47 protein-coding genes, 4 tRNA genes and 1 pseudogene (2 of these 52 cut by a window edge) are annotated in these 57,017 nt (G+C 70.8%); 32 read left to right on the top strand and 20 right to left on the bottom strand.

The window, feature by feature from the left end:
* On the bottom strand, positions 1–1,406 hold the 5' portion of the coding sequence (locus JIAGA_RS0112915; RefSeq protein ID WP_026875986.1) for an acyl-CoA dehydrogenase family protein. The gene continues 217 nt to the left of window position 1, outside the view; only the first 1,406 of its 1,623 coding nucleotides appear in the window; it begins with the start codon at positions 1,404–1,406; the stop codon falls past the left edge of the window.
* A 23-nt stretch (positions 1,407–1,429) separates the two neighbouring features.
* On the opposite strand from JIAGA_RS0112915, the gene JIAGA_RS0112920 reads away from it, so the two are divergent.
* The 3 genes from JIAGA_RS0112920 (at position 1,430) to JIAGA_RS33095 (ending at position 4,020) form a co-directional block, all read left to right on the top strand.
* Positions 1,430–2,353, top strand: coding sequence for a pseudouridine-5'-phosphate glycosidase (locus JIAGA_RS0112920; RefSeq protein WP_035812492.1), 924 nt, complete (start codon positions 1,430–1,432; stop codon positions 2,351–2,353).
* The gene (locus JIAGA_RS29495) at positions 2,350–3,282 is read left to right on the top strand and encodes a carbohydrate kinase family protein (protein ID WP_051426028.1); all 933 of its coding nucleotides are present in this window, start codon (positions 2,350–2,352) and stop codon (positions 3,280–3,282) included. Before JIAGA_RS0112920 ends, JIAGA_RS29495 begins: the two co-directional genes overlap by 4 nt.
* 141 nt (positions 3,283–3,423) lie before the next feature.
* Positions 3,424–4,020: a ribosome small subunit-dependent GTPase A gene (locus tag JIAGA_RS33095; RefSeq protein ID WP_051426029.1), complete on the top strand. Its 597-nt coding sequence runs from the start codon at positions 3,424–3,426 to the stop codon at positions 4,018–4,020.
* 570 nt (positions 4,021–4,590) lie between these two features.
* On the opposite strand, the gene JIAGA_RS0112945 is transcribed toward JIAGA_RS33095, so the two are convergent.
* From JIAGA_RS0112945 to JIAGA_RS0112955, 3 genes are all read right to left on the bottom strand, one after another.
* A tRNA-Val gene (locus JIAGA_RS0112945) sits at positions 4,591–4,662 on the bottom strand.
* Between the two features lie 14 nt (positions 4,663–4,676).
* Positions 4,677–4,747, bottom strand: a tRNA-Cys gene (locus JIAGA_RS0112950).
* A gap of 26 nt (positions 4,748–4,773) precedes the next feature.
* Positions 4,774–4,846 (bottom strand) — tRNA-Gly (locus JIAGA_RS0112955).
* 57 nt (positions 4,847–4,903) lie between these two features.
* On the opposite strand from JIAGA_RS0112955, the gene JIAGA_RS0112960 reads away from it, so the two are divergent.
* A complete protein-coding gene (locus tag JIAGA_RS0112960; RefSeq protein WP_051426030.1) occupies positions 4,904–5,944 on the top strand; it encodes a chorismate-binding protein in 1,041 nt (346 codons plus the stop codon).
* On the top strand, positions 5,938–6,768 hold the full coding sequence (locus JIAGA_RS0112965) for an aminotransferase class IV (protein WP_026875989.1): 831 nt from the start codon (positions 5,938–5,940) through the stop codon (positions 6,766–6,768). Before JIAGA_RS0112960 ends, JIAGA_RS0112965 begins: the two co-directional genes overlap by 7 nt.
* A gap of 4 nt (positions 6,769–6,772) precedes the next feature.
* Here JIAGA_RS0112965 and JIAGA_RS0112970 read toward each other — a convergent pair whose 3' ends face one another.
* Positions 6,773–7,330, bottom strand: coding sequence for a CGNR zinc finger domain-containing protein (locus JIAGA_RS0112970; RefSeq protein ID WP_026875990.1), 558 nt, complete (start codon positions 7,328–7,330; stop codon positions 6,773–6,775).
* A gap of 83 nt (positions 7,331–7,413) precedes the next feature.
* The gene (locus tag JIAGA_RS0112975; RefSeq protein WP_026875991.1) at positions 7,414–7,836 is read right to left on the bottom strand and encodes an SsgA family sporulation/cell division regulator; all 423 of its coding nucleotides are present in this window, start codon (positions 7,834–7,836) and stop codon (positions 7,414–7,416) included.
* Positions 7,837–7,935: 99 nt separating this feature from the next.
* Between JIAGA_RS0112975 and JIAGA_RS0112980 the strand changes: the two genes are divergently transcribed.
* A tRNA-Val gene (locus JIAGA_RS0112980) sits at positions 7,936–8,007 on the top strand.
* Between the two features lie 339 nt (positions 8,008–8,346).
* Positions 8,347–8,832, top strand: a pseudogene (locus JIAGA_RS29505) (SAM-dependent methyltransferase).
* A gap of 263 nt (positions 8,833–9,095) precedes the next feature.
* Here the strand turns inward: JIAGA_RS29505 and JIAGA_RS0112990 are convergent.
* Entirely contained in the window at positions 9,096–10,076 is a 981-nt protein-coding gene (locus tag JIAGA_RS0112990; protein WP_026875992.1) for an oxidoreductase, read from the bottom strand.
* 51 nt (positions 10,077–10,127) lie between these two features.
* Between JIAGA_RS0112990 and JIAGA_RS0112995 the strand changes: the two genes are divergently transcribed.
* Both JIAGA_RS0112995 and JIAGA_RS0113000 read left to right on the top strand, forming a co-directional pair.
* Complete coding sequence (locus JIAGA_RS0112995; RefSeq protein WP_026875993.1) at positions 10,128–10,544, top strand: MerR family transcriptional regulator; 417 nt, start codon at positions 10,128–10,130, stop codon at positions 10,542–10,544.
* Between the two features lie 145 nt (positions 10,545–10,689).
* Positions 10,690–11,436, top strand: a complete 747-nt coding sequence (locus JIAGA_RS0113000; RefSeq protein ID WP_026875994.1) for a phosphotransferase family protein — start codon at positions 10,690–10,692, stop codon at positions 11,434–11,436.
* Positions 11,437–11,726: 290 nt separating this feature from the next.
* On the opposite strand, the gene JIAGA_RS0113005 is transcribed toward JIAGA_RS0113000, so the two are convergent.
* The 6 genes from JIAGA_RS0113005 to JIAGA_RS0113030 form a co-directional block, all read right to left on the bottom strand.
* Complete coding sequence (locus JIAGA_RS0113005; protein ID WP_026875995.1) at positions 11,727–11,909, bottom strand: hypothetical protein; 183 nt, start codon at positions 11,907–11,909, stop codon at positions 11,727–11,729.
* A 142-nt stretch (positions 11,910–12,051) separates the two neighbouring features.
* Positions 12,052–13,719 (bottom strand): ABC transporter ATP-binding protein, encoded by a 1,668-nt coding sequence (locus tag JIAGA_RS29510; protein WP_051426031.1) that lies wholly within the window; start codon positions 13,717–13,719, stop codon positions 12,052–12,054.
* A complete protein-coding gene (locus JIAGA_RS0113015) occupies positions 13,716–15,422 on the bottom strand; it encodes an ABC transporter ATP-binding protein/permease (protein WP_026875996.1) in 1,707 nt (568 codons plus the stop codon). The genes JIAGA_RS29510 and JIAGA_RS0113015 overlap by 4 nt, the downstream gene beginning before the upstream one ends.
* A 2-nt stretch (positions 15,423–15,424) precedes the next feature.
* Complete coding sequence (locus JIAGA_RS0113020; RefSeq protein ID WP_026875997.1) at positions 15,425–16,444, bottom strand: ABC transporter substrate-binding protein; 1,020 nt, start codon at positions 16,442–16,444, stop codon at positions 15,425–15,427.
* Entirely contained in the window at positions 16,441–17,262 is an 822-nt protein-coding gene (locus JIAGA_RS0113025) for an ABC transporter ATP-binding protein (protein ID WP_026875998.1), read from the bottom strand. Before JIAGA_RS0113025 ends, JIAGA_RS0113020 begins: the two co-directional genes overlap by 4 nt.
* The gene (locus JIAGA_RS0113030) at positions 17,259–18,266 is read right to left on the bottom strand and encodes an iron chelate uptake ABC transporter family permease subunit (protein WP_035814135.1); all 1,008 of its coding nucleotides are present in this window, start codon (positions 18,264–18,266) and stop codon (positions 17,259–17,261) included. Before JIAGA_RS0113030 ends, JIAGA_RS0113025 begins: the two co-directional genes overlap by 4 nt.
* 346 nt (positions 18,267–18,612) lie before the next feature.
* On the opposite strand from JIAGA_RS0113030, the gene JIAGA_RS29515 reads away from it, so the two are divergent.
* The 17 genes from JIAGA_RS29515 to JIAGA_RS0113115 all read left to right on the top strand — a co-directional run bounded on the left by JIAGA_RS29515 (position 18,613) and on the right by JIAGA_RS0113115 (position 37,648).
* Positions 18,613–19,431 (top strand): RraA family protein, encoded by an 819-nt coding sequence (locus JIAGA_RS29515; RefSeq protein ID WP_035812498.1) that lies wholly within the window; start codon positions 18,613–18,615, stop codon positions 19,429–19,431.
* 252 nt (positions 19,432–19,683) lie between these two features.
* The gene (locus tag JIAGA_RS0113040; protein ID WP_169738862.1) at positions 19,684–20,922 is read left to right on the top strand and encodes an ABC transporter substrate-binding protein; all 1,239 of its coding nucleotides are present in this window, start codon (positions 19,684–19,686) and stop codon (positions 20,920–20,922) included.
* Between the two features lie 61 nt (positions 20,923–20,983).
* Positions 20,984–21,859 carry a carbohydrate ABC transporter permease gene (locus JIAGA_RS29520; RefSeq protein ID WP_051426032.1) on the top strand — a complete coding sequence of 292 codons (876 nt, stop codon included), beginning with the start codon at positions 20,984–20,986 and terminating at the stop codon, positions 21,857–21,859.
* Positions 21,856–22,743 carry a carbohydrate ABC transporter permease gene (locus tag JIAGA_RS0113050; RefSeq protein WP_084469654.1) on the top strand — a complete coding sequence of 296 codons (888 nt, stop codon included), beginning with the start codon at positions 21,856–21,858 and terminating at the stop codon, positions 22,741–22,743. Before JIAGA_RS29520 ends, JIAGA_RS0113050 begins: the two co-directional genes overlap by 4 nt.
* Positions 22,740–23,534 carry an SDR family NAD(P)-dependent oxidoreductase gene (locus JIAGA_RS29525; protein ID WP_084469655.1) on the top strand — a complete coding sequence of 265 codons (795 nt, stop codon included), beginning with the start codon at positions 22,740–22,742 and terminating at the stop codon, positions 23,532–23,534. The genes JIAGA_RS0113050 and JIAGA_RS29525 overlap by 4 nt, the downstream gene beginning before the upstream one ends.
* Positions 23,531–24,655: a mandelate racemase/muconate lactonizing enzyme family protein gene (locus JIAGA_RS0113060; RefSeq protein ID WP_051426034.1), complete on the top strand. Its 1,125-nt coding sequence runs from the start codon at positions 23,531–23,533 to the stop codon at positions 24,653–24,655. The genes JIAGA_RS29525 and JIAGA_RS0113060 overlap by 4 nt, the downstream gene beginning before the upstream one ends.
* Positions 24,652–25,809: an aminotransferase class V-fold PLP-dependent enzyme gene (locus JIAGA_RS29530; protein ID WP_245597264.1), complete on the top strand. Its 1,158-nt coding sequence runs from the start codon at positions 24,652–24,654 to the stop codon at positions 25,807–25,809. Before JIAGA_RS0113060 ends, JIAGA_RS29530 begins: the two co-directional genes overlap by 4 nt.
* Entirely contained in the window at positions 25,806–27,035 is a 1,230-nt protein-coding gene (locus JIAGA_RS29535; protein ID WP_157553118.1) for an amidohydrolase/deacetylase family metallohydrolase, read from the top strand. The genes JIAGA_RS29530 and JIAGA_RS29535 overlap by 4 nt, the downstream gene beginning before the upstream one ends.
* 29 nt (positions 27,036–27,064) lie before the next feature.
* Positions 27,065–27,526, top strand: coding sequence for a RidA family protein (locus tag JIAGA_RS0113075; protein WP_026876003.1), 462 nt, complete (start codon positions 27,065–27,067; stop codon positions 27,524–27,526).
* A 61-nt stretch (positions 27,527–27,587) separates the two neighbouring features.
* On the top strand, positions 27,588–28,841 hold the full coding sequence (locus JIAGA_RS0113080) for a 6-phospho-beta-glucosidase (RefSeq protein WP_026876004.1): 1,254 nt from the start codon (positions 27,588–27,590) through the stop codon (positions 28,839–28,841).
* Complete coding sequence (locus JIAGA_RS29540; protein ID WP_051426037.1) at positions 28,832–29,848, top strand: N-acetylglucosamine kinase; 1,017 nt, start codon at positions 28,832–28,834, stop codon at positions 29,846–29,848. The genes JIAGA_RS0113080 and JIAGA_RS29540 overlap by 10 nt, the downstream gene beginning before the upstream one ends.
* Complete coding sequence (locus tag JIAGA_RS0113090) at positions 29,848–30,909, top strand: N-acetylglucosamine kinase (protein ID WP_026876005.1); 1,062 nt, start codon at positions 29,848–29,850, stop codon at positions 30,907–30,909. The genes JIAGA_RS29540 and JIAGA_RS0113090 overlap by 1 nt, the downstream gene beginning before the upstream one ends.
* Positions 30,906–31,658, top strand: coding sequence for an IclR family transcriptional regulator (locus JIAGA_RS29545; RefSeq protein WP_051426038.1), 753 nt, complete (start codon positions 30,906–30,908; stop codon positions 31,656–31,658). The genes JIAGA_RS0113090 and JIAGA_RS29545 overlap by 4 nt, the downstream gene beginning before the upstream one ends.
* 1,032 nt (positions 31,659–32,690) lie before the next feature.
* Positions 32,691–34,139, top strand: a complete 1,449-nt coding sequence (locus JIAGA_RS0113100; protein ID WP_425402785.1) for a DEAD/DEAH box helicase — start codon at positions 32,691–32,693, stop codon at positions 34,137–34,139.
* 643 nt (positions 34,140–34,782) lie between these two features.
* On the top strand, positions 34,783–35,799 hold the full coding sequence (locus JIAGA_RS0113105) for an NAD-dependent epimerase/dehydratase family protein (protein WP_026876007.1): 1,017 nt from the start codon (positions 34,783–34,785) through the stop codon (positions 35,797–35,799).
* Positions 35,799–36,833, top strand: coding sequence for a dihydrodipicolinate synthase family protein (locus JIAGA_RS0113110; protein WP_026876008.1), 1,035 nt, complete (start codon positions 35,799–35,801; stop codon positions 36,831–36,833). Before JIAGA_RS0113105 ends, JIAGA_RS0113110 begins: the two co-directional genes overlap by 1 nt.
* 56 nt (positions 36,834–36,889) lie before the next feature.
* A complete protein-coding gene (locus JIAGA_RS0113115; RefSeq protein WP_035812500.1) occupies positions 36,890–37,648 on the top strand; it encodes a 6-phosphogluconolactonase in 759 nt (252 codons plus the stop codon).
* Positions 37,649–37,708: 60 nt separating this feature from the next.
* Here JIAGA_RS0113115 and JIAGA_RS0113120 read toward each other — a convergent pair whose 3' ends face one another.
* Together JIAGA_RS0113120 and JIAGA_RS29550 are read right to left on the bottom strand one after the other, a co-directional pair.
* Positions 37,709–38,707, bottom strand: coding sequence for a Gfo/Idh/MocA family protein (locus JIAGA_RS0113120; RefSeq protein ID WP_169738863.1), 999 nt, complete (start codon positions 38,705–38,707; stop codon positions 37,709–37,711).
* A gap of 11 nt (positions 38,708–38,718) precedes the next feature.
* Positions 38,719–39,576, bottom strand: a complete 858-nt coding sequence (locus JIAGA_RS29550) for a Gfo/Idh/MocA family protein (protein ID WP_035812501.1) — start codon at positions 39,574–39,576, stop codon at positions 38,719–38,721.
* A 149-nt stretch (positions 39,577–39,725) separates the two neighbouring features.
* Here JIAGA_RS29550 and JIAGA_RS0113130 point away from each other — a divergent pair, with 149 nt between their 5' ends.
* Both JIAGA_RS0113130 and JIAGA_RS0113135 read left to right on the top strand, forming a co-directional pair.
* A complete protein-coding gene (locus tag JIAGA_RS0113130; protein WP_211239641.1) occupies positions 39,726–40,751 on the top strand; it encodes a Gfo/Idh/MocA family protein in 1,026 nt (341 codons plus the stop codon).
* Positions 40,748–41,740: a Gfo/Idh/MocA family protein gene (locus JIAGA_RS0113135; RefSeq protein ID WP_026876012.1), complete on the top strand. Its 993-nt coding sequence runs from the start codon at positions 40,748–40,750 to the stop codon at positions 41,738–41,740. The genes JIAGA_RS0113130 and JIAGA_RS0113135 overlap by 4 nt, the downstream gene beginning before the upstream one ends.
* A gap of 67 nt (positions 41,741–41,807) precedes the next feature.
* On the opposite strand, the gene JIAGA_RS0113140 is transcribed toward JIAGA_RS0113135, so the two are convergent.
* The 4 genes from JIAGA_RS0113140 to JIAGA_RS0113155 form a co-directional block, all read right to left on the bottom strand.
* Entirely contained in the window at positions 41,808–44,225 is a 2,418-nt protein-coding gene (locus JIAGA_RS0113140; RefSeq protein ID WP_026876013.1) for a hypothetical protein, read from the bottom strand.
* Between the two features lie 11 nt (positions 44,226–44,236).
* The gene (locus tag JIAGA_RS0113145; protein WP_026876014.1) at positions 44,237–45,118 is read right to left on the bottom strand and encodes a carbohydrate ABC transporter permease; all 882 of its coding nucleotides are present in this window, start codon (positions 45,116–45,118) and stop codon (positions 44,237–44,239) included.
* Entirely contained in the window at positions 45,115–46,023 is a 909-nt protein-coding gene (locus tag JIAGA_RS29555; RefSeq protein WP_084469659.1) for a carbohydrate ABC transporter permease, read from the bottom strand. The genes JIAGA_RS0113145 and JIAGA_RS29555 overlap by 4 nt, the downstream gene beginning before the upstream one ends.
* 94 nt (positions 46,024–46,117) lie before the next feature.
* On the bottom strand, positions 46,118–47,377 hold the full coding sequence (locus JIAGA_RS0113155; protein ID WP_026876015.1) for an extracellular solute-binding protein: 1,260 nt from the start codon (positions 47,375–47,377) through the stop codon (positions 46,118–46,120).
* A gap of 217 nt (positions 47,378–47,594) precedes the next feature.
* Here JIAGA_RS0113155 and JIAGA_RS0113160 point away from each other — a divergent pair, with 217 nt between their 5' ends.
* From JIAGA_RS0113160 to JIAGA_RS0113175, 4 genes are read left to right on the top strand one after another with little or no spacing between them, the layout of a single operon-like run.
* Positions 47,595–50,108, top strand: coding sequence for a carbohydrate binding domain-containing protein (locus tag JIAGA_RS0113160; protein WP_026876016.1), 2,514 nt, complete (start codon positions 47,595–47,597; stop codon positions 50,106–50,108).
* 28 nt (positions 50,109–50,136) lie between these two features.
* Positions 50,137–52,569 carry a hypothetical protein gene (locus JIAGA_RS0113165; RefSeq protein WP_026876017.1) on the top strand — a complete coding sequence of 811 codons (2,433 nt, stop codon included), beginning with the start codon at positions 50,137–50,139 and terminating at the stop codon, positions 52,567–52,569.
* Positions 52,570–52,581: 12 nt separating this feature from the next.
* Positions 52,582–53,523, top strand: a complete 942-nt coding sequence (locus tag JIAGA_RS33100) for an acetylxylan esterase (RefSeq protein WP_051426039.1) — start codon at positions 52,582–52,584, stop codon at positions 53,521–53,523.
* The gene (locus tag JIAGA_RS0113175) at positions 53,520–54,524 is read left to right on the top strand and encodes a hydroxyacid dehydrogenase (protein ID WP_051426040.1); all 1,005 of its coding nucleotides are present in this window, start codon (positions 53,520–53,522) and stop codon (positions 54,522–54,524) included. The genes JIAGA_RS33100 and JIAGA_RS0113175 overlap by 4 nt, the downstream gene beginning before the upstream one ends.
* Before the next feature lie 19 nt (positions 54,525–54,543).
* Here the strand turns inward: JIAGA_RS0113175 and JIAGA_RS0113180 are convergent, their stop codons facing one another.
* Positions 54,544–57,017: the 3' portion of a hypothetical protein gene (locus JIAGA_RS0113180; protein ID WP_026876019.1), read on the bottom strand. It continues 544 nt past the right edge of the window; the window shows 2,474 of its 3,018 coding nt (coding positions 545–3,018); the start codon falls outside the window, past its right edge — the gene reads right to left on this strand; the stop codon is at positions 54,544–54,546.

The following is a 57,017-nucleotide window of genomic DNA, read 5'->3' on the forward strand; positions in this document are numbered from 1 at the left end:
TCGGCGGTGGTCGCGGTCAGCGCATCGTCGAGCCGCCGGTCCTGCCCTTTGGCGGCTTCGACCTCGGTGCGCCAGGCGACGACGGCGTCCGGCTCGCGCTCCAGGACGCGCAGCAGGTCGAGCGCCTGGATGTTGCCGGCACCCTCCCAGATGGAGTTCAGCGGCGCCTCGCGGTACAGCCGCGGCATGCCGCTGTCCTCGACGTAGCCGTTGCCGCCCAGGCACTCCAGTGCTTCGGCGACGGCGCCCGGGGTGCGCTTGCAGACCCAGTACTTCGCCAGCGGCAGCCCGATGCGGCGCAGGGCCTGCTCGTGGGGGTCGTCGGCGCGGTCGACCGACGCGGCGAGCCGCATGCCCAGCGCCGTCGCCGCCTCGGATTCAACGGCCAGGTCGACGAGAACCGCGCGCATGAGCTCGGAGTCGGCCAGCGGGGCGCCGAACGCGGAGCGATGCGCGGCATGCCAGGTGGCCTCGGCCACCGCACGGCGCAGCAGCGCCGCCGACCCGAGCACGCAGTCGAGGCGGGTGGCGGCGACCATCTCGATGATGGTGGCGACCCCGCGGCCCTCGTCGCCGAGACGTTGCGCCAGCGCGCCCTCCAGTTCGATCTCAGCCGAGGCGTTCGCGCGGTTGCCCAGCTTGTCCTTGAGCCGTTGGATCCGCAGCGCGTTGCGGGTGCCGTCGTCGAGGACGCGTGGCAGGACGAAACAGGTCAGCCCGCCCGGTGCCTGAGCGAGGACGAGGAAGACGTCGTTCATGGGGGCGGAGCAGAACCATTTGTGCCCGGTGAGCCGGTACCAGCCGTCGCCGGCCGGTTCGGCGCGGGTGGTGTTGGCGCGGACGTCGGAGCCGCCCTGCTTCTCCGTCATCGCCATGCCGGCCAGCAGGCCCTGCTTCGTCGTGGGCGGCCGCAGCCCGGGGTCGTAGAGGCCGCCGAGCCGTGACGCCCACGCGTCGCCGGCCGCCGGATCGGTGCGCAACGCCGGTACGGCCGCATATGTCATGGACACCGGGCACAGGTGCGCGGACTCGACCTGGCTCCACACGATGAACTGCGCGGCGCGGGCAGCGTGGACGCCTGGCATCGGCCGGGCCCATGGGTCGGCGCTCAGGCCATGCGTGACGGCCGTGGACATGAGCCGGTGCCAGGACGGGTGGAACTCGACCTCGTCGATGCGGTGGCCGTAGCGGTCGTGGGTGCGCAGGACGGGCTCGTTGGCATCCGCCTCGCGGGCCCACTGCTGCGCTTCCGCGGACCCGGCCAGCCGGCCCAGGTGCTCCAGGTCGACGCGGTCGTCTGCCCACCCGTACCGGTCGAACGCCTCGACCAGCGCGGCGTCGGTGCCGAAGACGTCGTAGCCGGTGAGCGGTGGCGGCTGGTTGGTCACCTCGTGCGTGACGGCCATCTCGTCACGGTACCGTCCGGGGCATGCCCCCGGAACCGAGGATTCGCGTCCACGAGGAGGTACGCGCCGCGCTCGCGGCCGGCCGGCCCGTGGTCGCCCTGGAGAGCACGATCATCTCGCACGGCCTGCCAAAGCCGGACAACCTCGCGGTGGCCCGCGACATCGAGGCGACCGTGCGACGGCAGGACGCCGTGCCGGCCACCGTGGGGATGCTCCGCGGCGAGTTCGTCGTCGGCCTGGCCGACGACGAACTCGAGCGGCTGGCCGGCGCCGACGACGTCGTCAAGCTGTCGGTGCGTGACCTGCCGATCGCCGCGGCGGCCGGCGTCGACGGCGCCACGACGGTGGCCAGCACCAGCGCCGTCGCCGCGGCCGTCGGGATCGGGGTGTTCGCGACCGGCGGCCTCGGGGGAGTGCACCGGGGAGCGGCCGAGACGTTCGACGAGTCCGCCGACCTGACCACGTTGTCCCGGACGCCGATCGTCGTGGTGTGCGCCGGCGTGAAATCCATCCTGGACGTGGGCGCCACCCTGGAACGGCTCGAGACACTGGGCGTGGGCGTCGTCGGCTACGGGACGCGGCGGTTCCCGGGCTTCTATGTCACCGACAGCGGCTTCGACCTCGACTGGCGGCTGGACACGCCGGAGCAGATCGCGGCGGCATGGCGCGCGCACCGCGAATTTGCCGTGAACGAAGCAGCGCTGGTGGTTGCCAACCCGGTGCCACCAGAAGATCAGCTCGACCGCGACCTGCACGACCGCGTGCTGGCCGAGGGCCTCGAGATCGTGGCCCGGGACGGCGTGACGGGCAAGGAGGTCACGCCGGTGCTGCTGGCGCACTTCCACTCCGCCACCGCCGGGGCGAGCCTGGCCACGAACGTGCGCATCATCCTGGCGAACGCCGATCTCGCCGCGCGGGTCGCGGTGGCGCAGGCGCGGCGGCCATGATCGTCGTCGTCGGCGATGTCGTCACGGACGTGCTGGCCGTGCTCGACGGGGAGCTCGTGCCCGGGTCGGACACGCCGGCGACGGTGCGGGTGACGGGCGGCGGGCAGGGCGCGAACACCGCTGCCTGGCTGGCCGCGGCAGGGGTCGAGGTGACGTTCGTCGGCGCGGTCGGTGACGACGTGCCGGGCCGGGAGCGGGTGGCGGAGCTGCGGGCCGCGGGCGTTCGGGTCGACGTTGTCGCGCTGCCGGCTACCGGCACCGGCAGCGTCGTCGTGCTGGCCCGGGACGGGGAGCGCACCATGATCAGCGACCGTGCCGCCAACCGGCGGATCGATCCGGCGACGGCAACGGCCGCCGTCGCGACGGCCACCGGCCGGGGAGCCCGGCACCTGCATCTGTCCGGCTACACCCTTCTCGACGACGGCTCGCGCCCGGCCGGGCTGGCGGTGCTGCGCCTGGCCCGCGACGCCGGACTCACCACGAGCGTCGACGCGGCATCGGCAGCGCCGCTGCGAGCGGCTGGAGCAGATTTCCTGACCTGGGTGGACGGTGTCGACCTGCTGTTCGCCAACGCTGACGAGGCCGAGGCCCTGGGCGGTGATGCTGCCGCCGTGGCAGCGGCCACCGGGGCTGCGGTGGTGGTGAAGCTGGGTGCGGACGGTGCGGTGTGGGCCGACGCCGCAGCTGGGGTCGACGACGCCGGCGGGCGGCGGGTGCCGGCTAGACCGGCGACGGTGGTCGACCCGACCGGTGCCGGCGACGCCTTCGCGGCCGGGTTCCTGGCGGCGTGGGTCAGCGGCGCGGATGTCCCGGTGGCACTCGAAGCGGGCTGCCGGCTGGGCGCCGTCGCCGTCGGGTCCCTGGGGGCGCGCCCTGCCGCCGACGCGCGATATTCGGTGGCCGGCCGGGCCGGCCGCGGGCTACGGTGAGCGCGTCCGTCTACGCGCCAGCTCGACACGTCGGAGGAGGTGAGAGCCGTGTTCGCGGGTCACGTGCCCAGGTGCTCTCCCGCTTCGAGGCCGCCGCGTCGCTAGTGACGCGGGAGGCCTCGCCGAACCGGAGGTCTCAGCATGTCGTCGTCTCTGATCCGCCTGCGCCAGCTGGGCTGGAACGCCGCCGTCGAGCAGCGGTTCGCCGCCTACCGCGGTTCCCACCAGCCGGCGCGCGTGTGCCGTGTCGACGACGCCGGTGCTGACATGGCCGGCGGATCCGGCGCGATCCGAGCCACCTACGGGGGCGCACTGCTGTGCACGGCGGCCGGCGACGCCACCGCCTGGCCGGTGCCCGGCGATTGGGTGGCCGTCCGTGACTGGCCCGACGACCGGGTGACGCTCGAAGCCGTTCTGCGGCGCTCCACGCTGCTCCTCGATGGCGACGGCGGGGTGACGGCCGCCAACATCGACACCGTGGTGGACGCCGGTGGTCCGGACCTCGCGTCGGCGCTCGCGGCCGGCCAGACGGTGGCCGTGGTGGGCTCCCGCGACGCGGTGAGCGCCGCCGTACGAGGCGTGCTGCGGGACGCCATGGGACCGGGGACCCTGCCGCTGCCGCGACGCGAGAGCGCGACGCAGGCGGTGGCCGTTCCGGGTGGGGGAGTCGTCGTCGCGGTGCCGGATCTTGAAACGACCTGGTCGCTCGTCACGGCGACGGCACGGCGACCGGCCTGATGCGGTGTCCATCGGGGCCGTGTCACGGCGTACCGGAGCGATCACCGACCCGCTTGCTGGCCACTGGTAACGACTTGGCCTGTCGTCACGCTTTCCGTCCGGACTCCGATGCTTGGCGTTACGAGAGGCCAGCAACCGCCCCGTGCAGGGATCACTCCGCGACGACATGACCCCCCGGACCTTCGACGAAGCTGATGACGACGCTGCCGACGAGCTGGTGCGGCATGGGGAGTGTGAGCACTGTGCAACGGCGACGCCGCACGCGGGGGTGGCCCCGACCGCTGGTTTGGGGCGGTCAGGGCCGGCGGCGTCCCGCGACCCAGGAGCGGAACGCCGACACCTGAAACATTCCCGATCCGGGCTCGTCCATGCGTGTCTGGCGCCTAGCCCAGCCACTCGCCGAGCAAGAGTAGTGCGCAGGTGAGCAGCATGCACGAGAGAGTGAAGATCGCCAACCTGCGCTGATCCGGCGTCATGCGCGTCGCGCGTAGCGCTGGGACACATGATGACTACCGCTGCACGGTCAAGAAAAGGCCCTATCGACAAGATCGATAGGGCCTTTGAGCTGGGTGGGCGATACTGGGATTGAACCAGTGACCTCTTCCGTGTCAGGGAAGCGCTCTCCCGCTGAGCTAATCGCCCCAGTCTTCGTGCCGAGGTGGAGACGGGATTTGAACCCGTGTAGACGGCTTTGCAGGCCGTTGCCTCGCCTCTCGGCCACTCCACCGTGATGAGGCCGAAAGCCTCGCTCCGAGCGGACGACGGGACTCGAACCCGCGACCCTCACCTTGGCAAGGTGATGCGCTACCAACTGCGCTACGTCCGCATGCACCTGTCTGGGCCGGAGCCCGAACTGCGGTGCGGGTGAAACATTAGCCCATCGATGCCGCCGTCGCCAAACCCGGTAGCGTCGCGTGGCGTGGACGAGTCGTCGCGCCCCCTCGCGTACCTGGGTGGGATGCTGGCCACCGGCCTGAACGAGCTGTCCGACGACCTGCGGGTCTTGGACGGCGGTGGCCGGTGGGCCGTCGTCGTCACCTTCGAGGGCCAGGTCACGTGTGCCCGGTTCGACCGGTGGGAACCGGCGCCGCTGCCGCACGCGGAGCGGCCATGGAAGGGGCCCGGAGCCGACGACTGGACGTCGTCGCTGGACCGTGACGGCTACGTCGGCGCCGTCCGGGCGGTTCGGGAGCTCATCGCGGCGGGCACGGTCTACCAGGTCAACGTGTGCCGGATGCTGGCCGCCGAGTTGCCGGCCCCCGCCGACGGCCTGCTGCCGCTGGCGAACCGGCTCCAGGAGCGTCACCCCGCGCCGTTCGCGGGACTGGTGGACGTGCCCGGCGCGCGGGTCGTGACGGCGTCGCCGGAGCTGTTCCTGCGTCGCGACGGCGAGCAGGTGACGTCGTCGCCGATCAAGGGGACCGGGCGCACCCGGCGGGACCTGGCAGCGAAGGACGCCGCCGAGAACGTGATGATCGTCGACCTGGTCCGCAACGACCTGTCGCGGGTGTGCCGTACGGGCACCGTCGTCGTCGACGACCTGCTGGCGGTCGAGCCGCACCCGGGCCTCGTGCACCTGGTGTCGACGGTGAGTGGCCGACTGCGGCCCGGAGCGGGCTGGCCGGAGCTGTTCGCGGCCACGTTCCCGCCCGGATCGGTCAGCGGAGCACCGAAGTCGAGCGCGCTAGATGCCATCGAGGCGTTGGAGCCGGTGCCGCGCGGGCCGTACTGCGGTGCCATCGGCTGGGTCGACGCCGACACCGGCGAAGGTGAGCTGGCCGTCGGCATCCGTACGTTCTGGGCCGACGACGGCGTCCTGCGTTTCGGCACCGGCGCCGGCATCACCTGGGGCTCGGACCCGCAACGGGAATGGGCCGAGACGGAGCTGAAGGCGGAGCGCCTCGTAGGCTTGGCCTCGTGCTGACTTGGGTCGACGGTGAACTGCTGGACGAGGCCGACGCGAAGGTGAGCGCCTTCGACCACGGCCTCACCGTGGGTGACGGTGTCTTCGAGACGGTGAAGGTGGTCGGCGGCGTGCCGTTCGCGCTGGGCCGGCACCTGGCGCGGCTGGGCCGGTCCGCGGCCGGGCTGGGTCTGCCCGCGCCGGACGAGTCGACGGTCACGAAGGCGTGTGCGGCCGTGGCCGCCCAGGCCGGGCAGGGCATGTACCGGCTGCGCATCACGTACACCGGTGGCTTCGGCCCGCTCGGTTCCCAGCGCGGCGACGCCGGGCCGACGCTCGTCGTGGCCATGGCGGCCGCCGCGCCGATGCCGCCGGTCACGACGGTGGCCGTGGTGCCGTGGCCGCGCAACGAGCGAGGCGCGCTGGCCGGGTTGAAGACCACGTCGTACGCCGAGAACGTCGTCGCGCTGGCTCGCGCCGCCCAGGTGGGTGCCACCGAAGCCATCTGCGCCGACACCCGTGGCCGGCTGTGCGAGGGCACCGGCAGCAACGTCTTCGTCGTCGTCGACGGGCAGGTGCTGACGCCGCCGACGTCCACCGGTTGCCTGGCCGGCGTCACCCGTGACCTGGTGCTCGAATGGACCGACGCCGAAGAGGCGGAGCTCGACCTCGAGGTGCTCGACCGCGCCGAGGAGATCTTTCTCACCTCGACGACGCGCGACGTCCAGGCGGTCTCCGCCGTGGACTGGGGTTCCCGACGACGTGAGCTGGCGGCTCCCGGGCCGGTCACCGCGCGACTGGCGACGGTGTTCGCCGAGCGCAGCGCCGCAGACCCCGAACCGTAGTTCGTCAGACGGCGGCGGCCCGCTGGCGCTCGCGGTAGGCGGCGACGTGCAGCCGGTTGCCGCAGGTGCGGCTGTCGCAGTAGCGCTTGGAACGGTTGCGCGACAGGTCCACCAGGACCCGCTGGCAGTCAGGTGCGGAACAGATCTGCAACCGCTCCTGCTCGCCGGCCACTACCACGAACGACAACGCCATCCCGGCGTCGATGAGCAGGTGCTCGGCCGGCGCGGAACCGGGCGCGAAGTAGTGCATGTGCCACGAGTAGTCGTCGTGGTCGGTCAGCCGCGGTGTCACGCGGGCGCCCTCGAGCAGCTTGTTCACCAGCAGCGCGGCACGCGACGTACCGACGGCCCCGAACACCTCGCGCAGCCTGGGCCGCAGGTCGCGCACGTCGCGGAGGTCGTCATCGGTGACGGACTCGATCTCACTGATCTTGTGAGTGTCGATGAACGCGCGCAGCGCGCCGACATCGGGCAGACCCTCGGTGCCGGTTGCCGTCGGATCGGTGTTCACCAGGTCGACGACGACCTCGAGGGAGTGTTCGACGTCGTGGCTGAAAGTCACGGGTGTTCTACCTCGCGTAGCCGGGATCTCGGGTGCAGAAGACCGTAATCGACGGGTGCGCGCTGCACAACAGCGACGTCCGGTCAGGTACGGTCGAGCAGCGAGTCCAGCACCGCGTCGATGCTCAGAAGGTGGCCCTCCAGGCCGCGCGGAACCAGCGACCAGGTCTGGATCAGGAAGTCCTCGACAGCCGACGCGGGAGCCTCCAGCGCCGCATCCCCTTCAGGGGAGCGCAACCGGATCCGCACCGTCGGCGTGCCGTGCGCGTCGAGCGCCGGCCAGATGGTGATGTCGCCGTGGCCGCTCGGCTCGTCCAGCCCGGCGCCCAGCAGGTCGCGGGCGAAGATCCACGGGACGGGTTCCCGCGCGGTCGTGTCGAACACGGCGGTGACCGCGAGCGGATCGGACGCGGTGTAGCACAACTGCGCCTGGATGTACCGCTCACCCTCGTCGGCGTCGTCGAGCAGCCGCAGGGCCAGCGGATACCTGATGGTCGACGAGTACATGGCCAGTAGTGTCTGCCCAACTCGGACATCGCGCAACGCGAAACTCGCCCGGCGGTTTCTGTCTCGGCGCCGTGGTGCGGTATGGTTCTGCTCGCGCCCGGGCGATTAGCTCAGCGGGAGAGCGCTTCGTTCACACCGAAGAGGTCACTGGTTCGATCCCAGTATCGCCCACCCAGGTCAGAGTAGTTATCGATCACCCCGGTCAGGCCTTCGCAGGGTATCTGTGTGATGGTCCTGGTCTGTTTGAGTCCAACCGCGTCGGTGCCCCGGACCTGGATGCTGGGTCACTGACGGTCCACGACGAACGTCGTCGCCCGACACCCGCCCAGAGAGCACCAGCGCGTGCCCGCCGGCGAGTTCCTTGGTGATGCTGAGCATGACGACGCCGCCGTCGGGCTGCCGCGGAGCTGGACGCCTGGGCCACGGACTATCTCGATACGGTGAGCCTCACCGCTTGATCGACAAGGTGTCGTGGGTCTACGCCGAGCGCTGCCGTCCGGAAGGGTGATCATGGCTGAGTCGTACGAGGTCGTGCCGGTGGCGCAGGTCGTCGATGGGCGGGTGGAGCCGAGCGACGACTGATGGGGCGGCACCCGCTCGATCATCCGGATCGACTCGGACCGCTTCACGGCAGACGCCACGAAAGGTCTGGACGAGTTCTCGCATCTCGAGGTCGTCTTCCGCTTCCACCTCACCGATACGACTGACCTGCATCTCGGCGCCCGCCGGCCGCGCGACAACCCGGACTGGCCGGAGGTCGGCACATTCGGGCACCGGAACATGCGCCGCCTGAACTGGCTTGGCGTCTCGCGGTGCCGATTGCTCGCCGTCGACGGGCTGGACCTGCACGTGGAGGACCTGGACGCCGTGGACGGGACGCCCGTGCTGGACATCAAGCCGTGGTTCTCGGTCATGGGTCCGCGCGGTGACGTCCACGAACCGAGCTGGCCGTCGCAGATGCTCGCGGACTACTACGCGACACCCAGCACGAGCTGACCTAGGGCCGACCACGCCACCCGTTGCCAGGCCGCCCGGCCTTCCACGCCTCGAGGTCATCGACGAGCCAGAGCGGGTAGCGGCCGATGTGGCGCTGCGGGTGAGGGGCGCGGCGCGAGAACCTAATCGGTACGCGATCTGCTTTGACGCTGGGCGTCCGGGTTGGCGGCCTGGCGGGTTGCGATCATGGTGGCCCGGAGAGACTCAACTTGTGACCGGCCGTCGGGCTGTTCGCTGGTGATCTCGTATCGACGTCGGCGTGACTATCCACCTGTGCCCCGATGGTGCCGGTCGACATCGGTGCCGGTGAGGTCGGCTGACATGCGCCAGAGCCGGGCGGCGGCGTTATGGTCGAGGATCCAGGGTTTGACGCCGCCGACGAGCATGTCGTCGGAGGTGGCCGGTTCGGCGATGTCGCAGTCCTGGCAGTAGGCGCCGCCGTGGTGCTCGAGGAGTGGCGAGGTCGCTGCCCAGATCGCGGTCGCGGCACCCTGTTCGGCGGTCTTGAAGCCGGGCGCGGGCTTGTCGGACTCGCCGGCGATCCAGCCCAGTTCGCGTTGGGTCTGCAGCGGCACCTCGCGCTGAAGCGGTGTGAGGATGCTGCCAGGATGCACCGCGAATGCGTGGGCGCCTCGGGGCGTGAGCAGCGTGTCGAGATGCAGGGCGAAGAGCGCCACGGCCGTTTTCGATTGCCCGTAGGCGGTCCGCTGGTCGTATTCACCGGCCCGGGAGAAGTGCGGGTCGTGCCAGCGGATGTCGGAGAGGAAATGGCCGGCCGATGAGAGTCCCACGACGCGCGCTCCAGTGGCGAGCGCGGGCAGCAACATCGTCGTCAGGGTGAAGTGCCCGAGATGGTTGACCGCGAAGTGCGCTTCCCATCCGGGACCGACGAGCGTCCGTGGTCCGTGCATGATGCCGGCAGCGTTGATCAGAATGTCGATCGGCCGGCCGGTGGCGAGGACGTCGCGCGCGAACGTGCGGATACTCGCCTGGTCGGCGAGGTCCAGCTGCGCTGTGGAGGCCCTAGGGATGTCGCGCAGCGCGGAGCGAGCCACGTCTGGTCGTCGGGCCGGGACGAGCACGTCCGCTCCGGCGTCGGTGAGCGCATGTGTCATCGCCAGGCCGAGGCCGGAGTAGCCGCCGGTGACGATCGCGAACCGGCGCGACAGCTCGATGCCTTCGAGGACGTCGGATGTGGTGGAGTCGTGACCGAAGCCGCTGTTCAGGGAGGTCGGAGTGAGCATGCCGACGACGGTAGATTCTCGAGTGAACTCTAGGTCAAGGAGCGCGGGAGAGTGAGTGACGACCTGTCCATTGGTGATGTCGCTGTGGCAACGGGGCTGAGCGTGCACGCCCTTCGCTACTTCGAAGAGGAAGGCCTGTTCCTACGCCCCATACCTCGCACGGCAACCGGGCGCCGAAGGTATTCCGCCGAGGACGTCGAATGGCTGCACCTGTGCAACCGCTTCCGCGCTTCGGGGATGCCGATCGCGAGCATCCTGAGATTCGCCGACCTCGTGCGTGAAGGGCCCGGGAACGAGGCCGCACGGCTGGAAATGCTGCGTGACCACGAACGGCACGTCCGCGCCAAGATCGCACAACTGGAGGGTGATCTCGCCGTCATTTCCGGCAAAGTCCAGACCTATGAACAGCATCTCGCCGCCGGCCGGGCGGCCGAGCTGTGGAACCCGACGGTTCGATCCTCCGGTTGACAGCGGTCCACAAGGGGGTGGGCTTGACGCTGGCCAGAGGTCGGTGTCGTGCACGAGGCCGCCGGGTAGCGGGACACGGTCAGCCGCGTTTCGCACGCGACAAACCCGGCGACGTCGGTGATCGTCGCCGGGATACTGGTCGCCCATGGATCAGCTCGAAGTGGTCGTCGCCCATTCCGAGCGCGTGACTTTGCGGGTCGGCGACGTGTTCTTGAAGGTGGACGCCGATCAGGCGCGCGTCGACGTCGAGGTCGAGGCGATGTCCCTCGCGCCGGTCCCGACCCCGGAGATCCTGTGGCGCAAGCCGCCCGTGCTCGCGATCGCCGCCCTCGCGGGGACGACGCTTGGGCGCCTCGGCGGGCCGTCGACCGGGTCGCCGGCGGCGTGGGCCGCGGCGGGCGCCGCCATCCGACAGCTGCACGAAGCGCCCCTGCCGCCCCTGCCCGGCCGAGCCGGCCGGAGCATCGTCGCGCTGGCCGCGGAACTCGACGACGAGTGCGAGCTGCTCGTGACGAACGGTGTCCTGCCCGCTGACCTGGTCACCCGCAACCGCCAGGTCGCCGAGGCCGCGCTCCGGCCGTGGACTCCGGCGTTCACACACGGCGACCTGCAGATCGCGCACGTCTTCGTCGACGGCGAGGAGGTCACCGGCATCATCGACTGGTCCGAGGCGGGCCAGGGTGATGCCCTGCACGACCTCGCCACCTTCACGCTCGGACACGAGGAGCACCTCGACGACGTCATCGCCGGCTACGGCACCGACATCGACCTCGACGTGATCCACGCGTGGTGGTCGTTGCGAAGCATGCTGGCGGTTCGCTGGCTGATCGAACACGGCTTCGACCCTTTCGCGCCAGGCTGCGAGGTCGACGTGCTGAGATCCCGGATGTGAGGCTGCGGCGGGCCCGACTGCTACGTATGTGTTCTGACGCAAGCACGACGAGATCCGCAACCTCGACATCCACGAGAACGATGCCGTGGCCGAGGACCAGTTCCGATCCTGGATCGAGCAGGCCAGCCACCTGCCTGGCGAGAAGATGTGACGCAGCCGGGTCCGGCGGGTCTGGCGTGTCGCGGCTGACACGCCAGATCGACGCTCAGGCCTCTACTGTCCGACGCGCGTCGGGCACCTCGGCATTCTGTTGTCAGAAGCGACGTCCGCCCCGGAGCGGTGTGGATCGGTCACTCCGGGTCGTGGTGCACCCGATCACCGTCGCGGATCCGGTCGCGGATGCTACGGAAGGCGGCTCGGGCGGCCTGGGCGGCGTGCGCGACCATGCGGTCCACCTCCTGCTGGCGGTAGGCGATCTCGGCTTGGACGATCTCCAGCGTGTTCATGACGTCCTCCTCGAACGCTGTCGTCACTGACGAGATTCGTCCTGAGGGCAGGACCGGCACATCGGACATCCACGCAGGCCGGCAGCCGTGTACCTCTTACTGGACGGCTACCTGGGTAAGGGGCCGCAGCCGGAGGCCACCGACGTCATCGATTCGCACATCGCGTGCGTCAGCGCGGCTGTGTACGCGTGGTGTCGTCGTCGGCGAGCCGGCCGTCGTGGAGCCGGATGATGCGGTCGCAGGCGGCGATGGTGGCGGGACGGTGGGCGATCACGAGGGTGGCGCGGGTGCTCGGTTGCCGGAGGAACGCGGAGATGGCGGCGTCGGCGTCCGGGTCCAGGGCGGCGGTGGCTTCGTCGAGGATGAGGACGGCTGGGCGGTTGACCAGGGCGCGGGCGATGGCGACGCGGGCGCGTTGCCCGCCGGACAGTCCGGCCCCGCGCTCGCCGACCTCGGTGGCGAGGCCGTGGGGGAGCCCGGCGCCGGGCTCGAGGATCCCGGCCTGCTCCGCGGCGTCCTGCAGGTCGTGGGCCGGTGCCGCCGGCGCACCGAGCCGCAGGTTGGACTCGATCGTCCCGGTGAGGACGGGGGCGTCCTGCGGCACCGCGGTGACGAGTTCGCGCAGCCGCGCGTCGGGGAGCGTCGCGGCGTCGTGCCCCGCGATGAGGACGGTGCCGTCGTCGGGGTCCCACAGGCGCAGCGCGAGCCGGGCGCAGGTCGTCTTGCCCGCCCCCGACGGGCCGACGAGGGCGACGGTCTCTCCGGGACGGACGGCGAAGGAGACGCCGTCGAGGACTGCTCGGCCCTCCTCGTAGCTGAACGAGACGTCACGGAACTCCAGACCGGTGCCGAGGTCGTCGAAGTGCCTGCAGGTCGGCGCGGGCTCGCTGGTGGCGGGCGGGCGGTCGAGGATCTCGACGATCCGCTGGGCCGATTCGCGCAGGGTGCCGGCATTGCGGAGCAGGTCGGAGATCTGCGCGGCCGGTGCGAGCGCGGCGGTGGAGATGGTGAAGGCCAGGGGGGCGAGCTCGGGGGCGAGCGTGTCGTGGGTGAGTGCGGCGACGGCGAGCGCTCCGACGGCGGCGAGCGCGAGCAGGGTGTCGGCGATCGCGCGTTCGAGGCCGAGCCGGGAGGCGACCTTCGCCTGCGTGCCGGTCATGGACGAGGTGCGCGCCGCGATGTGTCGGCGCCGCTCGTCCAGGGCGCTGGCGCCGCGCAGTTCGCGCAGCCCCTGGATGGTGTCGATGATGTCGGATCGGAGTGCGACGCCGTCGACGGCGAGGGCGGCGGCTTGGCGGCGCGCGACGCGGGAGGTCAGCCACGGGGTGGCGACGCCGGCGACGAGCAATGGAACCCAGATCAGCAACAGCCAGGGTGTGATCAGCACGCTGCCCGTCACGGTCACCACCAGCACCAGGGCCGCGGTGACCGTCTGGGCGACGGTGTGTGCGTAGAGCCACTCGAGCGTTTCGACGTCGGCGAGTGCCGTGCTGGTCAGGTCGCCGCTGCGGCGGCGGTGCCGGCGGTCGGGGAGGCTGCGGCGCAGGCTGGTGAAGATGCGGTCGCGGAGGATCCCGATCAGCCCGTAGGCGAGGTCGTGCGAGGCCATCGCCTCCCGCCAGGTCGCCAGCGCGGTGACCACGGCCGCGGCGGCGAGGACCGCCGCGGCGACACCCAGGTGTACCGGGTGGCCGGCGAGGGACCGGCCGATGAGCAGGGCGAGGCCGGCCGCGATCCCGAGGGTGCCGAGCTGGACGACGACGTTGCACACCAGGGTCTCGACCAGGGGACGGGGCCGGCTCGCGATCACCGGCACCAGCCGGCGGACGGCGCTCATGATCGTCCGTCCGAGGTCGGTACGGCCGCCACCGATGCGGCCGCCACCGCGACGTGCGCGGCGGGCCCCAGGCGGCCATCATCGACGCGGAGCACCGTCCCGGCATGTCGGGTGGCGGTGTCGCGGTGCGCGATGACGATTTTCGTGGAGCCGGGGGTGGCGCGTTCGATGCCGTCGAGGACGCGCCGTTCGGTGTCGACGTCGAGCGACGAGGTGGCTTCGTCGAGGACGAGTACGGATGGTCGCGCCACGAGTGCTCGGGCTATCGCGAGACGCTGCCGCTGCCCGCCGGAGAGCCGGGCCGCGTGCTCGTCGAGGACGGTGTCGTAGCCGTCGGGGAGGGCCTCGACGAAGGCGGCGATGTCGGCCGCGGCGGCCGCGGCGCGCAACTCGTCGTCGGTGGCGCCGGGCCGGTGCAGCGCGAGGTTGTCACGGACGGAACCGGCGAACAGGTAGGTGTCCTGCGCGACCACGGCGAGGCTTCGGTGCAGGGCGTCGAGGGTGTAGTCCCGCAGGTCGCGCCCGTCCAGGTTGATCACGCCCGCGTCCGGGTCGTGTTCGCGTTCGAGCAGCCGGGCCAGCGTGCTCTTGCCCGAGCCCGACGGTCCGACCAGGGCGACCGTCGCGCCGGACGGGACCCGGAAGCTGACCTCGGTGACACCGGAGCTGCTGCCCGGATACCGGAAGGTCACCCGTTCGAACGCGACCGAGGCACCGAACGGCGCCGGCTCGGCGTACGACCCGGAGTCGGTCACGGTGGGCCGGGCCGACAGGAGTGCGTCGAGCCCGTCGACGGCGGTGAGGCCGAGGTACCCGGCGTGCCAGTGTCCGCTGAGCTCACCGATCGGCCGGAAACACTCGCGCGCCAGGAGGAGGGTGCCCAGCAGGGAGGCGCCGGCCTCCGAGCCGCTGGGCAGGCTCGCAATGGCGACGACCACGGTGAGTACGGTGCCGAGGTGCAGCGCGGTGGCGCTGACCGCGCTCTCCACCAGAGAGATCCGTAGCTGGGCCATCGTGTGCTCGTGCAACTCTTCCGACCGCGTGCGCAGGCGGTCGCCGGTGCGGGCCCCGGCGCCGAAGACCCTGAGCAAGGGCATCGACTGGACGGCCTCGAGGTAGTCGGCCGACAGACGCTCGAACCGCGCCCACCTGCTCCGCCCGGTGGCCAGGAGACGGGCGTCGGAGAACCGGGGCGCGATCACGGCGACCAGAACCGCGACCCCGAGCACGCCGCCCGCGGCCGGCGACTGGGCGGCGACTGCGACCACGAGGGCGAGCGGTACGACGGTGACGACGGCCAGCTGGGGCAGGTAGCGGGAGTAGTAGGCGTCGAGACCTTCGACGCCGTCGACCAGCGTCGCCGTGATCGAGCCCGCTCGACCGCCCTGGGTGTAGGCAGGCCCCAGCGTGACCAGCTGGGCGAGGAGGCGGTCGCGCAGCCGCGCCCGGATGGCGATGCCGCACCGAGCGGTGATGACCTCCCGTGCCCAGACCAGGACGGCGCGGGCCACCGCGGTGAGTCCCAGCCACGGCAACCCGTCGACCACGCGATCGAGCTCGGCCGCGACGAGCGCGGCGAGGGCTGCCGCGACCTGCAGCGCGAAGAGCACGTGCAGCGCGGTCACGGCCAACGTGGTCGCGGCCACGAGGGCGATGTGCCCCGGTACCAGGCCGGCCAGCTGCAGCAGTCGGCGGTGGATCATCCCTAGAAGGCGTCGGGGTAGAGCTGTTCGGCGACCTGCCGCACCACCGACACGTTGCCGAGGGTCCCCGGGAACGTGTCGGCCGAGGAGATGGCGATGAGCCTCCCGTCCCGGACCGCGGGCAGATCCGGGAAGGTCGTGGTCAGGTACTCGCGGGTGGCTTGCTCCTGGGCGTCGTCGGCGGCGGCGAAGACGAGGGCGTCCGGGGCCTCCGCGGCCAGCGTCTCGGGACTGATCTGCGCGGCGAAGAAGTCGGCGAACGCCGGGTCGTCGGGTCCGAACACGTTGTCGGCGCCGGCCAGTCTCAGCATGTCGTACTCGACGCCGGCACCGATCGCGGTGAGTGTGCTGCCCTCGACGTAGACCTGCGCGACCCGAGGCCGCTGCCGGCCGTCGATCGCGGCGGCCACCTCGTCGAGCTCTGCCTGTGCCTGCTCGACGAGTGCCTCGGCCTCGTCCTCGGCTCCGAAGATCTGTCCCAGGTTCCGCAGGTCCACGAAGAGGTCGTCGACGGTTCCCTCCATCCGGCGGTCGAAACACCCGCCGGTGGCGACGTAGGCGGCGACCCCGGCCTGTTCGAGCTGCTCGATGCTCGCGAACCCCTGTTCGGCGGTGAACTCGTACGTCGTCGGCGAGAACACGAAGTCCGGTTCGGCACCGAGGAGCTCCTCGCGGCTGGGCGGCGTCGCATCACCCAGGACGGGGATGTCCGTGGCGAGCTCCGCCACGTCGTCGGGCAGCGTCTTGGTGCCCACCTGCGCCTGTCCGACCATGCGGTCGGAGAGCCCGAGGCGAAGCAGCAGCTCGGTCTGCGACGGGCTGAGCCCGACGACGGCGCTCGGGGTCCCGGTGATCGTGACATCGCGGCCGCAGTTCTGGATGGTCGTCGCTTCGGCGGCGTCGCCGTCGGCGGCGGGGGCCGATTCCGTCACGGACGTGCCGCAGCCGGCCAGCGTGAGGGCCACAGCGAACCCCGTCACGACGGCGGAGGTTCGGGCGCTGCGAGCGGAGGTGGAACTCATGGGGTGGTCGCTCCTTCGGGTTCGGGGCGGATGACGGTGGATGCGGACGGGGCCTGCGGGTGACCGAAGGCGAGGACCGTCCGGCCGGTCTCGGGATCGGGCAGGAAACGAGCGTCGACGTCGAAGACCTGCCGCACGAGTTCCCTGGTCAAGACGTCACGAGGTGGGCCGTACGCGACGAGCCGGCCGTCCTTGAGAACGGCGACCTCGTCGCAGTGCGCGGCCGCGAGATTGAGGTCGTGCAGCGCGGCGATGACCGTTCGGTCGAGGCTGCCGACGATGCGCATCAGCTCCAGCTGATGGGCGATGTCGAGGTGGTTCGTCGGCTCGTCCAGGACCAGGACCGGGCCGGCCTGCGCGAGCGCCCGGGCGAGCATGACGCGTTGTTTCTGCCCTCCGGACAGCTGCCCGACCATGCGGTCGGCCAGCTCGAGCGCCCCGACGCGGACGAGCGCCTCCTCGGCGATCCGCAGATCCTGTGCCGTGTCGCGCCCGAACGACGAGCGGTGCGGCACCCGGCCGAGGAGTACGACCTCGAGGACCGTGAGATCGAACTCGGCGGACGTCTCCTGGAGCATCACGGCCACCGCGCGGGCCACGTCACGCGGCCGCAGCCGCCGGACGTCGTCCTCGTTCAGCAGGGCCCGTCCCGCTCGTGGGGTGACCGCCCGGTACAACGTGCGCAACAGGGTGGACTTCCCACTGCCGTTGGGACCCAGCAGCCCGACGAACCGGCCGTCCTCGACCGCCATGGACACCGACCGCACCACGTCGGTGCCACCGAGCGCGACGGTGAGGTCGTCGAACACCACCCTCATCGGTCGAACCCCGCGCGAGATGCCGAGCCGCGCCGCATCAGCCAGAGGAAGAACGGCGCTCCGACGAAGGCGGTCAGGATGCCGAGCGGGATCTCCGTGGGTTCGGCGACCGTCCGGGCGAGCAGGTCGGCGAGCATCAGAAACGCCGCACCGCCGAGGACCGTGACCGGCAGCATCCGCCGATGGTCCGAGCCGACCAGGATCCGTGCCACATGCGGGATGACCAGCCCGACGAACCCGATGCCGCCGCTGACCGACACGATCGCGCCCGTGAGCAGTGAGGCCACGAGCAGCAGCAGGCCGCGCAGCCGGGCCACGTTCACACCGAGCGCCGTCGCCGACTCGTCGCCGGTCAGCAGGGCGTTCATGGGCCGCAGCTGCGTTCCCACCACCACGCAGGCGACCACAAGGGCGATCGCCGGCCCGATCAGGCTCGGCATCGTGGCCGCGGAGACACTCCCCAGCAGGAAGAACAGGACGCTCACGACGTTCTGGGCGTCGGTCGTGACCGTCAGGTAGCTCGTGATCGCGCTGAACAACGTCCCGAGTGCCACTCCGGAGAGGATCATCCGGGTCGGCGACAGCTGACCCCGCTGCCGGGCGAACATCGCCACCAGAACGCTGGCGCCGAGGGCACCGACGAAGGCCGCGGCGCTCAGCGAGAGGCCCGCGACCGCCGTCGAGCCGGCGACGATCACCAGCACCGCGCCCACGCTCGCGCCGGATGAGACGCCCAGGATGTACGGCTCGGCCAGCGGGTTGCGCACGATCACCTGCATCACCGCTCCCGCCAGCGCCAACCCGGCACCGGCGACGCCCGCCAGCAACGCGCGCGGGAGCCGGAAGTTCCACACCGCCTGGTCCTGCAGCTGCGTCAGACTCCCGTCCGTCATCCACGGCATCCCCGGGACGAGGTGGCCCAGCACGATGCGCGCCGCGTCGACGACGCCGACAGCCACCGGCCCGACGGCACTGGACACCACGACGAGGCCCAGTATCGCCATGACCAGCGCCGCACACAGCGATGACGTCACGTATCGGCGTCGCCGCAGCCCGGGCCGGTGCGGCGGACTGTCGGCGACCGGCGCGGCTCGGCGCGGGACGGAACGGGTGGTCACGGTGGCCTCTCTAGGTCGGGACAGAACCTAGATGAGAACTGTAATCGCTCGCAACTTCAGTTGGTTGCGCCTCGTGTTCGGCCGGCCCTCGCCGCGCCCCAGCCGCCTAGAGGACTAAGCGCACGTTGCGCTCTGCGCAATACGTTCTATAAAGCTACGCTGAGTCGCCGCGACAGGCATTCACCTGCCCGCTACCGGGCGAGCGAACGGCAACCGTAAAGGAGACGCGTAGATGATGGAGATGTCTCGTGCCGAGTTGGTTCGGCTCACGTCGGCATGGACGGGGGACCGGTTCGAGGACGGCCGGCCGCGGGTTCCCGAGGACACCTTGGGACGGCTCGCGGCACTCACGGCCGAGCACGCGTGGCACGTGCTCGACGAGAACGGATACCCGTATCAGTACGTCGGCGGCTGGCGCTCGACCCAGGATCGCCCGCTCGTGGGCCGGGCCGTGACCTCGCAGTACCTACCGATCCGCCCCGACCTCAACGACGCCGTCGACGCCGCCGGCCGGGATCGGGGTTTTGCGGCGGGCTCGCAGCAGAACACGTGGGTCGTCGACTCCCTCGTGGCCGGTGACGTCATGGTCGCGGACATCTTCGGCAAGGTCTCGGAAGGCACGGTGATCGGCGACAACCTGGGATCCGCGGTGGCCGTGCGCACCCAGGCGGGCGCCGTGATCGATGGCGGCGTGCGCGATCTCACCGGGCTCAGCAGTCTGACGAACGCGAACTTCTACTATCGCGACACCGACCCCACGCCCATCCGCAACGTCACCCTGGCCGGTGTGAACATCCCCGTCCGAATCGGCCTGACGACCGTCCTGCCAGGTGACGTCGTCTTCGGGACCAGGGGCGGCGTCACGTTCATCCCGCCGCACCTGGCCGAAGAGATCGTCCGGCAAGGCGAACTCATCCGCGACCGCGACCACTTCGCCAAGCAGCGCATCGCCGAGGGGCGCTATTCGAGCGGAGAGATCGACGTCCCGGCGTGGCCCGAGCCCATCGAGGAGGATTTCCGCGCCTGGTCGCTAGCCCGGTCCACGCAGTGACCGGCGGGGACAATTGCGGCAATCGCATCACGGCTTGTTCACGGTATGCACAGCTTGATCCGATCATTCGAGATCACTATTGCACATAGCGCAATATTTCGGCGAAGTGAGCACGAAACCGTTGACAGCCCGAGATTGCCGTTGCCATCATGGCGGCCAGATTTCCAATCACGTTGCATAATATGCAACGCCAAATCCGGTGGGTGCTGGGACGAGTGTCAGCGAACCGCCTGCGGCGATGATGGAGGACGGATGCACGTGCGAGTTCGGAGGTTGACGGCGATGGCCGCCGTCCTGTGCGTGGCCGCATCGGTGGCCGCGTGTGGCGACGACGAGAGCGCCGACGGGTCGGTGACCATCGAGTGGTGGGTCCCGGACTGGGATGAGGACGCGGCGGCACAACTGCTCGACGAGTTCGCCGAGACCCACCCCGACATCGAGGTCAAGACGGTGCGCACCACATGGGATTCCATGGCGAACCAGATCCGGGTGGCGCTAGATTCCGGTGACACTCCGGATCTGATCACCGAGCTGACCTCGCGCATTCCCGTGTACGCCGCGGAAGGGCAGCTGCTGGACCTGACGGACTGGTACGACGACGAGATGCCGTTGGACGACTTCTACGAGGCGGCCATCTCGACGGCGAGCCACGACGACAGCATCTACGGCGTCCCGTTCCGCTGGGACGCCGGATCGATGGTGTACAACGCCGATCTGTTCGCCGAGGCCGGCATCGACACACCGCCGACGACGTGGGCCGAGCTGCAGGACGCGGCCGAGAAGATCCAGGATCTCGGCACGTACGCCTACGGCTGGCCCTTCGGCGACGCGAACAACGCCCGAGTCCGCTGGCTGAACGAGTACTACAGCCAGGGCGGCGACTTCACCGAGTCGGACGACGGTTCGGTGTCGATCGACGAGGACGCTTCGCAGGCCGCACTCGAGGTCCTTTCCGAGGGCTTCGAGGAGGGCTACGTCACGCCGTCGTCTCTGGAAGCCACCAACACCGACCTGCAGAACCTGTTGATCAACGGACAGCTCGCGTTCTATTTCGAAGGTGCGTACGCGGTCAAGCCGATCGAAGAGGCGGGCATCAACGTCGGGACGGCGATGTGGCCGGGGCCGGACGGCCCGGGCACCGTCAGCGCCGACGGGTTCTCGCTCATCGTTCCCGAGGGGACGGAGCACCCGGATGAGGTCAAGGCGCTGGCGCAGTTCCTGGCTCAGCCCGAGAGCCAGGCGCTGATGACCGAGACCTTCCCGGCCCGCGAGAGCGCCGCCGACGCGGAGCGGTTCCAGGACCCTCTCTTCGCGCCGTTCCTGGAGCAGCACGGCCAGTACGCCAAGAGCCGCCCGGCCTACGCCGGCTGGGAGGACCTCGTCCCGACCATCCACGCCGCCCTGCAGAACCTCGCGCTGGGCAACCAGTCGCCGGCGGAGGCGAACGAGTCGATCATCCAGCACGCCGAGCAGGTGCTGCGGGTTCGATGACGTCGTGTGAACGGGAGGGCGCGCGCCGCGTGCCCTCCCGGCGCACGAGAAGGGCGAAACCATGACAGCACGAGCGCTGCGGACGAACCCGGCTGCGCGCCGTCGCAACCTGGTCGGATGGTCGCTGACGCTGCCCAGCATCGTCGTGATGGCCGTCCTGACCGTGTTGCCGCTGGCCACGATCCTGATCGGCGCGATCTCGGCGCAGGGCTGGGACCGGCTCCAGCGGATCGCGGCGAATCCGGCCTTCGGCCAGCTGCTCACGAACACCGCCATCTGGGTCGTTGCCGGCACGCTCGGTTCCTTGGCGTTCGGCATCGCCGGTGCGCTCGCTCTTCAGCACCGGCTGGTGAAGCTGAAGGGTGTATGGCGGGCGATCCTGCTGATCCCGTGGATCACGCCCACGGTTGTCGCTGCGACGGCCTGGAAGTGGTTCTACAGCCGCGACTACGGTGTGCTGAACTCCCTGCTGATGTCGGCGGGGATCCTCGACGAACCGGTCGGATGGCTGACCGACACGCGGGTCGCCCTGCTGGCCGTGGTGCTGGTGCACGTGTGGGCGACGTTCTCGTTCGTGATGCTGATGATCTCGGCCGGGTTGCAGACCATCCCGCAGGAGCTCTACGAGGCGGCCCGGATGGACGGCGCCGGACCCGTACGCACGTTCCGGAGCATCGTGCTGCCGAGCATCGCGGACATCGCCTTCATCGTGACGCTGATCGTGACGGTCTGGACGCTGAACTCGTTCCTGCCGGTGTGGGTCATGACCGGCGGCGGGCCGGCGGGGGCGACGAACATCCTCCCGGTGCAGCTGTACCAGTACTTCCTCCAGGGCGACGAAGGAGCGATCCACGTCCTCGCGACGATCCAGCTGCTCATCACCATGACCATCGCCGCGCTCTATGTGCGACGCACCCGGAAGGACCCGCAGCGATGACGGCCTTGGACACCGCACCGCGCCGCCGGATTCGGGGGCGCCGTCTCGGGACGCCGATGCTGGCTCGGCTGGGAGCCGGCGTCTCGTACCTCGTGCTCGGGTCCCTCGCGGTCTTCGGTCTGCTGCCCGTGGTGGTGATGCTCGCCACGTCACTCAAACCGAGCGACCAGATCTTCCGCATCCCAGCCGAGCTGTTCCCGTCGTCGCCGACCTTCGACCACTACGTGAACGTTTTCACGTCGTCGGACATGCCGCGGGCCATCGGCAACAGCGTGCTGGCCGCGGCTCTGACGGCGGCGATCACCCTGGTGGTCGGTGGGACCGCTGGCTATGCGATCGCCCGGATCCGGTTTCGCGGCACTGGGCCGGTCTCGATCGCCCTCCTGCTCGGTCAGTTGCTACCGGTGACCGTCCTGTTGCTGCCGTTGTTCCAGATCGTGTCCTCGATGGACCTGGTCGACACGATCCCGGGTGTGGTCGTCACCCATCTGACGATCGTCCTGCCGCTGGTCACCTGGATGGCCACGTCCACGGTACGCAGCGTGCCGGTCGAGCTGGAAGAGGCTGCCATGATCGACGGATGCACGCGGCTGCGAGCGGTGCGCTCCGTGGTCCTGCCGGTGGCCGGGCCGGGCATCATCGCGCTGGGCCTGTTCTCCTTCTTGCAGTCGTGGAACGAGTTCGTCTTCGCCTCGGTGGTGTCGAGGTCGACGAGCTCACGGACCGCGCCGGTCGCGTTGACCGACTTCGCCGGTCAGTTCCAGGTCGATTGGGGCGCCACGATGGCGGCCGCGACGGTCATCTCACTGCCGATCACCATCGCGTTCCTCTTCGTCCAGCGCTACTTCATCCAGGGCATGTCGGCCGGGGCGGTGAAGGGATGAGCCGTGCGGTGGTGACGGGGGCGGCCCACGGCATCGGAGCGGCGACAGTCCGCGCCCTCACGCGCCGCGGCTTCGAGGTCCTGGCGTGCGACGTGGAGCCGGTCCCTGCGGCCCACTCGGGCGAAGGCGCCGTATCGAGGCTCACCGTGGACGTGGCGGCCGAGGACGCGGCAGGCGTGATCGCACAGCGGGTCGCCAGCCGGTTCGGACAGCTCGACCTGCTCGTCAACAACGCCGGCATCGGTGCGGAGGCGCATTTCGGTGACCTGTCACGCGCCGACTGGCAGCGCGTCATGGACGTCAGCCTCACCGCACCGTTCCTGCTCACCCAGGCGTTGTGGCCGTACCTGCGCAAGCCCGGCGGCTCGGTGGTCAACGTCAGCTCCGTCCACGGGCAGCGCCCGTTGCCGGGACAGGTGGCCTACGCCGCCGCGAAGGGCGGCCTGGAGAACCTCACCCGGGCGATGGCGCTCGACGCGGCACCGGACGGCGTGAGGGTCAACGCCGTCGCGCCCGGTTTCACCCGGACCCAGCGATGGGACGACTGGCTGTCCCGGGAGGGCGAGCGAGCCGACTGGCACCGGGACGAGGTCGCGCGGCTGATCCCGTGGGGAGCGCCGGCCGAGCCCGACGACGTCGCCACGGTCATCGCCTGGCTCGGCACGCCCGGTGGCCCGCCGCTGACCGGAGCGGTCGTCCCCGTCGACGGCGGACTCGGCGTGCAGGCATTCGCTCGCCTAGAACCGGAGGACGTCGAGCGCATCACACGAAGAGAGGCACCAGGAGTATGAGTTCGACGATCATCGGCGTCGACGCCTTCCACGTCCAGGTCCCCGTTCGGCTCATCGCCGACGGCGGTATCGCCCCGTACGCGGGCAGCCAGGACGCGCACGGTGTCACGACGGCGCAGAGCCTGCTGGTGCGGGTCCGCACCGACGACGGCATCAGCGGGTGGGGCGAGATGAACACCGGCTTCGACCGAGCGGTGGACGTCGCGCTGGTGAAGCACTGGATCGAGCCCGCCCTCGTCGGCCAGGACGCGACGCGCATCCGCGCCACCATGGACCGGGTGGACGCGCCGTACTGGCCGCAGTTCGGCCGACGGGCCCTGGCGTGTGCCGCGGAGATGGCACTGTGGGACGTCACCGCCCGGAGCATGGGCCGCCGCGTAGCCGACCTGCTCGGCGGTCCGGTTCGCGACCGCGTCGACGTCGCGTTCTGCTTGGGCATCACCGACGCCGCCACCAGTGCCGACGTCGCTCGGCGCGCGCTGGACGGCGGTTGGCGGGCGTTCAAGACGAAGGTCGGTACCGATCTCGACGCCGACCTGGAACGGATCCAGGCCATCGTCGACGCGACCGGCCGTCGGTTGCGACTGCGGCTCGACGCCAACCAGGCCTATGACCGGATCACCGCCCTGACGTTCCTGCGGGAGGCGGCCGCCTTCCCCATCGAGTACATCGAGCAGCCGCTGCCGGTCGGGGACTACGCCGGGCACCGTGCTCTCGTGGAGCGCGGCCTCGTGCCCATCGCCATCAACGAGGACGCCTACACGGCCGGCGGGGTGGCCCGGGCGGCATCGGAGCGCAGCATCGACGCTGCGGTGGTCGACATCGAGGCCGCGGGTGGCGTCGGCGGGCTGCTGGAACTGGCCGCGGTCGGTGCTGCGTTCCACATCCCGCTGGCGCATCACTGTGGCTGGGACCTGGGTGTGAAGACCGCCATGATGCTGCAGGTCGTCGCGGCGACGCCGGCCATCGGCCTGGCGTCGGACTCGACGTACGCAATGCACTTGGACGACATTCTGGCCGCGCGGCTCGAGACCAAGGACGGCTCGATGCCGTTGCCGGACGGTCCGGGCATCGGCGTGGACATCGACGACGACGCCGTGGAGAGGTTGACGTGGCGATGACCGGACCGGCACCACAGACGGCGCGGATCTACGACGACCTCGGGATCCGGCGTGTCATCAACGCGGCCGACACCTACACCGCCTGGGGCGGTGGACGGTTGCCCGACGAGGTGGTCGCCGCGATGTCGGCGGCAGCGGCGCATCACGTCGACATCGGTGCCTTGCTCGGCGCGGTGGACCGCCGGATCGCCCTGTTGACCGGGGCGCCCGCCGCGCACGTCGTGAACGGCGCCGCGGCGGGCCTCGCGGTGTCGGTGGCCGCATGCATCACGGGCACCGACCCGGCCGCCGTCGGCCTGCTCCCGGACACCCGCGGCCGGCCCTCCGAAGTGGTCATCCTCGCGGCACAGCGCAACAGCTACGACCGCGCCGTCCTCGCCGCCGGCGCCACGCTCGTCCAGGTGGGCCATGCCGACTCGACCCCGCCGTGGGCGGTCGCGGCCGGAATCGGGCCGTGGACGGCGGCGGCGCTCTACTTCGCCGGAACCGAGTTCGAACGGTGTGCCCCGCCGCTGGAGGACGTCGCCGCGGCCGCCCACGCACACGACGTGCCGGTGATCGTCGACGCCGCCGCGCAATTCCCACCGGCCGGCAATCTCACCCACTATCTCGACCGCGGCGCGGACCTCGTGATCTTCAGCGGAGGGAAGGGACTGCGCGGCCCGCAGTCCACCGGGCTCATCCTCGGCCGCGAGGATCTCGTCGCCGCCTGCGCCGCGAACTCCTATCCGCACCACTCCGTCGGCCGGTCGATGAAGAGCAGCAAGGAGAACGTGCTGGGTCTGCTCGCCGCAGTCGAGCGGGCGGTGAAGCTGGACTGGGACGGGGAGTACCAGCGTTGGGTGGATCTGCTCGCCGGGTACCAGGCCCGGCTGGCCGCCATCCCCGGCCTACGGACGTGGATCGTTCCGACGGGCCGGCTCGGCCAGACCTGCCCGCGGCTGTTCCTCGAATGGCCCGCGGAGGCCGGCACCACGGCGGCGGACCTGGAACGCCGGCTGGCCGCCGGCGATCCCGCCGTCGCGATCGGCGTGGACGACCCGCGCTCGCACCGGGCCTTCGTCAATCCGTACTCCGTCCTGCCCGACGAGGAGGAACACCTGATCGCCGTCGTCGTAGAGGCCCTGCGTGCGCTGATCGAGGGGGAGAAGTGAACGGACACCCGACCCCTGACGTGGACCTGGCGATCGTCAACGGTCGTGTCTACACACCGGAGGGCTTCGCCGACGCGTCCGTCGGGATCCGGGACGGCCGGATTGCCTATGTCGGCGATCCGGCCACCGCCCCGCCGGCGCGCGACACCGTCGACGCCGACGGCGCGCTCGTGGTTCCCGGCCTGATCGACCTGCACACCCACGTCTACCTCGGATCGGCGAGGCTGGGCGTCAACCCGGACAAGACGGCCGCGCGCAGCGGCGTGACCACCTGGGTCGATGCCGGCACGAGCGGTGCCGGCACGTTCGAGGGCCTGTTGCTGCATGTCCGCGACCGCAGCCGGGCGCGCGTCGTGCCCTTCCTCAACATGTCCTACATCGGGCTGGCACCCGCGGGCATGCTGACCCGCGAGGTCGGCGAACTGTGGGACCCCGCCTTCGCCGATCTGCGGGCCGTGCTCCGCGCGGCCGAGGAGTTCCCGGGCGAGATCAAGGGCATCAAGGTGCGGGCCAGCTCCAATGCGCTCGGCGACAACGCCCCCGTGGTGCTGCCCCAGGCGAGGGAGGCCGCGGACGAGCTCCAGGTGCCGCTGATGATCCACATCGGCATGGCGCCGCCCACCCTGCCCGAGGTGCTGCCGTACCTGCGTGCCGGCGACCTCCTCACGCACTGTTTCCACCCGCACGCCGGCGGGCGGATCATCGGCTCGGACGGCCGCGTGCGGCCGGAGGTCCGCGACGCGGTGGCACGCGGGGTGCTGCTGGACGTCGGCCACGGGGTGGCCAGCATGTCGCACCGGGTGACCCAGCAGGCGCTGGACGAGGGTCTGCTGCCGGACTCGCTCTCGTCGGACCTGCACGCCGAGAACGTCGGCGGACCGGTCAAGAGCATGCTCACCGTGATGGAGATGTTCCTGGCGCTCGGCATGCCCCTGGAGGAGGTGCTCGACCGGTCGACCCGGCGGCCCGCGGCGGCGATCTCACGGCCCGACCTCGGCCGGCTCGAACCGGGAGCGACGGGGGATGTCGCCGTCCTCGCGCTCGAGCCGACCGACCGCTGGAAGCAGGACTCCACCGGCGTTCGCATCCAGCTCACCCAACGCTTCGTTCACCGGCTGACGGTCGTCGGCGGCGAGATCCTCGCGCCGTTCGACGACGGCCGGAACGAGTTCCGTTCCTCGCCGTGGCTGTCGAAGTTCGGCGCCACCGAGGACGACGACCACTGAAACCCGAACTCGGAAAGGGAGAAAGAACCATGAGCTTCGAGCAACGCGTACGCGACCTCGGCGTCGACCTGCCCACCAAGGTCCCGCAGCGGGGCGGCGTGGTGCCGTGCGTCGAGGACGGCAACATTCTCTACGTGTCCGGGCACGGTCCGGAGGACAACGACGGAACGCTGCTGTTCCGTGGCCGGGTCGGCGCCGAGGTATCCCTGGAGGACGGGTACGCGGCGGCGCGGGCGACCGGGGTCCAGCTCCTGCGTTCGGTGCGCGACCACCTGGGCAGCTTGGACCGGGTGGACCGCATCATCAAGCTCCTCGCGCTGGTGAACAGCGCCGACGACTTCCACGACCAACCGGCGGTTGTGCACGGCTGCTCGGACCTGCTGGTGGAGGTCTTCGGCGAGCGCGGGCGCCACGCCCGGTCCGCGATGGGGACGTCGAACCTGCCACTGAACCAGCCGGTGGAGATCGAGATGATCCTTCGCTTCCGCTAGGGAGCCCCGGGCTGCACGGCCGCCTGCCCGAGCGAGAACAACGAGAGGTACGAAGGCAACGATGAAGATCGTCGTGGTCGGCGGAGCGTCGACCTACACCCCCGAGCTGATCGACGGATTCGCCCGCCAGCACGAGTCACTGCCGATCGACGAGGTGGTGCTCGTCGACCCCGCGACGGACCGGCTCGCGCTCATCGCCGGGATGGGGGAGCGGATGCTGCGAGCCGGTGGGCGGCCCTACCGGCTGGCGTACACGGAGGATCTTCGCGGCGCGCTCGACGGCGCGACCGTCGTGCTCATCCAGATCCGGGTGGGCGGCCAGCGGACCAGGGCGAACGACGAGAGTTTTCCGCTGGAGTCCGGATGCATCGGCCAGGAGACGACGGGCGCCGGCGGCCTGGCCAAGGCGATGCGCACCGTGCCGGTGGTTCTCGACATCGCCGCTCAGGTGGCCGAGCACGCGCCCGACGCGTGGATCGTCGACTTCACCAATCCGGTGGGCATCGTCACCCGGGCGCTCCTCGACGAGGGGCACCGCGCGGTCGGCCTGTGCAATGTCGCGATCGGCATGCAGCACTTCTTCGCCCGCCTGCTCGAGACCGAACCGGATGAGGTGCGCTCGGCACATGTCGGCCTCAACCACCTGACGTGGGAGGCCGCAGTAGACCACCGAGGCGAGGACGTCCTACCTCGGCTGATCGCCACGCGGTCGGAGGACATCGGGCACCGGGTGACGCTGCCGGCGGCGGTGATCGACCATCTGGGCATGGTTCCGTCGTACTACCTGCGGTACTACTACCACCATGACGACGTGCTGCGTGAGCTGCTCGACGGCCCGTCGCGCGCCGAGGAGGTCATGCGAATCGAACGTGAGCTGCTGGACCACTACGCCGATCCGAGTGTCGACCAGAAGCCGGAGGCACTCAGTCGCCGCGGCGGGGCCCTGTACTCGGAGTCGGCCGTACAGCTCATGTCGTCCTTGCTCGGTTCGGGGAGCGGCGTGCATGCGGTGAACGCCCGCAACGCCGGAGCCCTCGACTTCCTCCCATCGGAAGCTGTGATCGAAGCGAACGCCGAAGTGGGCGGGGGCCATATCCGGTTCCTCCCCACGCCGGCGCTGCCGCCGTCGGTGCGCGGCCTCATCGCGCACGTCTCGGCGTACGAGAAGCTCGCCGTGGACGCGGCGGTGCGCGGCGGCCGGCGGCGCGTCGTCGATGCTCTCCTGGCGCACCCGTTGATCGGGCAGTGGTCGCTCGCGGAGCAATTGGCCGACCGCCTGATCCACGAGAACAGTGAGCACCTGGCATGGGCGTGACGGAGCCGCTGGTCGTCGGCGTCGACGGGGGCAACTCCAAGACCGACGTGGCGCTGGCGACGTCGTCGGGCCGGGTCCTCGGTGTGGTCCGGGGGCCGGGCAGCTCCCCCGACAAGCTGGGCGACCAGGAGGCCGCCCGGGTGATCGGCGGGCTCATCCGGTCCGCCCTGGCAGGGGCCGATGCCAGGGAGACGCCCGTCGTCGCCGTCAGCGCGTTCCTCGCCGGCCTCGACCTGCCTGAGGACGCCCCGCGATTCCAGGCCGTGCTCGCGCCGCAGTGGCCGGACGCGCGGGTGCGGGTCGAGAATGACGTCGTGGCGGCGCTGCATGCCGGAACGGGCGGATCACCCGGAGTCGCGGTGGTCTGTGGTGCGGGTATCAACGCGGTCGGGCTCGGCCCGGCAGGGCAACGCGCGTCGTTCCTGTCGCTGGGTGTCCGCTCCGGCGACTGGGGCGGAGGACTCGGCCTCGGGCGAGCCGTGCTGTGGCACGCGATCCGCGCCGAGGACGGCCGCGGTCCCCGCACCCGGCTGGCGGAGCTCACCAGGCGGCATTTCGGCGTGCGCGAGGTGGAGGAGGTCGCGGTCTCGTTGCAGTCCGGGCGCATCGCCGAGCTGCGGCTGGCGGATCTGGTGGAGGTGCTGTTCCGCGCTGATGAGGAGGGAGATCCGGTGGCCGTCTCGCTCGTCGTCCGGCTCGCCGAGGAGGTCGCCTCCATGACCCGCGTCATGCTCGACCGGACGGCGCTACGCGGAGCCGCGGCGAGCGTCGTGCTGGCCGGCGGCGTGCTCACCGGTGGGCGCCCCCGTCTCGATACGCTGATCGACGACGCGTTGCGTCGTGTCGATCCGACATCCCGCCCGGTGCGCCTGCGGGTGCCGCCGGTGGCCGGCGCGCTCGCTCATGCGCTGCCCGGGGGCCTGCCGGACGTCGAGCGTTCGCGACTCGAGCAGCAGTGGCAGGACGCCCGCCGGGATCCGGCGGCGGCGGAGGGTGTGGTCACGTGATGGCGATCAGCGCGAACGGTCCGGAGCCGGTGATGTTCCTCGGCATCGCCGGCGGCCACCTGGAGACCCAGTGCGTGCTCGTCGGTCCGGACGGCACCGTGCTGGCCAGCAGGTCCACCCGCACGGCATCGCCGCAGCACGTGGGTTTCGAGGAGTCTGCCCGGGTCATCGGCGAACTCGCCGACGCGACCTTCGCCGCGGCGGGACTGAGCCCGGCCGTCGAGGTCCGCCGGGTCGTCGTCTTCATCGCCGGCGCCGACACCGCGGCCGACCGCCGGCAGCTCCAGCAGCGGCTGGCGGGCCGGTTCCCGGGCTCGGACCTCGACGTCGACAACGACATCCACGGGATCCTCTGGGCGGGCCTGCGCCGCCCCTCCGGTGTCGCGGTGCTGGCCGACGACGGCATGAACGCCATCGCCCGCTCTGCCACCGGGAAGACCGCCGGCTATCTCGCCTTCGGCGTGGTGTCGGGGGAGTGGGGCGGGCGCATCGGCCTGGGCCGAGAGGTGCTGTACGCCGCGTCGCGTGCGGAAGACCTGCGTGGGCCGGAGACGACCCTCCGGTACTACGTCGCGGCACATCTGGGCCGTTCCACCGTGCGTGAGGCCTTGATCGCATGCCGTGCGGAGGGAACCCTGGACGCGGAGCTGCCAGGCCTGGCCGACCTGGTGTTCGCGGCCGACGACGAAGGCGACCGGGTCGCACGCGAACTCGTGGATCGGCTCGCCGACGAGATCGTGACCATGGCCAAGGCGGCCATGGAACGCGCCCGCGTGAACCCGGCCGGAAGCGACGCGATCCTGGCCGGCTCCCTGCTCACCCGGGGGCATCGCCGGCTCGACCAGCGGGTCGACGAGCAGTTCCATCTCCTTCTCCCGGGGATTTCGATCGCTCGCACGTCGGTGCCTCCCGTCGTCGGGGCGGCGCTCGCCGGCCTCGGCGCCGAACGGGGCGGGCCGGCGCTGGGGGACCGGCTGATGAAGACCATCATCGCCGGGATCGAGGCCCGCGCCCGTGAGCATCCGACCGGTCCGGTGAGCCTGCAGGAGGGCGTGCAATGAGCCAGAGCCTGGATCGCGGCCTGCGCATCCTCGACGAGATCGTGGCGGGTCGCACCACGCTGACCGAGCTCTCGCAGGCCCTGGGCGTCCACAAGTCCACCGTGCTGCGGCTGCTGACGGTTCTGCAGCAACACCACGTCGTGTCGCGCGTCGGCACGTCCGACTACCGGCTCGGACACCGGCTCTTCGACCTGGCCGCGTTCGCCCTCGAGAGCCGCGACATCACCGCGTCCCTGCACGAGCCGGTGCGCGCTCTCGCGACCGCAGCGAAGAGCACTGCCTACGCTGTCGTCCTCGACGACGGCGCCGGCCTCGTCATCGACGTGGCCGACCACACAGACCGCTTCGCGGGTCTCGTCCAGGTCGGCAGCACCCTTCCCCTCCACGCCACGGCGGCCGGCAAGGTCTTGCTGGCCAGCATGAAGCCGACCGAACTCGACGGGGTGCTGAACAGGGTTGCGTCCAGCACCCGCGGTTCGAGCCCACTCGACCGCGCGGCCCTCCTGGGCGAGCTCGAGAAGCTGCGGGTCTCCGGCATCGCCCAGGCTCATGGTGAGCACCCCACAACGGGACTGACGGTCGCCGCGCCCGTGCGCGACGCACGCGGCGAGGTGGTCGCCGCGCTGGCTGTGATCGGCGGCCCCGCGGAACAAACGCGCATCGACCCGCGTGCACTACTCGCCCAACTGCTGGCGGCTACCAGCAACGCGTCGGCCCGCCTGGGCTGGACCGGCGCCGTCGTCGAATGACGTCACGGACGCCAGCGCCGAGCCGGGAATACGCCTACGGGCGCACGTCGTTCACCCAGCTGAGGTCTTGGTGAGTGCAGAGCGTTCGGAGCGCCGCGGCGTCACTTTGGGCCTGGTAGCGGTAGTCTTGGGTAGTACCCGCCTCGCGGTGAAGCGCGATGAGCGCGTGTTCTCTTCACTGCGGTTGGTGACGCGGCATCCGGCTGATGGCCGGAGTGTCCGCACTGCGGACGCGGAGCGAGCCCCCGAAGGCTCGCTCCCGCATCGGCATTTCCGGCCCGAGCCCGGGTACGGCTTCGGCTATCGCCACCACTGGCGAGCCTGGCACTCCACGAGGAGGAGGAGGAGCGATTGGCTAGAGACGCCCACCGCCGGCCCGGCGCTAACCGAGCCCGGCGTCGTGGTCGCGCTCAGGACGACGAAGGCATCATGCCGGTGCTCGCGCGTGCCGTCCGTGAGGTCGAGACGGCTGTCCAGCGCGGCCCGTTGACGCCGTCGGGACGCACGAAGTTCCAGGTCGTTGCTCTTCTGGTGCGTGAGGAACGCGCGAGTGTCAAGGCCGACGCCACGACGCGCGACACCGCCGGCGCGGAGAAGCTGCTCAAGCGCCTCGACGGCGTCGCGACCATCCTGGCGAAGGCCGCCGCCCGCGACTCGTCGCTGCTCGCGCTGCTCGCCGAGGACGCCGTCGTCAGCGACGCGGCCAGGTCACTGAAGCGCGACATGCTGATCGCGGCCGGCAGGGAACCGGAGGAGGACGAAGTCGTCAACGTGCCGGCAGCCACCACCACCGCGAAGCGTCAGGTGGTGCCGCAGTCGGTCGTCTCCCGGCAACTCGCCAATCCTTTCCTCGCCCCCGACTTCGCGTCCGCAGGCGCCCGCGAGCCGCGCGCGCCGCGGCCGCGCCGGCTGGCCACCTGGGAGCTGATCGGCCCCCTGCTCAACTCGTTCGAGTACGCCTCCGGCGGGGCGTCGGCATGCATGGCCCTTCCCGACGCCTCCGCCGTGCGAGTGCCCGGCGACCTGGAGCTGATGCCCCACCAGGCGCGACTGGTCGCCGCCGCCGAGGCCGGGCACCGGACGTTCCTGCTCGCCGACGAGCCCGGCCTGGGCAAGACGGCCCAGGCACTGCTGGCCGCGCAGGCCGCGGACGCCTACCCGCTGCTCGTCGTCGTCCCGAACGTCGTCAAGACCAACTGGGCTCGTGAGGCCGAGTTGTGGACGCCGAACCACCGGGCCACCGTGATCCACGGTGACGGCGACACGATCGACGGTTTCGCCGACATCATCGTCGTCAACTACGAGGTGCTGGACCGTCATGTCGGCTGGCTCGGCGGCCTCGGTCTGCGCGGCATGGTCGTCGACGAGGCACATTTCATCAAGAACAAGAAGTCCCAACGCTCCCAGCACGTCCTGTCGCTGTCCGAGCAGATCCGAACCCGCACCGTGCGCCCGCTCCTGATGGCGCTCACCGGCACGCCGTTGATCAACGACATCGACGATTTCCGTGCCATCTGGCAGTTCCTCGGCTGGATCGACGAGAAGAAGCCGCAGGCCGAACTCATGGAGGCGCTCGAGGACACCGGCCTCACACCGGCCGATCACGGGTTCTATGCGGCCGCCCGCGCCCGAGTGATCGACATGGGGATCGTGCGCCGCCGCAAGGTCGACGTGGCCGCCGACATCCCCGCCCGGCGGGTCGCCGACCTGCCGGTCGAGCTCGACGACGCCGTGGGCCGTTCGATCCGCGACGCCGAGCGCGAGCTCGCCGACCGGCTCGTCGCCCGCTATCGCAACGCGCTCGCGACCCGGACGTCCGGCGAGGTCGTTCCGGGCATCGACCACGACCTCGTGCGCCAGGTCGCCGGCTGGGAACTGGCCGATACCGCTACGTCGAAGACCGGCGAGAACGTGTTCCGCATGATCCGGCGCATCGGGCAGGCCAAGGCCGGCCTGGCCGCGGACTACGCCGCACAGCTGGCCCGCAGCGTCGGCAAGGTCGTCTTCTTCGCCAAGCATGTCGACGTGATGGACCTCGCCGAGCAGACGTTCGCCGAGCGTGACCTGCGCTACGCGTCGATCCGCGGCGAACAGACCGCGTCGGCGCGGCAGAAGAACATCGACGCCTTCGTGAACGATCCCGAGGTCGCGGTGGCGGTCTGCTCGCTGACCGCTGCCGGCGTGGGCCTCAACCTGCAGGTCGCATCGAACCTGGTGCTCGCCGAGCTCTCCTGGTCCGCCGCCGAGCAGACGCAGGCCATCGACCGCGTGCACCGCATCGGCCAGTCGGAACCCGTCACAGCCTGGCGCATCATTGCCGCGCAGACCCTCGACACGAAGATCGCCGAACTCATCGACGGCAAGGCCGGGCTCGCCGCCCGGGCTCTGGACGGTTCGGACGACGAGGTGCCGTCCGCGGCCGACATGCAGCTGGAGACGCTCGTCGCGCTGCTGACCGACGCGTTGTCGCCCGCTCCGTGACCATGGCACGCGATATCGGCGCCCTTGGCACGCGATTTCATCCCTCGCGAGTCCATGTGTGCCGGTTCATGGAGCGATATCGCGTACCAAAACGCGAACCGCGCGAAGGCGCGGGCCGCGCGACTCCGCTCCCGTACTCCCGCTTCAGTAGGCAAGCATCCCTACCGACGTGGGAACACTCATACCGACCGTGATCCTTTTCGGTTCTTCTGGAACATCCGGGGGTGTCATCGGCCGGGCAGGGCTGCTCGGTGGGAAGGGGATGTGAGATCGCTGCCTGGAACGATGGGACGTTGCTGTCCTTTGGCGACAGTGTTGTCACATCGTGGCGAGCAGCGATCTCACACCGTTCCCGGTGGCGGCTGGCAGGCAGGTGGCCGCGCCCGCCTACTGCGCACCCTTTTCGGAGCACGTCACTCGCCACGCGGTCGAACTCTGGCGTTATCACCGTCCGGAACGGCCCCGAGACGAGTGACGTGACCCGCAGGCCTACTCCCGCGCCACCAGGCATGCATCCATGGCGCGGCGGGAAGACCCATGCCGAACGTGATCGATTCTGACGTGCAGCAGCTGACGCAGTTGGCTTTGCAACCGCTTGCATCTATCCTGTGGGCACAACCGGATCGACGACGGTGAGGTGTCCATGAAGACGCTGTCCGAACTCCACGAGGCCCTGACGACCCCGAGTCAGGCGCTGGTGGACGACCTGAGGGCGACGACGGGTGACATCGTCGTCCTCGGTGCCGCCGGGAAACTGGGGCCGAGCCTCGTGATGCTGGCCCTGCGGGCGCTGGCGGAGGCAGGATCGCCGGCGACGGTCCACGCGGTGTCGCGCTTCGGCGACCCCGTGGTGGCCGACGAGTTGCGGGCCGCGGGTGCGCATGTCATCACCGCCGACGTCGCCGACGACGCCGCGCTCGCCGCGCTGCCGGACGCCGAGAACGTGATCTTCCTCGTCGGCGCGAAGTTCGGCACGCAGGGCAACGAGCACGCCACCTGGGCCACCAACACCTACCTCCCGGGGAAGGTCGCCACGCGCTACCGGTCATCGCGGTTCGTCGCGCTCTCCACGGGGAACGTGTACCCCCTGGTGCCCACCGGATCGGGCGGAGCGGGTGAGTCCGACCCCGTGGGGCCGGTCGGGGAGTACGCGATGTCCTGCCTCGGCCGCGAGCGGATCCTCACCCACATCGCCCGCGAGCACGACATGCCGCTGGCGCTGATCCGGCTGAACTACGCGGTCGAGATGCGCTACGGGATCCTGGTCGATCTGGGCCGGCAGATCCTGGCCGGCGACCCGGTCGATGTCACCACGGGCTACGTCAACATCGTCTGGCAGGGCTACGCGAACGAGGTCATCCTGCGGGCGTTGCGGCAGGCGTCCACGCCCGAGCTGGTCCTGAACCTCACCGGCCCGGAGACGCTGTCCGTGCGCCGGCTGGCCGAGAAGCTCGGCGCCGCCCTGGAACGCGAGGTCACCGTGGCCGGTGAGGAGGCCCCGACCGCGCTGCTGGCCGACGCCGCCCGGTGCCACGACCTGTTCGGCTATCCGGGGCGCAGCCCCGACGAACTCGTGCGCGACGTGGCGGAATGGCTGCTGTCCGGCGGAGCGGTCCTGGACAAGCCGACCAAGTTCCAGGTGCGGGACGGGAGGTTCTGATGTCGCCGCTCGACACGTTCGCCGCCGGCACGGTGATCCCGGCCATGCCGCTGGCGCTGACCGCGGATCTGGCCTTCGACGAGCGACGGCAACGAACGCTCGTCCGGTACTACCTCGCGGCCGGAGCGGGCGGTGTCGCCGCGGCCGTGCACTCGACTCAGTTCGCGATCCACACCACGCACACTCATCTGCTGCGGCCGGTGCTCGAACTGGTGGCGGCGACGGCCCGCAGCGAAGGGGACCCGGACCTGGTGCTGGTGGCCGGCGTGGTCGGCGAGACCGGCCAGGCCGTGGCGGAGGCGGAACTGGCCGCGTCGCTCGGATACGACGCGGTCCTCCTCGCTCCGTACGGTGTCGGCGACCGAAGCGAGGACGAGCTCCTCGACCGGGCTCGAGCGGTCGGCGAAGTCCTGCCGGTGGTCGGCTTCGCCCTCCAGCCCGCGGTCGGCGGCCGGCGGCACTCCCGCGACTACTGGACGCGGCTGGCGGACATCCCCAGCGTCGTGGGCGTGAAGGCCGCGCCGTTCGACCGGTATGCCACGCTGGACATCGTGGGTGGCATCGCCGCATCGGAGCGCGGTGGCCAGGTCACGCTCTACACCGGCAACGACGACCACATCGTCGGCGACCTGGTCGCCACATTCGCCCACGCCAACGGGCCGGGAGTCCGGTTCGCGGGCGGGCTGCTCGGCCAGTGGTCGGTGTGGACGCACCGGGCCGTCGAGATCCTCGAGCTGGCCCGGCAGGCCAGGAACGGAGATCATGCGGCCCGGCTGGCGCTGGACGCCATCGACGGGCCGCTGACCGATGCGAACGGCGCCATCTTCGACGTGGCCGGCGGCTTCGCCGGATGCGTCCCCGGCATCCACGAGGTGCTGCGCCGCCAGGGTCTGCTGGCCGGCACCTGGTGCCTGGATCCGCGCGAGCGGATGTCGCCCGGTCAGCTCGCCGAGATCGACCGGATCTGGGCGGCCTACCCGCACCTTCGCGACGACGACTTCGTCGCGGCGCACCTCGACACCTGGCTCGCATGACGACGCACGCCGGCCGAGGTCCCGACGACCTTCGAGAGACACGAGGCAACGGAGTGATGACGACGATCCCCACCGCCGGCGGTACCCGCGTGACCGTCTCGCCGACCGCCGACGAGGCCGGTGCCGCGGCCGCACGCGCCGCCGCCGACGCCGTCGTCGCGGCGATCAGCGCCGCCGGGCGGGCACGCGTGGTGTTCGCCAGCGCGCCGTCCCAGGACGCCATGTTGCGCGGTCTCACGAGCGACTCCCGGATCGACTGGTCCCGGGTCCAGTGCCTGCACATGGACGAGTACATCGGTATCGACCCGGACGATCCGCGTGGCTTCGGGGCCTGGCTGGCCGAGCGGCTCCCGGTCGCGGAGCTCGCGTCGTTCGACCGTATCGATCCGGCCGCCGACCCGCAGACGGAGGCGGCGCGGTACGAGGCCGTGGTCCGGGCGGCGCCGATCGATGTCACCTGCCTCGGTTTCGGCGTCAACGGGCACATCGCCTTCAACGAGCCGGGCATGACCGACGCCCACGACCCGCGAGCCGTCCGGACGGTCGACCTGACGCCGCAGTCGCGCCGCCAGCAGGTCGACGACGGGCAGTTCGACCACATCGACGACGTACCGCGGACCGCCATCACGTTGACCGTTCCGGCCCTTCTCAGCGCCGGGACGCTGGTCGCGACGGTGCTGGGGGAGCGGAAGGCGGCGGCCGTGACCGCCGCGCTGACCGGCCCGATCGGACCGGACTGCCCGGCGAGCCTGATCCGCAGGCACGGTTCGTACACCGTCCACGTCGACGCGGTGGCAGCGACCGGTCTGGCCTGACCAACACGAACGATGCGCCCTCCGCCGGCCCCGGCTGGGGCTGGCGGAGGGCGGAGGCGGTCAGCGCGGCTTGACCGGCTGACCGGTTCGGGCCGACGTGTACGCGGCTTCGATGAACGACACCGCGGCGCGCGCCTGAGCCGAGGTCGCCAGCGGGGGCGTGCCCTGCTCGACCGCCGTGACGAAGTCGGTGAGCTGGGCGAGGGGCTGGTCGACGGCGTCGAACTCGGGGATGTCCAGCCCGTCGCGGGTGACCAGGTGGGTGATCTTCTCCGAGACCGTCACGGCCGATCCGCCGTCGCCGGTGATCGCGACCCGCAGCGGGAGGCCGTCGTACGCGGCGGTGGTGGCCAGGAACGTCACCAGAGCTCCGCTGCGCAGCCGGGCCGTGATGGTGATGGCGTCCTCCACCTCGATCCGCTCGTGAGCCAGCAGCCCGCTGTGTGCGTACACCTCGTCCACGTCGCCGAGCAGCCAGAGCGCGAGGTCGACGAGGTGAACGCCCTGGTTCATCAGGGCGCCGCCGCCGTCGAGTGCCCAGGTGCCGCGCCATGCGCCGGAGTCGTAGTACTCCTGCGTCCGCCACAGGGCGATCTCCACGTTGGCGGTGGTGATCCGGCCGAGCCCGCCGGAGGCGATCAGGCCGTGCAGGAACTGGTGCTCGGCAGCGAACCGGCGCTGGCTCACCACGCTCAGCACCTTCCCGGAACGCTTCTCGGCGTCGATGATGCGATCGGCGGCGTCCACCGTCACCTCGATCGGCTTCTCGAGCAGGACGTGCTTTCCGGCGTCGAGTGCGGCGACGGCGACCCCGGCGTGGAGGCCGGACGGGACGCCGACGATGACGGCGTCGACGTCGGCACGGTCCAGGAGGGCGGCGACCGACGGCGCCGCCTCGACCCCGTACTCAGCACCGACGGCGGCGGCCGCGTCCGCAGATGCGTCCGCGACGGCCGCGAGGTCGGCCGGCGACTCCGGCGAGAGCAGCCGCTCGACGTGCAGCCGGCCGATGATGCCGACGCCGATGACACCGAAGCGCAAGCGCGAGGAGGAGGTCACGAACGGTCCCTTCATTTCTGGAGCGCGTCGACGACGGCGCTCAGGACGACGATGGGGGAGAGCAGCTGCCCGCGGCCGACCGGGGACCGGCCGGTATCGATGGCGGCGACGAAACGGTCCAGCGCGGGTGCGTTGTAGTCGCCGCTCAGCGTGAGCTCACGGGCGACGACGCCGGCGGTTCCGGTCGCCGTGGCGTGGAACGGGACGCGGTGACCGTCGCCCGGCGTGACGAACGTGAAGATCACCGCCACGTCGCCGATGCGCACCTGGGCGATGGTGGTGTCGTCGTGGCGCGTCACGGTCGGATGCACGGAGCCGGGCTCCACGACGGGGTCGCCGAGGATCTCCAGTGCGGCCTCGACGTGGTGGATGCCGTAGAAGAACAGCCCGGAGTACTCGCTGTCCGGGTCGGCCGGTCCGACGATGTTCAGCTGGCGTAGCGGGCCGCGCCCGGTGTCGTCGGCGAGTTCGGCGATCTGCGGGACGAAGCGCAGTGCCGAGCACGACACCACCACCGCAGAGGTCCTCTCCGCGGCGTCGAGGATCGCGACGGCGTCGTCGACGGTGGTGGCGAGCGGTTTGTCGACGAGTACGGGCAGGCCGGCGGCCAGCAACGGCTCGGCCTGTTCGCGGTGCCGGGCGCCGTCGCGGGTCGAGATGATCGCGGCGTCGACGTGGGGGATGAGGTCGGCCGGCTCGTCCACGACCTGCTCGATGCCGCCCTCGGCGCGCAGCTTGTCGTTCCGCTCGCTGTGACCGTCGGCCAGCGCCGTCGCCGTGTACCCGGGGTGCCGACGTTCGGTGTTGAGGAATCGGATGAAGTGGTCGGTGTGTGAGTTCTCGGTGCCGATGAAGCCGATGCGCGTCACGATCGGAGACTCCCCAGATGTCGAAAGAAGTGCGAACACCAGCTTGACCTGCAACCGATTGCAGGTCAAGCCGCCTGCCCATTAGAGTGGCTGCCGGGATCCGGCGATTGGGCCGGTTCCGGCAGCGGCATGGCAGCTCAGGAGGACGTGTGACGCCAGCGGAACTCGGCATCGGAATCGTCGGCCTCGGCAGCATCGGCACGACGCACGCCCGCGCCCTCCGGCAGGTCGACGGGGTCGAGGTGCGTGCCGTCAGCGGCGGAGCACCGGGAACCGCGGCCGAGTGCGGCTGGCCGGGCGCCGTCAGGCTGACCCCCGAGGACGTCCTGAGCCATCCCGGCGTCGACGTCGTGGCCGTCTGTTCGCCCACCGCATCGCACGCGGCGCTCGGGGCGGCGGCGGTCGAGGCCGGCCGGCACGTGGTCGTGGAGAAGCCGCTGGCCACGACCGTCGCCGAGGCTCGGCGGCTGGCCGAGCTGCAACACGAGCGCGGCCGGCTCGTCACCATGGTCGCGCAGCGGCGGTACGAGCCCGATTACGCGTACCTGAAGGAGCTGGCCGTCGGCGGCCGGCTCGGTGAGCTGCGGCTGGCGACCACACACGTGCACTGGCTTCGTGACGACGCCTACTACGCGGCGGCGCCGTGGCGGGCGTCCATGACCGGCGGCGGGGGCTCGCTGATGAACCAGGGTGTGCACAACGTCGACCTCCTTCGCTGGCTGTGCGGGCCGGTCGAGGAGGTGACGGCGCAGTACGCGACGCTCGGTCACGGCATCGAAGCCGAGGACACCACCGTCGCGACGCTGCGGTTCGCGTCGGGCGCGCTGGGCCTGGTCAGTACGTCGACGGCGACGCCGCCGGGAGCCCCGGCCACGGTCGCGCTGCACACGTCGGCCGGCGCGGTGGAACTGGGTCAGGGCGAGGTCCTGCGCTGGAACCTGCCCGGCGTGCCACCGCCGCCACCGGACGAGGCGGTGGCCAGCGGCGCCGCCGACCCGGCGGCCATCGGCGTCGCCGGCCACGCGCGGATGTGGCGCGAGGTCGTCGCGGCGATCCGCTCCGGCGGTGGTCACGACGCGGACGCCGTCGACGCCGTGGAGACCGTCCGGCTGCTGTGCGCCATCTACGAGGCCGCCCGGTCCGGCGCCCGCGTCCGGCCGGGGGAGCTGCGATGATCCGGCTGGCCGTGTTGGGTGCCGCCCACGCGCATGCGCGCTACGCGCTCGAGGAGGCCGCTCGCCGCGACGACGTGACGCTCGCGGCGGTGGCCGAGGCCGATCCGGCGGCCCGAGCCGCCCACCTGGCCGGTGCGGACGGTGTGCCGACGTACGACGACCCGCGGCGACTGCTAGATCGCCACGACGTCGACGTCGCCGTGATCGCCGGCGTGTACGCCCACCGTGCTGACGCGGCGGTGGCCGCCCTCGACGCCGGCGCCCACGTCCTGGCCGACAAGCCGCTGTGCACCTCCCTGGACCAGCTCGACCGGATCGCCGCGGCCGCGGCACGAAGCGGCCGGCACGTCTCGGTGATGTTCGAGAAGCGCTTCTACCCCGCGACGATCGCGGCCCGGCGGCTGCTGGCCGACGGGACGCTCGGCCGGCTCGCCATGGTGGCCAGCACGGGCCCGCACAAGCTGAAACTGCCGTCGCGCCCGCCGTGGTTCCTGCGCCGCGAGACCTACGGGGGCATCGCGGCCGACCTCCCGGTCCATGACATCGACCTCGTGCTGACCCTGTCCGGCGCCACCTCCGGCACCGTGACCGCGCTCACCGGCAATGCCGGCCCGGAGGAGCACCCCGAGTTCGACGACCACGTCGCCGTCCTGCTCCGGGCCGGTTCCGTGGCCGCCAGCATCGAGGCGTCCTGGCTCTCACCGGAGGCGGCGGACGTGCACGGCCACTACCGGATGCGGCTGACCGGCACCAACGGCACGGCCGAACTGGACTGGGCCTACGACTCCCTGCACGTCGCCACCCATGACCGGGCGCCGTGGTCCGAGCCGCTCCCGCCCGGCGAGCGGCCAACGGCCTACTTCTTCGACGCCCTCGCCGCCGGCCTCGAGCCGGAGATCACCACGGCACAGAGCCTGCTCGCCACCCGCGTCGCGCTGCTCGCCCAGCTGAGCGCGGACACCGGCAGCGCGGTGCAGCACTTTTCTTGATCATGTTCCCTCGCGGCGCGTGGGTGACCGCGAGGGAACATGATCACCGCGTTGGGGCGCTTCTGGTTCACCACCCGGCGCACTGGCCGCGGCTCGGACCGGCGATGTCGCTGGCGACCCCTTCGTCCACCGGTGCGAACGCGTTGCCCCGGCAGTCCAGCGGGCCGTCGACGGTGAGGCCGGCCAGCGCCACCCGGCCAGCGGTGTCCACCACCTGCACCGGGCCCCCCACCCGGGTCGACCGCACGGCGACCGACGACGCGCCGGCCGTACGGATCGGCCCGCCGACCACGGAGTGTTCCACGACGACCGAGGCGCCTCGGGCGACCGTGAGCGGGCCGGTGACGTGTGCGTCGTCCAGGCACGTCGTGCCGGCGGTCACGGTCAGCGCTCCGGCGTGCTCGCCGCGCACGATGCGGTCGCACGCACCCGGCAGGTCGTAGCGCAGCACGTCGGTGTCGTCGGTGAACCAGACGTCCCCGTGTGCGACGTCGGAGTTGCGTACTCCGTCGTCGACGAGCACGGTCACCTCCAGCGTCGCCGGGCTGATCCGGATCAGCCGGTCGGCGACGGAGCCGTAGATGTGCCCGTCGAGGGGGTTGTACGACAGCTCGCTCTGGTCGCCCCAGATGTTGGGGTTCTCGATCCCCGTCCGCACCGACCGGGTGACCTCGTGCGTGCGGGGGTCGTACTCGAAGAGCACGCCGGTGTCCGTCATGCCGAAGATCCGGCCCACGCCGTCGGCCACGAGCGCGTGGACGACGGTCGCGCCCGGCACCACCGGGCCGCTGGCGACGAGTGAGTCCGTGGCGACGTCCCACGCGAACACCTCGGCGGTGGTCTGCGTCGGGACGGAGGAGAGCCCACCGTGGATCGACGTGCCGGCGTAGACGACGCCGTCGGCGTAGGCCAGTGCGGCGATGCTCTGATCGGTGACGACGTCGCGGTGAAGGGAGTGCTCGCCGGTCTCGGGGTCGAACAGCGTGAGCGCTCCGCCGAGCTCCCCGTAGTTGGCGATCGTTCCCGCCGCGACGACGTCGCCGGCCGAGACGAGGCTGCGCGGGCGGTCCTGGCCGGTGGCGGCCCGGCCAAGTGTGAGGACGTGCGCGGGGTTGACGCCCCAGGCCCACGGCACCCCGGCCCGGGCGGCGTGGAAGACGGCCTCCGGATAGCTGCCGATGACGGTGAGGTCCTGGTGCGCGACGATCGCGTCGGCCTGTTCCGGACCGTCGAGCTGCTCGATCTCACCGGTGGCCGGGTCGACCCGGGCCATGACGCCCGGGCTGAGATAGGCGCCGACGTAGATGTTCCCGTCCCCGCCGTCGGCGATGGACATCGTCGTCACCGGCGAGCCGATGGCCGGTGCGGCCAGGACGTCCCCGTGGCCGGTCGCGAGGTTCTGCCGCCAGATGCGTCCGTCCGTGCGGACCCCGACGAGGGTGTGTCCGGGGAAGTCCGCGGTGCCGAGCTCGGCGAGGAACAGTCGCGTCGTGCCGGCGGTCACCGGCTCCACCTCGGGATGGACGGGGACCGGCTGCGACTCGAGGGCCGCCGTGACGTACGCACGCGGGCGGCTCTCGGCGTCGAGGTAGTAGAACCGGCCGTCGGCCGACGTCTCGGTGGAGTTCCACAGGCCGCCGACGAACAACTGGTCGACGACGCCGGCGCCGGCGTCCAGGACGGTGACGTTGACGCCGTCCACGGCCCGGTGTGAGACGACCTTCAGCTCCGCGTGGGTCTCGATGCGCTGGATGAACTCCCCGCGCGCCGCGACGGGCTCCGGCAGCGGCAGCGCGGTGGCCCGGCCGTCCGCGGGATCGACCTCGTACAGCTGGGCCGGCGTGCCCGCGCCCACCCACACCCGGCCGGCATGGGCCTCGAGGCCCCAGGCGTAGTCGCCCTGCGCGGCGATGCGCCCGTACTCCGTGAACTCCCCGGAGCCGAGGTCCAACGCGAACAACTCGGTGTTGGGGTAGGTCGTTCCGTACAGGGTGTCGCCGTCGACGTCGAGGGTGCGCAGCATCTGTTCGCCGGCCACGCCGGTGGCGATCCGCGTCAGCGTGCCGCCGCTCGGGTCGTAGCTCCACAGCGTCGCATCGTTGGGGCTGCGCACGCTGAGGTACACGGTGTCGTCCGGGGCGACGTCGATCGACGCGGCCACCGAGTACGGCGGCATCTCGTGGGTGTCCAGGACGGCACCCGTGCGCAGGTCGACGACGTTGAAGCTCACCGGCTCGCCGTCGGAGAACAGATAGGCGACGGGCCGGCCGTCCGCCAGCACGTCGACGTCGGAGAGCCGGACGTTGGGTGCGCGCATGGCGACGCCGAGGTTCTCGACGGTCCCCGTCGCGGGCGGCGGTGGGGGCGGCGCCGCGGCCGGTCCGGCGCCGCCGGCCGGCACGGCGAACGTCAGGCCGCCGAGCGCCGCCGCGACCACCAGTGCGAGCAGCCCCAGCGCGCGGCGGGGCCGGGTTCGAGAAGGCATCTCAGGCTCTCCTATTTGAGGCCGGACATCATCACGCCGCGCACGAAGTACTTCTGCAGCACGATGAAGACGAGCAGGGTCGGGATGAACGTCACGACGGCGGCAGCCATCACGGTCGCCAGCGGCGTCTGCTGTTCCTGCAGCGTGTTCAGGCCGACGGTCAGCACGTAGTTCTGCGGTGACTGCTGCGAGACCAGCGGCCACAGGAAGTCGTTCCAGTGCCACAGGAACACGAACGTGCCCAGGGTGGCGAGGATCGGCTTGGTCTGCGGCAGGATGATCGAGACGAAGACGCGGAACTCGCCGGCGCCGTCGATGCGCGCGGCGTCGATCAGCTCGTCGGGGATGTCCTGGATGAACTGACGCATGAGGAACATCGCCTGGACGTTCGCGATGGTCGGCACGATCATGCCCCACATCGTGTTGAGCCCGCCCATCTCCGAGACCAGGATGTACTGGGGGATGAGCGTCAGGTGGTGCGGGATCATCATCATCGCCACGAACACCCAGAAGATCAGCTCACGGCCGAAGAACCGCTTCTTCGCGAACGCGTAGCCGGCCATCGAGGCGAACAGCAGCACGAGCACGACCGACACGACCGAGTAGACGGTGGAGTTCAGCGCCCAGGTGGCGATCGACTGGCTCGCCAACGCATCACGGAACGCGTCGAAGGAGATGCTGGTCGGCATCAACGACGACGGCAGCTCGACGGCCGCCCCCGGCTGGAGCGACAGGATGACCATCGCGTAGAAGGGGAACGCCGTGATCAGGGCGGCGGCCAGCAGGACGACGTGGATGAGCCGCTGGCGGCGCGGGCGCCTGCTCTTGGTGGGTCGCGTCGGCGCCTCCGGCGTGACGACCGTGGATTCGGGCAGTCCGCTGGTGACCGTCACGAGTCCCTCCTTCGCATGACACGGCGCTGGATCAGGGACACGATCAACGTGATGACCAGGAGGACCATGCCGGCCGCGCTCGCGTAGCCGAAGTCGAAGTAGCCGAAGCCCTGGTCGTAGATCATGAACGTCAGCGAGTAGCTCGACCGCACCGGCCCGCCTCCGGTCATGACGTAGATCGTGTCGAAGACCTGGAACGACCGCACCGTCTCCAGGACGAGGACGAAGAACATCGCCGGCTTGAGCAGCGGCAGGGTGACGTGCCGGAAGCGCTGCCAGGCCGTCGCGCCGTCGACGTGGGCGGCCTCGTAGTACTCCTGCGGGATCGCCAGCATGCCGGCGAGCAGGATCAGCATGTCGTAGCCGAAGTTCATCCACGCGCTGACGAGGGCGAGCGAGGGCAACACCCAGAAGCCGCTCTGCAGCCAGTTGACAGTGGGCACGTTGACCAGGCCCAGGACCCAGTTGAGCGGTCCGTCCGGGCTGAAGATCCAGATCCAGACGATCCCGGACAGCACCGGGGACGTGACCACCGGGAGGAAGAAGATGGCTCGGTAGACGGACATGCCGCGCAGCATCCGGTTGCACAGCTGAGCCATCGCGAGCGAGATCGCGATCGTCACCGGGATGGCGATGACGGTGTAGACGGCAGTCACCCGCAGCGCGTTCCAGAAGAGCGGGTCGTCGAACAGCCGCTGGTAGTTGTCCAGGCCGATGAGCTCGAACGTGCCCGTCAGGCCGTAGTCGCCGAAACTCAGAGCGCCGGCGTAGAGCGCCGGAGCGATCCGGAAGACAAGGAAGAACACGAGGTAGGGCAGGATGAAGACGTAGGCGGCGATCGCGCCGTTCGATCTCCAGATGCTTCGCCGGGGCCGCTGACCCGGGTTCGCTTCCCGCGCTGTCATCGTCGCCACGAGATGCCTTTCTGCCGGGAGCCACTGGAGGCCGCCGGGTGCGGCGGCGACCTCCAGTGGCGCAGAGGTGGGGCGGGTGGTTCCGTCAGCCGCGGGCCAGCAGGTCGTTGACGTCCTGCTCCGCGGCGTCGAGAGCCGTCTGCGGGTCCACACCCTCGAGTAGCACGGCCTGGATGTGCGGCCGGATCGCGTCGATGATCTGGCGAGCCTGCGGGTGCATCACGCCGACGCGCACCTTGTCCAGGTACTCCATGCCCTCGGCGATCTGCGGGTCGTCCTGGAACAGGTCGTCGATCGATTCGCGCGGCGGGAGGTAGCCGGTCTCCCCGTTGAAGGTCCTGATGAACTCCTCGTCGGACAGGTACCGCACCCACGCCTGCGCCGCCTCCGGCGCGTCGGTGGTGTTGAAGATCGACCAGGCGCCGACGGAGCCGGACGCGACCTGCTCCTTGTGCGTCATGGGCGGCGCGGTCTGGATGATCGCCGGGTCGACGATCTCCCGGGTGGAGATGAGCTGCGCGCCCGGGACGTAGCCGACCTGGGCCTTGCCCACGGCCGTCTGCTCGAACGGCTCGGTGACGCTGAGCGGCTGCTCAGGCACCCATCCGTTGTCCACCATCTCCTTGATGAACTCCAGCGCCTCCAGCCCTTCGGGGCTGTTGAACGCCGCCGACTGCAGGTCCTCGCTGAGCACCTCGCCGCCGGCCTGCCACAGATACACGTAGAAGTTGTGGTTGAGCGTCGACACACCGCTGTACTCGGTGGCGTAGTAGCCGGCGTCGACGAACTTCGGCGCGGCTTCCCGCAGTTCGTCCCACGTAGTGGGACAGGTCTGGACGCCCGCGGCGGCCATGGCCTCGGTGTTGCAGTACGACGTCTGCATCTGCATGAGCAGGGGAGCGCCGTACAGCGTGTCCTCCCACCTGTTGGCGTCGAGGGCGGAGTCGTAGAAGTCGTCCCAGTCGTCGCGCAGGTCGTCCAGCGGCAGCAGAATGCCCTCTTCCGCGTACTGCGGGATGAAGTCGGGGTTGAAGTACACGACGTCGGGCGCATTGTTGCCGGTGATGGCGGTGACCAGTGCTTCCTCGCGGTTGCTGAAGGCCTGCATCACCACCTCGACCTCGACGTCCGGATACTCCTGCTGGAAGTCCTCGACGTGTGGCTCCCACCAACCGACACTGTCCGCGATCCCGATCGGGTAGGTCCAGAACGTGACGGTGCCGGCGACGTCACCGGAATCCCCGTCGCCTCCCGAGGCCGCCTGGGTGTCGTTCGAGCACGCCGCGGCGACCAGGGCCGCGGCTGCCGTCGTTGCGATGAGCGTGAATGCCGGCCTGCGCCTCATCCGCCCCTCCGTACTCCTCTAGAGCGTACGTGCAATCGGTTGCAGGTGACGGTAACCAGCCCGATTGCGGGTGTCAACCCTCCTGCGCCGTCGCAGTAGCGGCCCGTGATCGACCGGTGACCGCACCGACATCCAGCAGGGACCATTGACGCCTGCAATCGGTTGCAATACGGTCAGCGGCAATCCACGCCCGAGCCAGCCCAGCGGGAGGTCGCCCATGGAACGGTCCACACCCCACATCCGACGCCGGAAGCGGCGCGTCGCCCTGACCGCGGCCGCCGCCGCGGCCCTGCTCGCCCCACTGCTGATCAGTGCGTCCGCGCAGGCGGACCACGACGGTCCGATCGGCCCGGTCAACGGCGGCTTCGAGGAGCCGGCCGGCGACAGCATCCCCGGCTGGACGCAGCGGGGCGGCTCGGTCGGCGGCTCCACCGTGGTCGACGACCCGGTGTTCACGGGCGAGCAGAGCGTGCGGTTCGACGATCCCGAGGACACGGCCTCGTACGGCCTGATGAGCGACCCGATGCCGGTCGAGGCCGGGCACACGTACCAACTGTCGGCGCAGGCCTACGTCGAGCAGGGCGCGCCCACCCTGTACGTCTACTTCTACGACGCGGCCGGCAGCCAGCTCGACGTCGAGTTCACCCACTTCACCAGCCAGCCGACCGGCTCTTGGGCGCCGCTCAGCGTCGACGCCACCGCCCCGGAAGGCGCCACGAGCGCGGCCGTGTACATCTACTCCACCATCGCCCGCGTCTCGACGTTCTACGTGGACGACGTACAACTGCGCCACCTCCTGGCGCCCCTGCAGATCGAGGACCTCGGGCCGGCGTTCTACAGCCCGAACGTCCGGCTGGCCGACGTCGACGTCCTGTCCGACGGAACACCGGTGGGGTACGTGTTCTCCGACGGCGAGCCGGTGAGCTTCAACGTGGTCGATCTGCGCACCGGGACCATGCTGGACAGCCACGACATGGACGGATACTCGATCGCGGCGTCGATCGAGATCGCGCCGGATGACACGGTCTACTTCAGTGTCCGCGGACCGAACGACGGAACGCTGTGGACGTACGACCCGCACACCCAGCAGGTGCGGAAGCTGGCCTCGCGGATCGCGGGGGAGAACCTCCTGCGCACGCTCGTGCTCGACGGCGACGTGCTCTACGGCAGTACCTATCCGAACGCCAAGGTCTACTCGTACGACACGCTCGACGGCGGGATCCGCGACTACGGCAGCGTCGTCGACGACGGGTCCGCGTATGCGTGGGGCCTCGACCTCGTCGACGACGCACTGTGGGTCGGAACCGGGGCCACCCCTCATCTCATGGAGGTCGACCCGGTCAGCGGTGCCGTCACCGAACGCGCCCTGCCCGCCGGTGTCGCGGAGACCGCCGACTTCGTCAACCGCGTGGAGCGCCACGGCGACGTCGTGTTCATCAGCTACTCGCCGGCCGGCGCGGGCGGCGACAACACCGCCGTCTACGACCTGGCGGCGCAGGAGTGGCTGCCGGGCCTCGAGGGCGGCGCCGGCTCCTGGACCGAGGATGCCGCCGGCGGCCTCGTCTACTACGTCAGCGGCGACACGATCCGGGCGTACGACATCGCCGCGCGGCAGTCGGTCTCCATCGGCTGGGAGGACGGTCCCCTGGTGAACGAGCTGGAGGGCACCACCGACCTCGCGCTCGTCGAGCTCGGCACCGCAGAGTTCCCCGGCACCACCCTCGTCGGCGTCCGTGTGGACGGCGCCATCTGGCGCTACGACCTGGAGTCGGGCATCGGCGACGTCGTGCGCAGCGAGATCGTCGGCGCCCCGGCTACGGTCCACTCCCTGGGCATCGGCGGCGACGGCGCGGTCTATGTCGGCGCGTACCTCAGCGCGGGCGTGATGGCCCGGGTGGACGAGTCCGGCGTCCAGCAGCTGTCCGGTCCCAAGCAGGCCGACAGCATCATCGCGCACCGTGAGCGGACCGTGGTCGGTGTGTATCCCGGAGCCGAGTTCTACGTCGGCCACTCCCGCCGGCCGTGGGAGTGGGAGTGGGGCCGGAACCCGAAGCACCTCTTCGGCCTCGGCCGAGGTGAGACGGGCCAGGACCGCCCGATGGCGATGACGGCGGCCCGCGAGTACGTCGCCGCGGGGACGGTCCCGAACTACGGCGAGCTGGGCGGGGCGCTCACCCTGTTCAACCCGGCCACCGGCACGTACGAGAGCCACCGCAATGTAGTGCCGGACCAGAGCGTGACCGCGCTGGCCTACCGGGACGGGCTCGTCTACGGCGGCACGAGCATCCACGGCGGTCTCTCGTCGGAACCGACCCGGACGGAGGCGGAGCTGTTCGTCTGGGACATCCGCGCGGGCGAACTCGTCGAGTCGTCGGTCGTGGTCCCGGAAGCCGAGGTGATCCACGCTCTGACGTTCGACGACGCCGGCCGGCTCTGGGGCCTCGCCGACAACGGCGTCGTCTTCGAGTACGACCCGGCGACCCGTGAGGTGGTCCGGTCGGTGCGGACGCCGGCGACGTCCAGCAACATCTGGGGCCGCCTCAGTGAGCTGTACCAGCACCCCGGCGACGGTCACATCTACGGCAATGCGAACGGCCGCCTGTTCCGCCTCGACCCGCGGACCCTCGAGTTCGTGACGCTGATCGCCTCGGGCGCCCGGCACTCCGTCCTCGGCGAGGACGGCGCCATCTACGTCGCGGACGAGACGAACATCTTCCGCTACACGCCCTGACACCGACTGTCACCACGAAGGGAGCACCATGGCTGCATCCACCACCAGGCGCCGCGCCGGCGTCCTGGTCTCGGCGGTGGCGGTACTCGCCGGTCTGCTGGGCGTGACGAACCCCGCGCAGGCCCTGGACGGCGGCTCGACCGCGGAGCCCGCCGGCCAGCCGGTCATCGAGGAGCTCGGCCCGGCGATCTTGTCGGTCAACGTCCGCAACGCGCACTTCGGCACGGTCGACGGGAGAGCCGTCGCGTACGCGATCTCCAACGGCAACCCCGCGACGTTCAGCATGGTCGATGTGACGACCGGCGAGAGCCTGTTCGCGGCGGAGCTCGAGGACACCACCGTGGGCGGCTGGATCACCACGTCCCCGGACGGCACGGTCTACTTCACCGCCCGCCATCCGCGGCCGGCCGGCCTCTACTCGTTCGACCCGCGGACGCGCGACCTGGACGAGATCGCCGACGCCGTCGCGGGGGAGCGGGTGCTCTACGGCGGGAGCTTCACCGACGACGGCACGCTCGTCTTCGGCACCTACCCGAACGCGAAGGTCGTGTCGTACACGCCGTCGACGGGTGAGTTCCGCGACTACGGCAGCCAGACCGACGACGCGGACTACGTCTTCTCCCTCGGCATCGTCGACGGCGAGATCTGGGCCGGCACCGGTCCCGTCCCGTACCTGTATGCGATCGACCCGGACACCGGCGACCGGCGGGAGATCACCGTCCCGGATCACCTGATGACCAACACCCAGTGGTTCATCGGGATCGAGCAGCGTGCGGGCTCGGTGCTCGTCCGGCTGTCACCGCGAGGGAACTACGACACGGCGGTGCTCGACCTGGCCACCGGCGAGTGGGACGACGAGGTCATCACCTCCGTGGGCGGGTCGGCGCCGACCCGGCTCGACGCGGCCGGCCGGACCTACGTCCTGGCCGGTGGGACCGACCTGATCGGCTACGACACCGGCACCGGCGCAGTGGTGGAGACCGGCTTCGCCGGAACGGACGTCGCCGCCGCACTGGCCGCGCAGGTGAACACGTACGGCATCGACGTGATGACCCTGCCGGGGTCGGACGAGCAGAGCGTGGTGGGCCTCAGCACCGACGGTGACCTCTGGACGTACGGGCTGTCCAGCGGCGACGCGACCATCCAGCGGGCCGACATCGCGGCAACGCCGGCGGAGGCGCACGGGCTGGGGGTCGGGCCCGACGGCAACGCGTACATCGGCGCGTACCTGTCGAGCGGCTCCATGACCCGGGTCGACCAGGACACGCTCGAACTCACGCCGCTGCGCGGACCGAAGCAGGCCGATGCGATCGCCACGCACGGCGACCAGCTCGTCGTGACCTCGTATCCCGGGGCGGTCGTGCACGCGGGCGATCCGGCCGAAGCGTGGGAGTGGGGGACGAACCCCGCGCACGTGCTGACGATCGGCCGCGGCGAGCCGCACTTCCAGGACCGCATCAACGGCGTGGTGTCGATCGGCGACCGGCTCGCCCTCGGCACCGTGCCGGACTACGGCCAGCTCGGCGGCGCGCTGACGCTCCTGGACACCGAGACAGGCGAGTACGAGGTGCATCGCGACGTGGTCGAGGACCAGAGCGTGATCTCGCTGGCGTACCGCGACGGTCTCGTCTACGGCGGTACGGCGATCAGCGGCGGCCTGTCGTCCACGCCCACCGCGGCACGCGCCCAGTTGTTCGTCTGGGACGTCGCCGCGGGTGAGGTCGTGTGGCAGGGCGACGTCACCGAAGGGGCGGGCTACGTGGCCGGGCTCAGCTGGGGGCCGGACGGGCTGCTGGTCGGCGGCACGTCCGACGGGGCGCTGTTCGAGTTCGACCCGCGGCGCCGCGAGGTCACCAGGACGGTCCAGGTGTTCCCCGCCGGCGACGGCAACCGGACGTCCTGGGGGTACGCCACGAAGACCCTCTGGGACGAGGCCACCGGCACGTACCTGACGACCAACAACGGGCACCTGTACCAGGTGGACCGCGCGACGGGCACCGTGTCCGCGCTCGCCGAGATGGAGCAGGTCACCAGGGACGGTTCGGGCAACTACATCGCCGTCGACCAGACCCACGCGTACCGCATCGACCTGGAGCCGCTGGTGTGCGACCGCACCATCACCGGCCAGCACAGCGGCCCGGTGACCGTCACCGACGGCACCATCTGCCTGTCCGGGGCCGAGGTCGACGGGCCGGTCCGCGTCCGCGGCGGTGCGTCGGTCGTCGTCGACGCCACCGAGCTCACCGGACCGTTCCATGCCACCGGGGCGACCGACGTCATCGTCCGGAACAGCCGGGTGACCGGTCCGGTGTCGATCGTGGGGAGCACGGGCGACGTGGTCGTCAGCGGCACGACCGTCGTCGGCCCGCTGGACTGCTTCGACAACGACACCGAGCCCGACGACGAGGGTGTTCCGAACGACGTGCACGGTCCGACGGCCGGACAGTGCGCCGGCATGTGAGGGAGCCGACGCGTGAATGACACCGACCAGGGGGATCCCGGCCGGGCCTGGTGGACCGGCTGGCTGGGCGCCGTCCCGGATCCCTCCGGCGGGTTCGAGGTGGGCGCCGCCGCGGCACGCGGCGGCGCCCGGCGGTGCCCGATCCGGCTGATGTCGTACGGCACCACCATCGAGGCCGTGCTGTTCGCGCCCGATGTCCCCGGCCCGCTGCCCGCGGTCGTCGTCCCCTTCTACGACGTCGGCAGCGTCTTCGGCGAACGGACCCCGCGCACCGAGGGCTGGACCGACGAACGGCGACGCGCCCGCGCCTACGGAAACCACCTGGTGGCCAGGGGTGTAGCGGTGCTCGCGGTGCCGTGGTGGTTCGAGCAGGTGGCCGACCGGGCCGCGTCGGCGACGTCACTGCACGAGCGGTACGGGCCGGCCGCGGCCAGGCATGAGGCGACCCTGCCGATGACCGGCCTCGGGCGGAGCCTGGGCGACCTGATGCTCGCCGTCGACGCGTTGCTCTCGGTGCCGTGGGTCGATCCCGCTCGCGTCGGCGCGTTCGGGCACTCCCTCGGCGCCAAGCTGGCGCTGCACCTGGCCGCCCTGGACGTGCGGATCGGCGCGGCGGTCGCCCACGAGCCCGGCCTCGGGTTCGCCCACTCCAACTGGTCCGACCCGTGGTATCTGGGCACCCGGATCCCGGCCGGCCGCGACCAGCACGAGCTCCTGGGCCTGATCGGCCGGCGACCGTTCCTGCTGGCCGGCGGGGGTGCCTCCGACGGCGGGCACAACGAGCACCTCGTGGAGCGAGCGCGGCTGGCGGGCGGCGCCGCCGGACTCGAGACGCTGTACCACGACAGCGGCCACGACCATCCGATCCATGTTCTCGTCGCCTGCTACGCGTGGCTCACGGCCCGTCTCGCCGCCGGCGACGCCCTACTGCCCGAGAGGAAGCCGTTCACATGACCGACCTGAAGGTCTACGTCGCGATCCGGCCCGATGAGTTCGACACGCTCTACAGCCCGCAGGCGCAGGACCGGTTGCGTTCGCTGGCCGCGGTCGACGTCGCCGCCGGCGACGGCCGGGCCGTCCTGCCCGCCGACGTGGCGGCCGGCTACGACGTGATCGTCACCTCCTGGAGCACCGCGCCGTTCGATCCGCGGACCGTCCGCGGGCCGCGGCTGCGGCTGGCCGCCCACACCGCGGGCTCCGTTCGTGGCCTGTTCCCGCGGGCGATGCTCGAGAACGGCCTTCGGGTAACCCAGGGTGGCGCCGCGGCAATGGCGCCCGCGGTCGCCGAGCTGGCCGTGACCCTGACGCTGGCGCTGCTTCGCAACCTGCACCGCCATGACCGGGAGCTGTGGACCAGCCGTGACTGGGCGACGGCTCGGCAGCCCGTGCTCGGCCGGTCCCTGGCGGAGCGCCGGGTCGGGGTCGTCGGGCTCAGCCGGGTCGGGTGGCGATACGTGTCGATGGTGCGTGGGCTGGGGGTCGAGACGGTGCACGCGTACGACCCGTACGCCGACCCCACAGCCGCCGCGGACGCCGGCGTCGAGCTGGCCGGCCTGGACGACCTCTTCGCGACCTGCGACGTCGTGGCCGTCCACGCGCCGTCGACCGACGAGACCCGGCACCTGGTCGGGGCCCGGCAGCTGGCCGCGCTGGCCGACGGCTCGATCCTCGTCAACACCGCGCGGTCCTGGAGCGTGGACCAGGATGCCCTGCTGCGTGAGGTCCGCTCCGGCCGCATCCTCGCCGGCCTCGACGTCTTCGACGAGGAACCGCTGCCCGCCGACAGCGGGTTCCTGGGCCTGCCCAACGTCATCGTCACCCCCCACGTGGCCGGCGGCACGGTCGAGGCGCGGCGCCAGCAGGGCGCCATCGTGGTCGACGAACTGGCCCGGTTCGCCGCCGGTGACGCCCTGCTGCACGAGGTGACCCTCGGCGCCTACGACCGGCTCGCCTGAGCCCGGCTCGCCGACCCCGTCACAGGCCGGCGCACTGACCCGTGCGTGGGCCGGTGACGGTGTTCGGCGTTCCGTCGTCGGTGGGCGCCGGAACGTTCCCGGAACACGCGAGCGGGCCGGCGACGGTGTTGGAGCTCAGCACCGGAGGCTCGCTCGTGGCGTTGTCCGTGACCGACACCGGACCGCCGAGGCGGTTCCCGATGACGGTGACGGACGAGGTCGTGCCGGTGACGTCCACCGGTCCGAGGACGGTCGTGTCCGTCACGGTGAGCGACGCCGCGCCAACGGAACGGAGCGGACCGTCGAGCTGCGAGCCGGCGACGACGAGCGCCGCCCCCGCCCCGACCGTGACCGGTCCGGTGACGGTGGCGTCGTCGACGCACGTGGTGCCGTCGGTGACGGTCAGGGGACCGTCGTGGGTGCCGGTGATCTCGTGGTCGCAGCGCACCGGGTCGGGAACGTCGTACTTGTACAGGTGGACACCGTGGGCGAAGAGAACGTCACCGTTGGCGTCGACGTTCGCGTAGTTGCCCACGCCGTTGACCAGCAGGGTGTATTCCATCGTGTCGGGGTCGATGCGGAACAGCGACGACCGGTTGGTGCCGTAGACGTTGCCGTCGGCGCCGGTCTTCAGGTAGGCGAACGCCCAGACGGTGCTGGAGCCGTACCGGGCGCGGAGTAGCTTCTCGGAGTAGACGATCTCCTCTGCGGCGGGGTCGTACTTGAACACGGTGTCCTCGGAGACGCCCCAGATGAGCCCGTCCGGTCCGACCATCAGTCCGGTCACGCCCTCGTCGCCGGCCACCGGGACGAAGTCGTGCACCTTCTGGCCGGTGTCGGGGTCGAAGACGACGAAGTGCGCCTCGGTCTGCGTCGACGGGGGAGCGCCCAGCCCGCCGTCGAGCGTGGTCCCCACGTACAGCAGCCCGTCGTGGTACAGGACGGAGATCACCGACTGCTCCTCGACGATCTCGGTCGTGAAGACGGTCTTCGTGCTGGTGGCGAAGTCGTACATCGTGACCGCGCCTTGATGGGTGCCGTAGTACGGGACCGTGCCCATGAAGACCCGATCGTTCGCCTCGTCGTAGTCCATCGCGAACGGGCGGTCCTGGTCCTCGGCCTTGAGGTCGAAGATCTGCCGCGGCGCCGCGCCGGTGGCCGGGTCGTACTCCATGAGCCGGCCGTTGCCGTAGGTGCCGAGCAGCATCTTCCCGTCCCGGACAGCCGACGACTCGTACTGGCCGGATTGCAGGGTCGTGCCGATCTCGCCGGTGACCGAATCGAACGGGGTGAGTCCGACCATGTAGCCGGAGGCGTACATCGAGTCCGGCCCGGTGAGGATCTTCTGCACCGTCACCGGATTGGCGAAGTCGACCGTGTGCAGCTCGGAGCGGCCGGTGGTCGGGTTCATCAGCACGCTCCCGCCCTGGGTGGCGGCGAGCATGCTGTAGCCCGGCCACTCCGGGTCGTCGAGCTGGATCCAGCGGCTGTCGTTGAGATAGGTGTTCGTCTTGATGCCGAGGTCGCGCGTGGTCGCGGTGGCCGAGTCGTACTCCCAGAAGTTCGTCCCGAAGCCGAAGATGAACTTTCCTGGCGCGTCCGGCCGTGCCGATACGTGGTAGCCGAACGCCTCGCGGCCCTGGCCCTTCCAGTACTCGACCGTGTCGTCGGGCCGCAGCACGATCAGCTCGCTGGAGACGGTGCGGGCGAACAGCCGGTCACCGGTGAACGTGAACGTGTTGACGAACGTCTCGTCGAGGAAGCCGGGCGCGTTCTCCTCGGTGATCAGGGCGGTCTTCGTTCCGTCGGGCCCGAGCTTGTAGATCTGCGCCCGGGTCCCGCCCACACCCACGTAGAGATTGTCGCGGTCGAAGTCGTATGCCAGGGCGCGGACGTAGGCCTGGGTCGGGTCGACCGCGCCGAGGTTGGTGATGGAGTCGTCGGCCGGGTCGTACAGATACAGATATCCCTTCGGATATGCGCCGATGTACATCGTGCCGTTCGGGCCGGCGGTCATCGTGATGGGGTAGCCGTCGCCCGGGCTGTCGGGGTTGATGTGGCCGAGATCGGTCACCTGCTTCGTGGCGGGGTCGTAGCGCCACAGCTTGTAGTCGTGGTTGGTGCCGATGTAGACCCTGCCGTCGGTGGCCTTCCTGATCTCGAAGTTCCCCTCGGCTCCGGCCAGCGGTAATGCGCGGATGACCTCGCCGGTGTTGGCGTCGGCGACGACGAGCGTGCACGGGTTGTCGGTGTCCGCGTGGCCCCGGTAGGCACCGTAGGTGACGGCCCTGCCGTCCTCCTCGCCGAGGACTGAGTTCGTGGTGATCTTGCTGGTGACCGGCGTGCCGAGGTGTGAGATCCGCGGGTTCTGCGCCACGACCTCCTCCGGCGTCGGGTTGGACAGCCGGGGCGGCTCGATCTCCCCGGCCGCCACCGACACGGTGTCCACGTGGCCGCTGCCCATGCCGGTGGTGGCGGCGTAGAGGACGACGG

Origin of the sequence: Jiangella gansuensis DSM 44835 (genome assembly GCF_000515395.1) — a bacterium.
GTDB classification, from domain to species: domain Bacteria; phylum Actinomycetota; class Actinomycetes; order Jiangellales; family Jiangellaceae; genus Jiangella; species Jiangella gansuensis.

What these genes read in the sequence shown, in the direction of transcription:
- JIAGA_RS0113000 (WP_026875994.1), top strand. Translation starts at nt 10,690, where the DNA reads ATGGATCAGCTCGAAGTGGTCGTCGCCCATTCCGAGCGCGTGACTTTG.
- JIAGA_RS29515 (WP_035812498.1), top strand. Translation starts at nt 18,613, where the DNA reads ATGATGGAGATGTCTCGTGCCGAGTTGGTTCGGCTCACGTCGGCATGG.
- JIAGA_RS0113165 (WP_026876017.1), top strand. Translation starts at nt 50,137, where the DNA reads ATGGCTGCATCCACCACCAGGCGCCGCGCCGGCGTCCTGGTCTCGGCG.
- JIAGA_RS0113115 (WP_035812500.1), top strand. Translation starts at nt 36,890, where the DNA reads ATGACGACGATCCCCACCGCCGGCGGTACCCGCGTGACCGTCTCGCCG.
- JIAGA_RS0112960 (WP_051426030.1), top strand. Translation starts at nt 4,904, where the DNA reads ATGCCGCCGTCGCCAAACCCGGTAGCGTCGCGTGGCGTGGACGAGTCG.
- JIAGA_RS29555 (WP_084469659.1), bottom strand. Translation starts at nt 46,023, where the DNA reads ATGACAGCGCGGGAAGCGAACCCGGGTCAGCGGCCCCGGCGAAGCATC.
- JIAGA_RS0113015 (WP_026875996.1), bottom strand. Translation starts at nt 15,422, where the DNA reads ATGATCCACCGCCGACTGCTGCAGCTGGCCGGCCTGGTACCGGGGCAC.
- JIAGA_RS0113110 (WP_026876008.1), top strand. Translation starts at nt 35,799, where the DNA reads ATGTCGCCGCTCGACACGTTCGCCGCCGGCACGGTGATCCCGGCCATG.
- JIAGA_RS29495 (WP_051426028.1), top strand. Translation starts at nt 2,350, where the DNA reads ATGATCGTCGTCGTCGGCGATGTCGTCACGGACGTGCTGGCCGTGCTC.
- JIAGA_RS0113090 (WP_026876005.1), top strand. Translation starts at nt 29,848, where the DNA reads ATGGCGATCAGCGCGAACGGTCCGGAGCCGGTGATGTTCCTCGGCATC.
- JIAGA_RS0113105 (WP_026876007.1), top strand. Translation starts at nt 34,783, where the DNA reads ATGAAGACGCTGTCCGAACTCCACGAGGCCCTGACGACCCCGAGTCAG.
- JIAGA_RS0113060 (WP_051426034.1), top strand. Translation starts at nt 23,531, where the DNA reads ATGAGTTCGACGATCATCGGCGTCGACGCCTTCCACGTCCAGGTCCCC.
- JIAGA_RS0113075 (WP_026876003.1), top strand. Translation starts at nt 27,065, where the DNA reads ATGAGCTTCGAGCAACGCGTACGCGACCTCGGCGTCGACCTGCCCACC.
- JIAGA_RS29520 (WP_051426032.1), top strand. Translation starts at nt 20,984, where the DNA reads ATGACAGCACGAGCGCTGCGGACGAACCCGGCTGCGCGCCGTCGCAAC.
- JIAGA_RS0112975 (WP_026875991.1), bottom strand. Translation starts at nt 7,836, where the DNA reads ATGTACTCGTCGACCATCAGGTATCCGCTGGCCCTGCGGCTGCTCGAC.
- JIAGA_RS0113050 (WP_084469654.1), top strand. Translation starts at nt 21,856, where the DNA reads ATGACGGCCTTGGACACCGCACCGCGCCGCCGGATTCGGGGGCGCCGT.
- JIAGA_RS0113040 (WP_169738862.1), top strand. Translation starts at nt 19,684, where the DNA reads ATGCACGTGCGAGTTCGGAGGTTGACGGCGATGGCCGCCGTCCTGTGC.
- JIAGA_RS29525 (WP_084469655.1), top strand. Translation starts at nt 22,740, where the DNA reads ATGAGCCGTGCGGTGGTGACGGGGGCGGCCCACGGCATCGGAGCGGCG.
- JIAGA_RS0113175 (WP_051426040.1), top strand. Translation starts at nt 53,520, where the DNA reads ATGACCGACCTGAAGGTCTACGTCGCGATCCGGCCCGATGAGTTCGAC.
- JIAGA_RS0113030 (WP_035814135.1), bottom strand. Translation starts at nt 18,266, where the DNA reads ATGGCGATACTGGGCCTCGTCGTGGTGTCCAGTGCCGTCGGGCCGGTG.
- JIAGA_RS0112920 (WP_035812492.1), top strand. Translation starts at nt 1,430, where the DNA reads ATGCCCCCGGAACCGAGGATTCGCGTCCACGAGGAGGTACGCGCCGCG.
- JIAGA_RS0113135 (WP_026876012.1), top strand. Translation starts at nt 40,748, where the DNA reads ATGATCCGGCTGGCCGTGTTGGGTGCCGCCCACGCGCATGCGCGCTAC.
- JIAGA_RS0113025 (WP_026875998.1), bottom strand. Translation starts at nt 17,262, where the DNA reads ATGAGGGTGGTGTTCGACGACCTCACCGTCGCGCTCGGTGGCACCGAC.
- JIAGA_RS29510 (WP_051426031.1), bottom strand. Translation starts at nt 13,719, where the DNA reads ATGAGCGCCGTCCGCCGGCTGGTGCCGGTGATCGCGAGCCGGCCCCGT.
- JIAGA_RS0113160 (WP_026876016.1), top strand. Translation starts at nt 47,595, where the DNA reads ATGGAACGGTCCACACCCCACATCCGACGCCGGAAGCGGCGCGTCGCC.
- JIAGA_RS0113020 (WP_026875997.1), bottom strand. Translation starts at nt 16,444, where the DNA reads ATGAGTTCCACCTCCGCTCGCAGCGCCCGAACCTCCGCCGTCGTGACG.
- JIAGA_RS0113140 (WP_026876013.1), bottom strand. Translation starts at nt 44,225, where the DNA reads ATGCCTTCTCGAACCCGGCCCCGCCGCGCGCTGGGGCTGCTCGCACTG.
- JIAGA_RS29530 (WP_245597264.1), top strand. Translation starts at nt 24,652, where the DNA reads ATGACCGGACCGGCACCACAGACGGCGCGGATCTACGACGACCTCGGG.
- JIAGA_RS29545 (WP_051426038.1), top strand. Translation starts at nt 30,906, where the DNA reads ATGAGCCAGAGCCTGGATCGCGGCCTGCGCATCCTCGACGAGATCGTG.
- JIAGA_RS0113155 (WP_026876015.1), bottom strand. Translation starts at nt 47,377, where the DNA reads ATGAGGCGCAGGCCGGCATTCACGCTCATCGCAACGACGGCAGCCGCG.
- JIAGA_RS0112990 (WP_026875992.1), bottom strand. Translation starts at nt 10,076, where the DNA reads ATGCTCACTCCGACCTCCCTGAACAGCGGCTTCGGTCACGACTCCACC.
- JIAGA_RS29540 (WP_051426037.1), top strand. Translation starts at nt 28,832, where the DNA reads ATGGGCGTGACGGAGCCGCTGGTCGTCGGCGTCGACGGGGGCAACTCC.
- JIAGA_RS0113080 (WP_026876004.1), top strand. Translation starts at nt 27,588, where the DNA reads ATGAAGATCGTCGTGGTCGGCGGAGCGTCGACCTACACCCCCGAGCTG.
- JIAGA_RS33095 (WP_051426029.1), top strand. Translation starts at nt 3,424, where the DNA reads ATGTCGTCGTCTCTGATCCGCCTGCGCCAGCTGGGCTGGAACGCCGCC.
- JIAGA_RS0113100 (WP_425402785.1), top strand. Translation starts at nt 32,691, where the DNA reads ATGCCCCACCAGGCGCGACTGGTCGCCGCCGCCGAGGCCGGGCACCGG.